The sequence below is a fragment of the Delftia sp. Lp-1 genome, from assembly GCF_020523835.1.
Taxonomy (GTDB): domain Bacteria; phylum Pseudomonadota; class Gammaproteobacteria; order Burkholderiales; family Burkholderiaceae_C; genus Comamonas; species Comamonas acidovorans.
The window spans coordinates 56850-114520 of record NZ_JAJALJ010000001.1 but is presented as its reverse complement, the minus strand read 5'-3'; the positions used below and the strand labels follow the sequence as shown (position 1 = coordinate 114520).

Sequence of the window (57671 nt, the reverse complement as noted above, 5' to 3'; positions counted from 1 at the left end):
TGAATACCGCAGAAAAGCAGCGCCAGCAAAAAGGCCCGCGCAAGGCATGGCTGCCAGGCGCGGGCCCCCCACCAAAAACAGTGCGCTACGTCAGCCGCCGATATAGACGAACTTGAAGAGGAAGACGCCGCCGATCAGCCACACCATCCAGTGCACTTCCTTGGCGCGGCCCGTGAACAGCTTGAGCACGGCATAGGTGATGAAGCCGAAGGCCAGGCCATTGGCCACCGAGTAGGTGAAGGGCATGAGCAGGGCCGTGACGGCAGCGGGGATGGCCTCGGTGGTCTCGCCCCATTCGATCTCGGTCAGCTCCTTGAGCATCAGGCAGGCCACGAAGAACAGCGCGGGCGCCGTGGCGTAGCCAGGCACCACGCCGGCCAGCGGCGACAGGAACAGGCAGCACAGGAAGAGCACGGCCACGGTCAGCGCCGTCAGGCCCGTGCGGCCGCCCGCTTGCACGCCGGCCGCGCTTTCCACATAGGCCGTGGTGCTGGAGGTGCCCAGCAGCGAGCCCGCGAAGATGGCGCCGCTGTCGGCCAGCAGCGAGCGGTTGAAGCGGCCCATGCGGCTGGGCACCAGCAGGCCCGCGCGCTTGGCCACGCCCATCAGCGTGCCCGTGGCATCGAACAGCTCGACCAGAAAGAACACCAGCACCACGTTGAGGATGCCGCCCGTCAACGCGGACTTGATGTCCAGCTGCAGGAAGGTGGGCGCAATGGAGGGCGGGGCCGAGAACACGCCGTGGAACTCGTTGCCTGCGAAGAAGAACGAGGCCACGGTGACCGCGACGATGCCGATCAGGATGGCGCCCGGTACCTTCAGGCGGTCCAGCACCACGATGATCAGAAAGCCCAGCGAGGCCAGGATGACTTCGGGCTTGTGCAGGTCGCCCAGGGTCACGAAGGTGGCCGGCGATGCGGCGACGATGCCCGCGCTCTTGAGCGCGATCAGCGCCAGGAACAGGCCGATGCCCACGGTGATCGCTATGCGTATGGACTGCGGTATGCCCTTGATGATCAGCTCCCGCAGGCCGAACAGCGTCACCAGCAGGAACAGGCAGCCCGAGACGAAGACCGCGCCCAGCGCGGCCTGCCAGGTGAAGCCCATGTGCAGCACCACCACGTAGGCGAAATAGGCGTTCAGGCCCATGCCCGGCGCCAGCGCGATGGGATAGTTGGCGTACAGCGCCATGATGGTCGTGCCCAGCGCCGCGATCAGGCAGGTGGCCACGAAGACGGCCCCCTTGGGCATCCCCGCATCCCCCAGGATCGAGGGATTGACGAAGATGATGTAGGCCATCGTCAGAAAGGTCGTCAGGCCCGCGACCAGCTCGGTTCTTACATTGGTGCCGTGCTCACTGAGCTTGAACACCCGTTCCATCCAGTTCATCGCATTGTCTCCGTGTTGTTTTCGCATGCGGGGCGCAACGGTTGTGAAAGCGCCCAGGGTTGAGCACCGGCTGTCCAGGCCGGCACAAGGCATGGCACCCTGCCGGGCGGCCATGGACCTGGTGGCGCGCATCGCTGCGCGCGGATTCAAGGAATGAGGGGCGCGGCGCCGGTCCGCTCAGCTCCCGGCGGCCTGCACGGCCTCGATGGCGCGCAGGATGGATTCCGGCGTGGCCGGCGATTGCAGCGGCGGGTTGCTGCGGTGCCCGCCTGCGGCCGAGACGGCGTCGCGGATGGCGAAGAACACCGAGAACGGCAGCAGCAGCGGCGGCTCGCCCACGGCCTTGCTGCGGTGGATGGAGTCCTCGAAGTTGTCGCCCTCGAACAGCCGCACGTTGAACACGGGCGGGCAGTCGTTGGCCGTCGGGATCTTGTAGGTGCTGGGCGCGTGCGTGGTGAGCTTGCCGCTTTGCGGGTGCCAGACCAGCTCTTCCGTGGTCAGCCAGCCCATGCCCTGGATGAAGGCGCCCTCGACCTGGCCCACGTCCACGGCCGGGTTCAGCGAGCGGCCCACATCGTGCAGCACGTCGGCGCGCAGCAGCTTGAACTCGCCGGTCAGCGTGTCCACCACCACCTCGCTCACGGCGGCGCCATAGGCGTAGTAGAAGAAGGGCCGGCCCTGCATGGTGTCCTTGTTCCACGACAGGCCGGGCGTGGCATAGAAGCCGTCGGACCACAGCTGCACGCGCTCGATATAGGCCTCGCCCACCACGGCCTTGAAATCCAGCACCTTGCCGTTGACGTGGACCTGGTCGTTGGCAAAGCGCACGTCCTCCGCGCGGCCGCCATGGCGCTCTGCGGCGCAGGCGGCCAGGCGTTCGCGGATCTGGCGCGCCGCGTCCTGCGCGGCCTTGCCGTTGAGGTCGGCCCCCGTCGATGCCGCCGTGGCCGAGGTATTGGCCACCTTGGTGGTGTCGGTGGCCGTGACGCGCACGCGCCCGAAGCCCACGCCCAGCTCGTGCGCCACGACCTGGGCCACCTTGGTGTTCAGGCCCTGGCCCATCTCGGTGCCGCCGTGGTTCACGAGGATGGAGCCGTCGTTGTAGACATGGACCAGGGCGCCAGCCTGGTTGAAGTGCTTGACGTTGAAGGAGATGCCGAACTTGAGCGGCGTCAGCGACAGGCCGCGCTTGAGCACGGGGCTGGCCGCGTTGAACTCGGCGATGGCATCGCGGCGCGCGCGGTAGTCGCTGCAGGTCTCCAGCTCGGCCACCAGCTCGTGGATCACGTTGTCGGTCACGACCTGGCTATAGGGCGTGACATTGCGCTCGGTCTTGCCGTAGAAGTTGACGCGGCGCACATCGAGCGCGTCGCGCCCCAGCTCGCGCGCCACCGTCTCCATGATGTTCTCGATGGCGATCGCGCCCTGCGGGCCGCCGAAGCCGCGGAACGCCGTGTTGCTCTGCGTATTGGTCTTGCCGGAGTAGCCGTGCATGGACACATCGGGCAGCCAGTACGTGTTGTCGAAGTGGCACAGCGCGCGCGTCATCACGGGGCCGGACAGGTCGGCCGAGTGGCCGGCGCGCGAGACCATGGAGATCTCGGCGCCGAGGATGCGGCCCTCGTCGTCGTAGCCCACCTCGTACTCGTACCAGAAGCAGTGGCGGCGGCCCGTGATCATGAAGTCGTCATCGCGGTCCAGGCGCAGCTTGACGGGGCGGCGCAGCCGCGTCGCGGCCACCGAGGCCACGCAGGCGAACAGGGCCGACTGCGACTCCTTGCCGCCGAAGCCGCCGCCCATGCGGCGGCACTCCACATGCACGGCGTGCGAGGCCACGCCCAGCGCATGCGCCACCAGGTGCTGCATCTCGCTGGGGTGCTGGGTGGAGCAGTACAGGTGGACGGCGCCGTCCTCCTTGGGAATGGCGTAGCTGATCTGGCCTTCCAGGTAGAACTGCTCCTGGCCGCCCACGTAGAACGATGACTTCAGGCGGTGCGGCGCCTCGTCCATGGCGCGGCGCGCGCCGCCTTCATTCGTGCTGCGCGCCAGGTGCATGGGCGGCAGCACGTACTGGCCCAGCTCATGCGCCTGCTGGGGCGTGAGCACGGGCGGCTCGGCCGTGATGTCGGCCGCCGCCTTGGCCTGGGCCGCAGCCAGGCGCGCAGCCTCGCGGCTTTCGGCGATCACGGCGAACAGCGGCTGGCCCAGGTAGCGGATCTCGCCGCTGCACAGGATGGGGTCGTCGTGGATGATGGAGCCGCAGTCGTTGACGCCGGGAATGTCCTCGCCCGTGAGCACGGCCACCACGCCGGGCATGGCGCGGATGGCATCCAGCCTGAGCGCATTGAGCCGGCCATTGGCCACGGGCGACAGGCCCAGCGCACAGTGCAGCGTGCCGTCCAGCTCGGGCAGGTCGTCGATGTAGGCGGCCTCGCCGGCCACATGCAGATGGGCCGATTCATGCGGGCGGCTGATGCCAACGCGCTGGCCCTGGGTGTGGGCACCGGCCTCGGCGCGCTCGTCCACGCGGAAGGCGGTGTTCTTCAGGTAATGCGCAAAGGCCTCGGACGAGTGCAGCAGGGAGGGATCGATGGGGCGGTTCATTTCAGGCTCCTTGGTGCACTGCATGGGGCATCACGCTCCAGACGCTGGTGGCCTGCAGCGGCAGCGGCTGCTGCGGACGTGTCTCCAGCCACAGGCGCTGCAGCAGGTTCTGCGCCACCTTGAGCCGGTAGTCGGCACTGGCGCGCATGTCGGACATGGGCTTGAAGTCCTGGGCCAGCGCGGCCTGGGCGGCCTTCACTGCGGCCTGGTCCCAGGGCTGGCCCACGATGGCCGCCTCCGCCAGGGCCGCACGCTTGACCACGGCGGCCATGCCGCCAAAGGCCAGGCGGGCGGACTTCACCACGTCGCCATCGAGCTCGATGGCCAGCCCCGCGCACAGCGCCGAGATGTCGCAGTCAAAGCGCTTGCTGATCTTGTAGGCACGGGTCTGGCGCCGTGCAGCGTCCAGCGGCACGGCCAGTGCCTGCACGAACTCGCCCGGTTCCAGCTGGTTCTTCATGTAGTCCAGATAGAAGTCATGCAGCGGCATGCGGCGCACGCGCGCGCCCTTGCGCAGCTCGATCTGCGCATCCAGCGCCATCAGCACGGGAGGGGAGTCGCCAATGGGCGAGCCATTGGCCACGTTGCCGCCCATGGTGCCTGCATGGCGGATGGGCACGGAGGCAAAGCGCAGCCACACGTCGGTCAGCCCTTCGAAGCGCTGCGACAGCGCCGACCAGGCCGATTCCAGCGAGGCACCGGCGCTTATGTACAGCTCGCCGCCGTCCAGGCTGCCCGCGCCGCGGCGCTCCTCGACGCGCTTCATCTCGGCCACGTCGCCCACATAGACGATGTCGCCCAGGTCGCGGAACTGCTTGGTCACCCACAGCCCCACATCGGTGGAGCCTGCCAGCAGCCGCGCGCGGGGCTTGGCCTCGCACACGGCGGCCAGCTCGTCCAGCGTGCGCGGAGCATGGAAGCTGTCCACACGGCCGCCCTGGGCGGCGTTGGGCGCGGCGTAGTCCAAGCCGGCATCCTGCGCACGCAGGCCCTGCAGTGCCTGCACCACGGGGTCGGTGGCCATGCGCGTGGCGGGCAGGTCGAACATGCGCTGGCCTGCGTCCAGGATGGGACGGTAGCCCGTGCAGCGGCACAGATTGCCCGACAGCTCGTCGGCCAGTTGCTGGCGCGAGGGGCGCGTGCCGGCCTGCTGGTGGTGCTCGTAGGCCGACCACAGCGACATCACGAAGCCCGGCGTGCAAAAGCCGCATTGGGAGCCGTGACAGTCCACCAGCGCCTGCTGCACGGGGTGCAGCTCGGCACCGCCTGCGGGCTTGCCCGTGGCACAGCCCTGCTTGCCGGCGCACTGGCCCTTGACGTCCTCCACCGTGAACAGCGCCTTACCGTGCAGCGTGGGCAGGAACTGGATGCAGGCATTGACCGTCTGCAGCTGCAGGCCGCCCACGGCGTCGGGCGCACCGTCTTCGGCCAGCTCGGCGATGACCACGGTGCAGGCGCCGCAGTCACCTTCGTTGCAGCCCTCCTTGGTGCCGGTGCAGCGCGCGTCGCCGCGCAGCCAGTCGAGCACCGAGCGCGTGGGATGCGGCCCCTGTACCTCGACGATCTGGCCGCGGTGATAGAAGCGGATGGGTTGGGAACTGGGGCTCTGGCTCATGCTCGTGGGGGCAACTGCTGGTGCGTGGACTGTTCGGATCACGACTTACGCAAATTCCGAGGAAGAAAGCCGCTGGCCCTGTGGCGATGGCGTGTTTGCGTTCTTGCTTGCGTAAGTCCTGCGGATGTACCCGAGATTAAGTCCAGCCCCGCCCAAACGCATAAGACGGCCTCGATATTTCCTATGCGGGCTGCCATATATCCTTGTCAAAAACAAGGGTAAACCCGCAACAAAAGTGTGGATTGCAGCGGTTCAGGGTTCAAAAGGTATGCACAGCCCTCACTCGTGCTCGGCCGGCTCCAGAGGCTTGGGCCGCACATCCTCATCGTCACCGAGCTGCGAGAAGATCATGGTCGAGGCCAGCGTCACCGCGCCCATGCAGACGAAGGTGGCGCGGAAGGCATTGAGGGTGTGCTGCGGCGTGTCGCCGCCGAACCATTCGCTGAAACCGGCCAGCACGGCGCCTGCGGCGGCCACGCCCATGCCCATGGCCAGCATCTGCACCATGGACAGCAGGCTGTTGCCGCTGCTGGCGTTGCCGGCATCGAGGTCCTTGAGCGTGACGGTGTTCATGGCCGTGAACTGCATGGAGTTGGTGGCGCCGAAGATCAGCAGCTGGACGATGACCACCCACAGCGGCAGCGCCGTGGAGACCGTGCCGAAGCTGGCGATCATCAGCGACAGCACCAGGGTGTTGCCCATGAGCACGCGGCGGTAGCCGATGCGCTGGATGAGGGTGGTGGTCTGGCGCTTCATGGCCATGCTGGCCAGCACCGTGGGCAGCATCATCATGCCGGCCTGCAGCGGAGAAAAGCCCAGGCAGACCTGCAGCACCAGCGGGATCAGGAAGGGCATGCAGGAGCTGCCCAGGCGCGAGAACAGATTGCCCAGCAGGCCCACGCGCAGGCTGCGCACGGCAAACAGCTCGGGGGCGAACAGCGGGTCGGGCCGACGCAGCGCGTGCAGCCAGTAGGCGGCCAGGCTGGCCAGGCCGAAGATCAGCAGCACGAAGACCATGGCGCCGTGGATGCCCTTGCCCGACATGCTGTCCAGCGCCAGCGACACGGCCACCATGCCGAAGGCCAGCAGTGCATAGCCCACGCCGTCGAAGCGCTTGACGGCAAAGCGGTCGCCCACCGGCATGAAGCGCAGCGTGGCGGCCAGGCCGATCAGGCCCACGGGCACGTTGACCAGGAAGATCCAGTGCCAGCTCACGTACTCCACCATCCAGCCGCCCAGCGTGGGGCCGATCAGCGGCCCGACCAGGCCGGGGATGGCCACGAAGCTCATGGCCTTGAGGAACTGCTCGCGCGGAAAGGCGCGCAGCACGGCCAGCCGCCCCACCGGCATGAGCAGCGCCCCGCCCATGCCCTGCAGCACGCGCGCAGCCACCATCAGCTGCAGGTTGGGCGCAATCGCGCACATCACCGAGCCCAGCACGAACAGCGCAATCGCCCACAGGTAGACACGCCGCGTGCCGAAACGGTCGGCCATCCAGCCCGAGGCCGGGATCAGCATGGCCATGGTCAGCGAGTAGGCGACGATGACCGACTGCATGCGCAGCGGGCTTTCGCCCAGGGCCTCGGCCATGGTGGGCAGCGCGGTGTTGACGATGGTGCCGTCCAGCGTCTGCATGAAAAAGCCGATGGCCACAAGCCATAGCAGCACCGAACGCGAGGAGGATGTGGTGGAGGCGGAAGCGCTTTTGTCTTCAGGAATCATGGCAAGGCAGGAAGGGCACAGGCGTTAAAAAACCGCCTGCGCATTGCTGCGCGGCGGTTGGTGGCGTGTTGTGCGGCGGGCTGCTGTGGGCTTCACTGCAGCGCGGCCAACAAGGCTTATACCGAGAAGCTCGATCCGCAGCCGCAGGTGGTGGAGGCGTTGGGGTTCTTGATCACGAACTGCGCGCCCTGCAGGTCTTCCTTGTAGTCGATCTCGGCACCCACCAGGTACTGGTAGCTCATGGCGTCGATCAGCAGCGACACGCCATTCTTGGTCATGGTCGTGTCGTCGTCGTTGGTGATCTCGTCGAAGGTGAAGCCGTACTGGAAGCCCGAGCAGCCGCCACCTTGCACGAACACGCGCAGCTTCAGGTCAGGGTTGCCTTCCTCGGCGATCAGATCGGCCACCTTGGCAGCTGCGCTGTCGGTGAAGACGATCGGGGTGGGCATTTCGGCGGTGGTGGTTTCGGTGATTTCTGCGACGGCGCTCATGGGGATACTCCGAAGTTCTCAATTGGCCCGAATGGTACAGCAAAGGGCTCGGGAATTCCCGGGGCCGCCGGCTTGACGACAGTGCAAGTGGGGGCATTGGCCTCCGACGGCGAAGGTGAATGCGAAGGGTTTGCATCGCCCAGAAAAAAACCGCCGGCAAAGGCGGTTTTTTTCTGGGGAAAGCCCCGGGGGACTTTCCTGCAGTGCCAGCGGATTAACGCTTGGAGAACTGCTTGGCGCGGCGTGCGGAGCGCAGGCCGACCTTCTTACGTTCGACTTCACGAGCGTCACGCGTCACGAAGCCGGCTTGGCTCAGGACGGGCTTGAGCGCTGCGTCATAGTCGATCAGGGCGCGGGTGATGCCGTGGCGGGTAGCGCCGGCCTGGCCGGATTCACCACCACCGTGGACGTTCACTTGAATGTCGAAAGCTTCCAGGTTGCTCGTCAGAGCCAGGGGCTGCTTTGCGATCATGATCGAGGTTTCGCGGCCGAAGTACTCCTGAATGTCCTTGCCATTCACGGTAATCTTGCCGGAGCCCTTCTTCAGGAACACGCGTGCGACGCTGGATTTGCGACGGCCGGTGCCATTGTTCCAATCACCAATCATCTAGGTCTCCTTAGATTTCCAGAGCCTTGGGCTGCTGGGCGGTGTGGGGATGCTCAGCACCGCCGTACACCTTGAGCTTCTTGATCATTGCGTAGCCCAGGGGACCCTTGGGCAGCATGCCCTTGACGGCCTTTTCCAGAGCACGGCCGGGGAACTTGGCCTGCATGTCGCGGAAGTTGGTGGCAGTGATGCCGCCGGGGAAACCAGAGTGGCGGTAGTACACCTTGTCCAGGTTCTTGGTGCCGGTGACCTTGAGCTTGGAGGCGTTGATGATGACGATGAAGTCGCCGGTGTCAACGTGAGGTGTGTAAATGGCTTTGTGCTTGCCGCGCAGACGGAGTGCCACTTCGCTGGCGACACGTCCGAGCACCTTATCGGTGGCGTCAATCACAAACCACTCGTGTTGCACCTCAGCGGGCTTTGCGCTGAATGTAGACATGAGTTTTCTCTTTCAAGAAAGGTTTGGCGGGTCCTTTTCCGCGGTCGGCGCTTCTTCAAAAAGGAAGCCTCTTAGGCGGGGATGTAAACTTCGCCGCGGGACCCTAAAATCGCTGCGAAGCCCTCCATTATACAAAAACGGCAGGTCTTCGCCATCCCCCCTTGCGCCGCCCTGGCTTCAGCGCCGGCCCCCATCCTTCAGCCGCCACGGACAACCACCCGGCAGCGCGGCTGGTTACCATACGCCTATGTTCAGTTACCGCCACGCCTTCCATGCAGGCAACCATGCCGATGTGCTCAAGCACACCGTGCTGATCGCCACCCTGCAATACCTCCTCCAGAAGGATGCCGCCCTCACGGTGCTGGACACGCACGCCGGCGCCGGCCTGTACCGACTGGACGGCGACTACGCCAACAAGAGCGGCGAGTCCGCCGACGGCATCATGCGCCTGGCCCAGGCCAAGGAGGCCGAGCTGGCCCCGGTGCTGCAGGCCTACCTGGCCACGGTGCGCTCCTTCAACCAGGGCGCGCAGTTGCGCAACTACCCGGGCTCGCCCTTCATCATCCAGTCCCTGCTGCGCGTGCAGGAGCGCGACAAGCTCAAGGTCTTCGAGCTGCATCCCACCGACATGCGCTCGCTGGTGGGCAACATTGCCCAGCTCGAAGCGGGCCGCCAGGTAGCCGTGCTGCACGAGGACGGCTTCGAGGGCATCAAGAAATTCCTGCCGCCACCGTCGCGCCGCGCCCTGGTGCTGTGCGACCCCAGCTACGAGCTCAAGAGCGACTACGCCAAGGTGCTGGACATGGCGGCCGACAGCCTCAAGCGCTTTGCCACAGGCACCTATGCGGTCTGGTATCCGATCATCCCGCGCCCTGAAGCGCACGATCTGCCGCGCCGCCTGAAGACCATGACAACCAAGGCCGGCAAGAGCTGGTTGCATGTGGAGCTCACGGTCAAGAGCAACAAGACGTCGGAGCGCGGCGGCCTGCCGGCCAGCGGCATGTTCCTGATCAATCCGCCGTTCAATCTCAAGGAACAGCTCAAGCCGGCCATGCCGCAGCTGGTCAAGCTGCTCGGTCAGGACGAGAACGCGGCCTTCACGCTCGAATCCGGCGGCTGAACACGGTTCAGCGCGAGCTCGACGCCGCAGACGCCACTGCCGTGGCCGAGGCTGCGGCGGGCGCCGCGGCCTTCGCCACCGGCCTGGCGGCAGGGGCGGCACGGCTGGCCACGGCCGTGCGTGCATTGGGCCTGGGTGCGGGCGCCTTGGCCTGCACACGCGGCCGGACCGGGGCCTTTGCCTGAACCCGGGTCCGCGCCTGCGTTTGTGTCTGTGCCTTGGCCTGCTGAGTCTTCTTGAGGGACTCTGCCTTCCTGGCGGTGACCAGGGTTTCGGGGCATTCTTCCTCGCCTTCGTCGAGCTGCCACAGCTCCACGGGCTTGATTCCCAGGCCGACCATGCCCAGCTCCTGCGCAGCGGCCTGGCTCAGGTCGATCACGCGGCCGGGCGCAAACGGCCCCCGGTCATTGATGCGCACCACCACCGTCCTGCCTGTCGCGGCGCTGCGCACGCAGACACGGCTGCCGAAGGCGAAGCTGCGGTGCGCAGCCGTCAACTCTTCCTTGTCGAAACGTTCGCCGCTGGCCGTCAGCCGGCCATGCAGGCCCGGGCCATACCAGGAAGCCAGGCCTTGCTGGTCGCTGTCGCGCGAGGGAACGAGGGCGAAATCGGGATTGGAGGGAGTGTCGGCACGCTCTTCGGGCGAAGCCGGTTCGGAGGGCCTGGCATCCGCGGATCTGCTGGCAGGCGGCGTGGCCCGCGAGGCGCGGCTGCTGCGCTTGCCTGCGGAGGGAACGGCCGCAGGCGTCTGGCCTTCAGCCATGGCCTCGGCACCTGCCGAACCTGCAGAACCGGCCATCAGGGCGCCGGACTCGGCATCGGTTTCGGCCACGGGAGCCGGTGCGCAGCCAGCCAGGGTGGCGGTGATGGCACACATGGCCAGCCAGCGCCAGTGCAGGCGTCGAAAACTACGATCCATGGGCAAAAACCTCCAGGGAACGCCTGACCGTTCCCAAGTTCAGAGGGCCGCCCGGGGCCGGCGCAGTGGCTGCGCGCTCAAAGGCCCAATCGATCGCAGATTTCCAGCGTGGCGACGCTCTGGTTCATCGTATAGAAGTGCAGCCCGGGAGCGCCCTGGCTGCGCAACTGCTCGCATAGACGGGACACGACATCGAGGCCGAAGGCGCGAATGGACGCCGTGTCATCTCCGTAAGCCTGCAGACGCAGGCGGATCCAGCGCGGGATCTCGGCGCCGCAGGCGTCCGAGAAGCGCATCAGCTGCGTAGAGCTGGTGATGGGCATGATGCCGGGAACAACCGGTGCATCAAGCCCCATGCCGCGCGCCGCATCAACGAAACGGCAGTAGGCGTCGGCATTGTAGAAATATTGGGTGATCGCGGAATCCGCGCCAGCGCGCACTTTAGCCGCAAACGCTTCCAGATCGGAATGTGGGGATTTCGCCTGCGGGTGGACCTCGGGATAGGCTGCCACCTCGATGTGGAACCAGTCGCCGAACTCGCGGCGAATGAATTCCACGAGGTCGCTGGCGTACTGGAATTCCCCTCCCAGGCCATAGCCGCTGGGCAGGTCGCCGCGCAGCGCGACGATGCGGCGCACGCCCATGGCCTTGAGCTCCTGCAGCTCGGCACGCACCTTGTCGTGCGTGGCGCCCACGCAGGAGAAATGCGATGCCGCGCTGACACCTTCGCTCTGGATGTCACGCACCATGTTGAAGGTGCCGGCCTGCGTGGAGCCGCCCGCACCATAGGTGACGGAGCAGAACTGGGGCTTGCGCGCATAGAGGTTCTTGCGCACCTGCACATGCTTGGCCGCGCCTTCGGGCGTCTTGGTCGGGAAGAATTCGAAGCTGATCGGAAAGCTCATGTAAGACTCACTGCTCAGTGTTTCATTCGTTGCGTTTGCGCAGCTTGGCGCGCCCCGGTCCGGGCACGCCGAACTCGGTGCTGGTGTCGATCACACGCTCGTTGCGCTGCTCGCGCAGCACGGTGCGGGACACGCGCTTAGGCGCGGCTTTCACGGCCGAACGGGGCTCGTCGCCGTCCTGCGTTTCAGGCTGTGCAGGCTCCTTCACCACGGCCGCCTGCTGGGCATGCACGAAGAATTCGCGGTTGCCGTCACCGCCTTCGATGGCCGACTCCATCCAGCCCTTGACCTCCAGGCCCAGCTCGCCCAGGCAGGTGCGGATGCGCTGCTCCACCTCGGTGAACAAGGCTGCATCGCGCACGATGCCGCCCTTGCCGACCTGGCCCGGCTGCAGTTCGAACTGCGGCTTGACCAGCATCAGCAGCTGGCCATGCGGCTTGAGCAGGCGCGTGACGGCCGGCAGCACCAGGGTCAGAGAGATGAAGGACAGATCGCCCGTGACGAAGTCGAACTGCGGCGTGATGTCCACGTCGGCAAACTCGGCGCGGCGGCGGCGCTGCGTGGCCACCGTGCCTTCTTCCCGGGCCTTGCCCTTGGCCGCGCGCTCGGCCTTGAAGGCCTCGATCTCTTTTTCCTTGGCGTCGTCGCTATCGTCATAGTCTTCATCGACCAGACCGCCGTTGCGCATCCAGGCATAGGGCGCCACGGGCTGGGTGTCGTTGTCGTCGGGATCTTCTTCCCAGCGTTCGGACAGCACTTCCTCGCAGGACTCCTGCAGGCCCTCGGCCGTCACCGCGCGGGCGTTGACGCCCTCGACGCAGATCACACGCACATCCGAGCGCAGCCGGTCGTGCAACTGGCCATGGCCCACATCCACGCCGATGACCTGGGCGGCGCCCGCCTGCAGCAGGCAGTCGGTGAAACCGCCCGTGCTCTGGCCCACGTCCAGGCAGCGCAGGCCCTGCACCGACAGCTTGGTGGCCGCCAGCGCGCCTTCCAGCTTCAGCCCGCCGCGCGAGATGAACCGGGCCTCGGCCCCGTCCAGCAACTGCAGCTCGGCACCCGCAGGAATCTCGTCGCCGTTCTTGGCAACCTTCTTCCAAGGCGTCAGCGGCGTCATGCGCCATTGCACGCCACCCGCAATCAGCCGCTGCGCCTGCGAGCGCGTGGCCGCATGGCCGGCTTCCACCAAAAATACATCTGCGCGCATAGCGTCGTTCCCAGGAAATCTCTAAACCAATGACGCCAAGCGGCGCCGCACCCCACAACTGGCAGGGCCCAACTCAGGGACACCGAGCAAGGGCCGCCCCGCCGCGAGGGTGTCGTCCCCCTCCCTTGCGAAGCAAGTAGAGAGGGGGAAGCGGCGCAAGCCGCTCAGGGGGTGCTTAGTAGCGGTAGGTTTCGGGCTTGTAGGGACCCTGCTTGCTCACACCGATATAGGCAGCCTGGCCGTCCGTCAGCTCGGTCAGCATGGCGCCGACCTTCTTCAGGTGCAGGCGGGCAACCTTCTCGTCCAGGATCTTGGGCAGCACGTAGACCTTGCCGACCTCGTAGGCATCGGGCTTGGTGAACAGCTCGATCTGGGCGATGGTCTGGTTGGCGAACGAGGCGCTCATCACGAAGCTGGGGTGGCCGGTGGCGCAACCCAGGTTCACCAGGCGGCCCTTGGCCAGCAGGATGATCTTCTTGCCGTCAGGGAAGGTGATGTGGTCCACCTGGGGCTTGATTTCTTCCCACTGGTACTGCTCGATGGAGGCGACGTCGATCTCGTTGTCGAAGTGGCCGATGTTGCAGACGATGGCTTCGTTCTTCATGGCCACCATGTGCTCGTGGCGGATGATGTCGCGGTTGCCGGTGGTGGTCACGAAGATGTCGGCCTTGTCGGCTGCCCACTCCATGGTCACGACCTTATAGCCTTCCATGGCCGCCTGCAGGGCGTTGATGGGATCGATCTCGGTGACCCAGACCTGGGCCGACAGCGCGCGCAGCGCCTGGGCGCAGCCCTTGCCCACGTCGCCGTAGCCGGCCACCACGGCAACCTTGCCGGCGATCATCACGTCGGTGGCGCGCTTGATGCCGTCCACCAGCGATTCGCGGCAGCCGTAGAGGTTGTCGAACTTGCTCTTGGTGACGGAGTCGTTGACGTTGATGGCACGGAACTTCAGCGTGCCCTTGGCAGACATCTCGTTGAGGCGGTGCACGCCGGTCGTGGTCTCTTCGGTCACGCCGATGATGTGGGCGCTCTTGCGCGTGTACCAGGTGGGGTCCTGGGCCAGCTTGGCGCGGATGGCGGCGAAGGCGATCTTCTCTTCCTCGGAGGCGGGGTTGTCCAGCACGGACAGGTCCTTTTCGGCGCGCATGCCCAGGTGCAGCAGCATGGTGGCGTCGCCGCCGTCGTCCAGGATCATGTTGGGGCCTTCGCCTTCGGTGCCGGCGGCGCCGAATTCAAAGATGCGGTGGGTGTAGTCCCAGTAGTCGGCCAGCGATTCGCCCTTGATGGCGAACACGGGCGTGCCGGTTTCCGCGATGGCGGCGGCAGCGTGGTCCTGCGTCGAGAAGATGTTGCACGACGCCCAGCGCACTTCGGCGCCTAGGGCCTTGAGCGTCTCGATCAGCACGGCCGTCTGGATGGTCATGTGCAGCGAGCCGGTGATGCGCGCGCCCTTGAGGGGCTGGGCAGCGGCGAATTCCTCGCGCGTGGCCATCAGGCCGGGCATTTCGGTTTCGGCGATCAGGATTTCCTTGCGGCCCCAGGCAGCGAGGGAAATGTCAGCGATGGCCGTGTCGGCGGAAACGGGACGAACAGCAGCGTTCATGGTTTTCTCCAAAAGATGAATGAAAAACCACGTTCTGCGGGAGACGAAAAAAAGCTCACCGCACAGAAAGCGTGGGCGAGCGTCGTTGCAGGTATGACTCCGAGCCTCGCGACCACGCCTGATGTGTGGGGGCCGCTGCAACGCTCCTCGGAGAGGCGCTGATTATACCGATCCCGGGGATGCCTCACCGCCCAGCCCCACAAGCCGGTAGCCCACCTGCAGCTCGGTCACCAGGTGGCGCGGCTGGGCCGGCTCGTCCTCGATCTTCTGGCGCAGATTGGCCATGTGCACGCGCAGGTAGTGGGCGCGGCTCAGGTACTCGGGGCCCCAGACCTGCAGCAGCAGCTGGCGGTGGGTCATCACACGGCCCTGGGCGGCGATCAGGGCCGCCAGCAGGCGGAATTCGATGGGCGTGAGGTGCACCGGCTGCCCCGCGCGCCGCACCTCATGCGTGGCCAGGTCCACCTGCACCGGGCCGAAGTGCACCTTGCTGGACGCGGCCGTACCGCCCGCCCCACCGGCGGCGCCCAGCTGCTGGCGGCGGCGCAGCATCACGCGCAGCCGGGCCAGCAGCTCGGGCACGCCGAAGGGCTTGACCAGGTAGTCGTCGGCGCCGGCATCCAATGCGGCCACCTTCTCGTCCTCACGCTCGCGCGCGGAGAGCACGAGCACGGGCACGGAGGACCACCCGCGCAGCTCGGTCAGGACCTGCTTGCCATCCGCGTCTGGCAGGCCCAGGTCGAGGATGACCAGATCGGGCTGGCGGCTGGCGGCCTCGATCAGGCCGCGGCGCGCGCTGTCGGCCTCGAAGACCTGCCAGCCTTCGTCTTCCAGCACCAGGCGCACGAAGCGGCGGATGCCGGGGTCGTCCTCGATCATCAGGATGCGGTTGGCGGGCGTGCTCATGGGGGGCTTTCGTGCATGGCGGGACTCTAATCCAGCGCAGGCTGCTCGGGCACGGGAAAGCGCAGCGTGAAGATGGTGCCAGGGCCGGGCCGCGCGGCGGCAGCCTCGATGCGCCCGCCATGCGCCTCGACGATGCTGCGCACCAGCGCCAGGCCCAGGCCGATGCCCGAGACGGTGGACTCGGCCGTGCCGCGCGTGAAGGGTTCGAACAGCGTCTCCACCGGCAGATGGGATGGCAGGCCCGGCCCGCCATCGCGCACGGACAGCAGCAGTTCGCCGTCCTGCACACGCGCACTGATGGCCAGCGGCGTGCCGGCCGGCGTGTACTTGGCGGCGTTGTCCAGCAGATTGACCAGCACGCGCTCCATGAGCAGGGCATCGAGCTGCAGCAGCGGCAGGCTGGCGGGCACGTCGGTGCTCACGGGATGCTGGCCCAGGCGCGCGCGCATCTGGCGCAGCGCGCTGCCCACCACTTCGTCCAGCGGAAGCCATTCGCGCTGCAGGTGCACGCCGCCTTGCTGCAGGCGCGCCATGTCCAGCAGGTTCTCCACCAGGCGCTGCATGGCCTGGGCCTGGATGCGGACCTGCTCCAGCATGTCGGCTGCGCCGCCCGGCGGCACATGGCGCTGCGCGGCCTCGGCCGCGCCCAGGATGGTGGTCAGCGGGGTGCGCAGGTCGTGCGAGACGGCCGACAGCAGGGTGTTGCGCATGCGCTCGCCCTCCATGGCGATCTGGGTCTGCTGGGCCACGGCCACGAAGTGCTGGCGCTCCAGCGCCAGCGCCACCTGGCTGGCACAGGCCTCCAGCAGGCGCTGCTCCTCGGGCACCTCCAGGCGCTGCGGCGCACGCAGTTGCAGCACCAGCACGCCGCGCATGCGCACGGGTGCGGCCAGCGGCACATAGCGGGCCGGTGCGGCCGGCAGCGTGTCCGTGCCCTGGCCGGCCTGCTGGCCATGGTCCATGGCCCAGCGCGCAATGCTGTCGTCCATGGGGCAGGAGCCGCCGCCGGCGGGGCGCAGGCGCTCGTCCGCATCGGGCAGCAGCAGCCCGGCCTGGGCGTCGAACACGCCCGAGACCGTGCTCAGCGCAATCTCCACCACCTGCTCCTGCGTGAGCGCGCCCGAAAGGTCGCGCGCCAGCCGCGCCAGGGCGCCCGCGCGCCGCTCGCGCTCGGCCGCCACGCGCGCCTCGTGGCGCAGCCGCGCCATGAGCTGGCCGCAGACCAGGGCCACGCCCAGCATCAGCACGAAGGTGAACAGGTACTGCGTGTCGTTGACATGGAAGGATCCGCGCGGGGGCACGAAGAAAAAGTCGAAGCACAGTACCGACAGCAGCGCCGCCCAGGCGCCCGGGCCACGCCCCCAGCGCAACGAAGACAGCACGACGATGAGCAGGAACAGCATCACCACGTTGGCCGGGTCGAAGATGCGCAGCAGCTGCTCGGCCAGCACCGTGGCGGTCAAGCAGGCCAGGGTCACGCCGGCATAGCCCTTCCAGGGCAGCGGCCTGCGCCGCAGCGGTGCGGCAGGCGCGGCCTCGGTCCGGGCCGCGCTGGACCCCCCGGAGAGCACCAGCACGTCGATGTCGGGATGCAGCTGGACGATGCGGTCGGGCAGGCTGCGGCCCCACCAGCGCCAGGGCGACCATGCCGGGCGCGGCGGCTGGGCCAGCACCAGGCGGCTGGCGTTGCGCTCGCGCGCGAAGGCAACCAGGGCCTCGGCCACATCGGCGCCCGGCAGCGTGGCCGTCTCGGCCCCCAGGCGCGCGGCCAGGGCCAGGGTCTTGAGCACGGCGGCCTGCACGCTGCGTGGGCGGTGCTGGCGCTGGGGCGCGTCCACGTAGACCACCATCCAGTCCGCATCGAGCCGGCGCGCCATGCGCGCGACCTGGCGCACCAGGGCGTCGTCGCCCGCGTGTCCTGCCACGGCCACCAGCAGGCGCTCGCGCGCAGGCCAGACCGTGCCTATGGAGCGCTCGCGCCGGTAGTCGCGCATGTCCTCGTCCACGCGGTCGGCCGTGCGGCGCAGCGCCAGCTCGCGCAGCGCCAGCAGGTTGCCGCGCCTGAAGAAGTTGCGTGAGGCCCGCTCGGCCTGCTCCAGCATGTAGACCTTGCCGTCCTTCAACCGGCGCAGCAGTTCGTCGGGCGAGATGTCGACGACGATGACCTCGTCGGCATCGTCGAAGATCTGGTCGGGCACGGTCTCGCGCACCGTGATGCCGACGATGCCGCCCACCACGTCGTTCAGGCTTTCCAGGTGCTGCACGTTGATCGTGGTCCAGACATCGATGCCTGCGTCCAGCAACTCCTGCACGTCCTGCCAGCGCTTGGGATGGCGCGAACCCGGCGCATTGCTGTGCGCCAGTTCATCGAGCAGCAGCACGCGCGGCCGCCGCGCGAGCGCCGCATCCAGGTCGAACTCGCGCAGCGTCCGCCCCTGATGCGGTAGCTCGCGCAGCGGCAGCTGCTCCAGGCCATGCAGTTGCTGCGCCGTTTCCTTGCGGCCATGGGTTTCCACGAGTCCCACCAGAACCTCGCGGCCCCCCTGGCGTTCGCGCTGGGCGGCGGCCAGCATGGCGTAGGTCTTGCCCACGCCTGCATTCGATCCGAAGTAGATGCGCAGCTTGCCCCGTCCCTCCTGCGCCCGCTCATGGCGCAGGCGCGCGACCAGGGCGTCAGGATCGGGGCGCGGCAGACCGGGCGGCGCCGGCTCGGCAGAGGACGAAATGGGCATGGTTCTCAGCCTAGCACCAGAGCGTGCTCCCACACTAGAACGCCGCCGACAGCGACAGCACCCAGCCGCTGCGGCCCAGGCTTTGCATCTGGCCCGCCGCGTTGGCCGCGCGGTAGTAGCGCGTGTCGGCCGAGGTGCCGGCCCAGGCCAGCGTGGCCGTCCACGGTCCCCAGCTGCGGGCCAGCGAGACGCGCCAGTCGGCATACGACAGTTCGCTGTAGTTGCGCACCTGCGTGTGGCCGGCATGCAGGCCCAGCACGGCCCAGTCGCCCAACGGGTGCTGGTAGTTCAGGTCCAGATAGCTGCTGCCGCGTGAGCTACCGCTGCCGGGAAGTGCCTCGGCAAAGGCCGTGGCCGCCGTGCTGTCGCGCAGCCCGAAGTAAGGCGTGAGCGCCAGCGACCATTTGGCGCTGAAGCCGCCGTTGGTGACGCCCAGATAGGCCTCGGTGGTGTCGTAGCGCACGCCGCCGCTGCCATCCCCGCGGGGCACGCGCGCGCCGGGGTAGTTGTAGTGCAGCAGGCCGATGTCGCCCGTCCAGCCCGGCAGCAGCTCGGTACGCCAGCCGCCGTACAGGTCCAGCTCCAGCGCGCGGCCATCCAGATAGCTGTGGCGCGACACGCTGGAGCCGGACACGCCCAGGTAGGCGCCCCGCGGCAGCGACAGCTCCAGCCCGCCCTGCAGCGCCGGCCCCATCCAGCTTTGCGAGATGCCCCGGAAACGGTAGTCGCTGAGCAGCGTCACGCTGCCGGTGAGGGCGTAGGCGGGTGCGGGCGATTCCTGGGCAGCGGCGCTGGCAGCGCTGACGGGGGAGGTCTCTGCCTGCGCATGGCAGGATGCGGCCGCCAGCGACAGCAGTGCGGCCAGGGAAAAACGGGGGACGGCACAAGCGGCCGTCATGGAAGAAACGGATTTCATCTTGGTTTTCTTGAAGAGAAGAGCAAAGCGGGGCCTGCCCGGCCGGGCAGGCGGGCCGCACAGGGTCACGCCAGGTTCAGAGCCACCAGCAGCATGTCGATCAGCTTGATGCCGATGAAGGGAACGACCAGGCCACCCAGGCCGTAGACCAGCAGGTTGCGCCGCAGCAGGGCCGAGGCGCCGATGGCACGGTAGGGCACGCCACGCAAGGCCAGCGGTATCAGGACGATGATGATCAGCGCGTTGAAGATCACGGCACTCAGGATGGCCGAGCCCGGGCTGGCCAGCCCCATGACGTTGAGCGCCGACAGCTGCGGATAGGTGCCCACGAAGGCGGCCGGGATGATGGCGAAGTACTTGGCCACGTCGTTGGCGACGCTGAAGGTGGTCAGCGCGCCGCGTGTCATCAGCATCTGCTTGCCGGTTTCCACGACCTCGATGAGCTTGGTCGGGTTGCTATCCAGGTCCACCATGTTGCCGGCCTCCTTGGCCGCCTGGGTGCCGCTGTTCATGGCCACGGCCACGTCGGCCTGGGCCAGGGCAGGTGCGTCGTTGGTGCCGTCGCCGGTCATGGCCACAAGCCGGCCGGCGGCCTGGTGTTCGCGGATCAGGCGCAGCTTGTCCTCGGGCGTGGCTTCGGCCAGGTAGTCGTCCACGCCGGCCTCGGCCGCAATGGCTGCCGCCGTGAGCGGGTTGTCGCCCGTGATCATCACGGTCTTGATGCCCATGCGGCGCAGCTCGGCAAAGCGTTCGCGTATGCCGTGCTTGACCACGTCCTTGAGCTCGATCACGCCCAGCACGCGGGCACCGTCGGCCACGACCAGCGGCGTGCTGCCGCGCCGTGACACATCCTCCACCACCTTGAGCATGGCGGGCGGGAACTGGCCGCCCAGGGATTCAACGTGGCGGCGCACGGCGTCGGCCGCGCCCTTGCGCAGGCTGCGCGTGGCGCCGTCCGGCTGGGGCATGTCCACGCCGCTCATGCGCGTCTGGGCCGTGAAGGGCACGAAGACCGCATGCAGCGTGGCCAGGTCGCGCTCGCGCAGGCCATGCATCTCCTTGGCCAGCACGACCACGCTGCGGCCTTCAGGCGTCTCGTCGGCCAGCGAGGCCAGCTGCGCCGCATCCACCAGCTGCGCGGCCGTCACGCCGGGCGCGGGCAGGAACTCGCTGGCCTGGCGGTTGCCCAGCGTGATGGTGCCGGTCTTGTCTAGCAGCAGCACGTCCACGTCGCCGGCCGCCTCCACGGCGCGGCCCGAGGTGGCGATCACGTTGGCCTGCATCATGCGACTCATGCCCGCCACGCCAATGGCCGACAGCAGGCCCCCGATGGTGGTCGGGATCAGGCACACCAGCAGCGCCACCAGCACCGTCAGTCCCACGACCTGGCCGCTGCCCGTCAGCTCCACCGCAAAGGACGAATAGGGCCGCAGCGTGACGATGACCAGCAGGAACAGCAGCGTCAGCCCGACCAGCAAAATGGTCAGCGCCAGCTCGTTGGGCGTCTTGTGGCGGCGGGCCGACTCCACCATGGAGATCATGCGGTCCAGGAAGGACTCACCGGGATTGACGGTGATCTGCACCACCAGCCAATCCGACAGCACGCGCGTGCCGCCCGTGACCGAAGAGAAGTCACCACCGGCCTCGCGGATCACGGGGGCCGATTCGCCGGTGATGGCGCTCTCGTCCACCGAGGCCACGCCCTCGATCACGGTGCCATCCAGCGGCACTGTGTCGCCGGCCTCCACCAGCACCCACATGCCCGAACGCAGTTCTTCGGCACCCACGGGATGCCAGCGGCTCTGGTAGTTGGCCTGCTCCAGCTTCTTGGCGACGGTGCTGCGCTTCATGCTGCGCAGGCTGGCGGCCTGGGCGCGGCTGCGCCCCTCGGCCAGCGCCTCCGCAAAGTTGGCGAACAGCACGGTGAACCACAGCCACAGCGCAATCGCCAGGATGAAGCCCGCAGGCGCTTCGCCTTCGCCCGCCAGGGCCTGGGCCCAGAGCAGGCTGGTGAAAATGGCGCCCAGGTAGACCACGAACATCACCGGGTTGCGCCATTGCGCGCTGGGAGCGAGCTTGCGGATGGAGTCACCCAGCGCCTGGCGCACCAGCGAAGGATCGAACAGGGACAAAGCAGTTTTGCGCGACATGGCTTACTCCTTGGCGGCATGGACTGCCGCAGGCTGCAGCGTCGCGGCCGAAAGATCGTCCAGCGCCAGATTCAGCTGCAGCACGTTCACGCGCGGCTCGCCCAGCAGGCCCAGCACGCGCGGCTCCACCTGCTGGCGCAGCAGTTCCTGGACCTTGGCCACGGGCAGTTGGCGCTCGCGGGCCACGCGCGGCAGTTGCAGTTCGGCATTGGCCACCGAGATGTGCGGATCCAGGCCGGAGGCCGAGGCCGTCACGGCATCCACAGGCACCGCAGCATCTGCAGCCAGGCCATTGAGTTCGCGGTAGGCCGCCACGCGCGCCGCCACGGACTCCTTGAGCGCCGCATGGGTCGGACCCTGGTTGGTGGCAGCCGACAGCGCAGCGTTGTAGGGCGCGGCCACCGTGGCATCGGCCTTGTCGGGATCAGGCGCCGAGGTGGCGCTGGGCCGGCCCTGGAAATAGCGCGGCGAGGCGAACTCCTGCCCGATCAGGGCCGAGCCCACGACCGAGCCCTGGCGCATGACCAGGCTGCCATTGGCGGTCTTGGGAAACGCAGCCTGGGCCACGAGCGTGGTGACCAGCGGATAGGCCAGGCCCGTGACCACGGCGACGAACAGCGCCGACCGCAGGCTGGGGCCGAACAGCGAGCGCAGCCCGCCTGGAATGGCCTGCGTTTGTGCCTGCGCATCAGCGCGCAGCACCGGCAAGGAGCCGGAAGTATGTGTTTGAACTTGCATCTCGAAACCTCCGCCGCACGGCCCTGCCAAGGCAGAACCGGCGGCCAAGAAAAAAACGGGCTCAGGTGGCTCAGGGATTCAGGGGTAGACCTGTCCTGACAGCATCTGCAGCTGCTCGACCACGGGCCCCAGGGCCAGCGAAGGCAGGAAGGTCAGCCCGCCGACCACGACCACCGCGAAGACCAGCAGCCCCATGAACAGCGGCGTGGCCGTCGGGAAGGTGCCCGGCCCCGCAGGCACGGTGGGCTTGGCCGCCAGGCTGCCGGCCAGGGCCAGCATGGGCAGCAGCGTCAGATAGCGGCCCGCCAGCATGGCCAGGCCGATGGTGGTGTTGAAGAACGGCGTGTTCGCATTCAGGCCCGCAAAGGCCGAGCCGTTGTTGGCCGTGCCCGAGGCATAGGCATAGAGCACTTCCGAGAAGCCATGCGGCCCCCGGTTGGCCAGGCTGGCCAGCGTGTCGGGCCAGACCGCCGCCAGCGCCGTGAAGCCCAGGACGGAGATGGGGTGCGCCATCACGGCCAGCATCACCAGCTTGATCTCGCGCGCCTCGATCTTCTTGCCCAGGAACTCGGGCGTGCGGCCAATCATCATGCCGGCCAGGAAGACCGTGAGGATGGCGTACTGCAGCAGGTTGATCAGGCCCACGCCATCACCGCCGAACACGCAGTTGAGCATCATCTGCGCCAGCGGCACCAGCCCGCCCAGCGGCGTCAGCGAGTCATGCATGGCATTGACCGATCCCGTGGTCGCGGCCGTGGTTGTGGCCACGAACAACGCCGTATCGGCGATGCCGAAGCGCAGCTCCTTGCCCTCCATGTTGCCGCCCGGCTGGGTGGCACTGATCTGCTGGTCGGCACCTGCGGCCGTGAGCAGCGGATTGCCTGCCTGCTCGGCCGTGAACACCAGCGCCAGAAAGCCCACGAACATCACCAGGCAGGCGCCGAACAGCACCCAGCCCTGGCGGCGGCGCAGCAGCATGGAGCCGAAGGCATAGGTCATGGCCGAGGGAATCAGCAGCATGCCCAGGATGTGGATGGCATTGGTCAGCGGCGTGGGGTTCTCGAACGGATGGGCCGCATTCATGCCGAAGAAGCCGCCGCCGTTCGTGCCGATGTGCTTGATGCTCTCCAGGCTGGCCACGGGGCCCAGCAGAATCTGCTGGCGCGCGCCCTCCAGCGTCGTCGCCCAGACCTGGCCATCCAGCGCCTGCGGCACGCCCTGCCACACATAGACCAGGGCCACCACAAAACTCAGCGGCAGCATCACGCGCCACAGCACGCGCACATAGTCCACCCAGTAGTTGCCCAGGTCCGATGCGCTGGAGCGCGCCAGGCCGCGAATGAAGCCCGCAGCCGCGACCACACCCGTGATAGCACCCGCAAACATCATGAAGGTAATGGCCACCATCTGCGTGGCGTTGGACAGGCTGCTCTCGCCCGAATACGCCTGCCAGTTGGTATTGGTCACAAAGGACGCGGCCGTGTTGAAGGCCAGATCCGGCGTCTGCGCCGCATTGCCCAGCGCATTCAGCGGCATCCAGCCCTGCAGGCGCAGCAGCGCATAGCCCAGCAGCAGCATGGCGCCGTTGGACAGCAGCAGCGCCAGCCCGTAGCGCTGCCAGCCCATGCGCTCGGCCGGGTTCACGCCCAGGGCGCGAAAGCTCAGCCGCTCGATCCAGGCATGGTGCTCACTCGTGAAGCAGCGTGCCAGCCACTGCCCCATGGGCACGGCCAGCGCCGTCATCACCAGCAGCACCAGTGCATATTCCATCCAGGTCAACCACATGGCGGTCTCCTTTCAGGCAGTCAAATCCGGCCCAGCGCCGCCACGAAGGCCAGCAGGCCCCCGAAGCAGCCCAGGCTCAGGGCGATAAAGATCAGGTCTTGCATCTGCGCCACCTCAGAACTGCTCGGGCCGCAGCAAGGCGTATCCCAGGTAGACAAACAGAGCCAGAGCGCCCAAGGCGCCCAGCCATCCGGTGATTTCGGTCAGGGTCATAGGAATTTCTCCCGCATCGGCACCGCTTGGCGGCACCTGTTGTTGCGATGGGGAAAACTCTAGGGCCGGGGCTGTCAAAAGCGGATTGAGATTGCGGCATGCCGTATCAAGACGGCGTCAAGATGTCCACCGATGCCTCTTATCGAATGGTTCAGAACCCCGCCCTTCACGCTCTGCCATCCCACCCTTATGACCCCTGCACTCCCAGTGAAAAACACTTCCAAGACAGGCCAAGCAACCGATGGCAGGACTTTCCTTCGTTTCTGGGGTTTGCTCAGCCTCCTGTACCTGGGATGGCTGCTGATCTTCTGGCCCGGCGTGCTGGGCGAGGACAGTGCGGCCGTCCTCATGGAAGTGGACAACCCGGACAAATTCCGCTCCGGCAAGGGGGTGCTGTGGTACTACTTCATCCGTCTCACCTACGGCGCCACCCACTTGGTGGAAGTACCCATCATCGCGTTGATATTGCTGTGCGCCATGTTCTTCGCCCGCATGCTGGCCTGGTACTGGACCTCGCGGCACCGCGCGCTGTGCGTCTTTCTGTTGCTCTTCATCTGCGCGGCGCCGCACATGTTCTATTTCACAGGCACGCTGTACCCGGACGCCATCTTCGCCGTGGCTTCTTGCGCGCTGCTGTTCGAGCTCTGGCTGCTGTGCAGCCAGCGCCAGCACAGTCGGGCATCCCTGGCCGTGATTGCCCTTGCCTTGCCCTTCGCCGTGTTCGTGCGCGCCAACGGGATTGTTTTCCTGGCACCTGCCATGCTGTCCCTGTTTCTCGCCGACCGCCGCAGCCGCTGGTATCTCGGGACCATCATCGCGTTCTGGTGCGCCACGGTCTATGCAGGAACCCAATTGCACAAATCGACCGCGCAAAGCGCCACGGATTCATTGGTCCTCTTCGAGACCGTCAAGCTGCTCCAGCCCAGGGCCATGAACGATCTATGGCAAAAGCAGCCCCTCATGAACGACCCTTGGGTACTGCAGGAGCCCAAGCTTTCCGCGCGCACCCTGGAAATCCTCGACAGCTACCGCCCCCGGGAGCTGATGCTCGCCTACTCGGACCCAGCCTACTGGGACATGCTGGTGTTCCATCCGTCAGGCCCCCAGCTCTTCGGGCTGCCCGAGGATCAGCGCAAGGAACTGGTGCAGGAATTCTTCCGCTACAACCTGTGGCACAACCTGCCGGACGTGGTGGCCAGTCGTGTGAACGTTTTTTTGGCTGCGGCGCTTGCGCAGGGTGGATTTCCTGCGCTCGACTATGCGCAATACGTCCTGAAGCGCACCCAGGCACAGTCACAGATGCGCCGGTTCGGGCTGGACCAGGCAGAACAGGCACTGCGCGCCGTGCACAGATATAGCTACGCGTGGCGGTGGCTGCTGTGGACACCTTGGCTGGGCATGGGCCTGCTGGCCTTGCTGCTGTGGCGCAGTTGCCGCTGCAAGGACCTGCCAGCCCTGCTTGTGACAATTCCCCTGGCGTTGCAACTGGCAGGTATCGCTGCATTCGCTTCGGCAGGCGAATATCGTTACTTACTGCTTTTCTTCACCATGCCGCTAGTACTCATTCCCATAATGATTTCGTCAGCGCACGAAAACAGGTCTTAACAGCCCCCAGGCGGCAGGTCAATGCATGGGCCAATCAGGGACACCGTGTAAAAGCAATCTTTTGCCCACGCTCTGTAAAATGCGCCGATTCGCCACGGGCGTCAGACACCCGTGCGCTCTCGACAGCCCATCTCCTGGATTCCCCCTTGACTTACGCCCTGGAAACCCGGCGCCGCCGGACTTTTGCCATCATTTCCCACCCCGACGCGGGCAAGACCACGCTGACCGAAAAGCTGCTGCTGTTCTCGGGCGCGATCCAGATCGCGGGCGCCGTCAAGGGCCGCAAGGCCAGCCGCCATGCCACCTCCGACTGGATGGAAATCGAAAAGCAGCGCGGCATCTCGGTGGCCAGCTCGGTCATGCAGATGAGCTACCGCGACCACGTGGTCAATCTGCTCGACACCCCTGGACACAAGGACTTCTCGGAAGACACCTACCGCGTGCTCACGGCCGTGGACTCGGCGCTGATGGTCATCGACGCCGCCAACGGCGTGGAGTCGCAGACCCGCCGCCTGATCGAGGTCTGCCGCCAGCGCGACACGCCCATCATCACCTTCGTCAACAAGATGGACCGCGAAGTGCGCGATCCGCTGGACATCCTCGACGAAGTCGAGCGCGAGCTGGGCATGCCCTGCTGCCCCGTCACCTGGCCCGTGGGCCAGGGCCGGCAGTTCGGCGGCATCATCAACCTGCTCACCCAGACCATGACGGTGTTCCAGCCCGGCAGCGAACGCCGCCCGCAGGATTTCGAGGCCATCCCCCTGGCCGAGGCCGACAAGCTGCGCGCACGCTTCGGCCAGTCCTTCGACGATGCGCTGGAAAGCATGGAACTGGCCCAGGGCGCCTCGGCCCCCTGGGACCACGAGGCCTTCCTGGCAGGCAAGCTCACGCCGGTCTTCTTCGGCTCCGGCGTGAACAACTTCGGTGTCATGGAAGTGCTGGATGCCGTGGTCGACATGTCGCCCCCGCCCGGCCCCCGCAAAAGCTCGCTGCTGGTCAACAAGCAGCCTGTGGAAAAGATCATCCACCCCGAGGACGAAGGCTTCTCCGGCGTGGTCTTCAAGGTCCAGGCCAACATGGATGCCAACCATCGCGACCGCATCGCCTTCGTGCGCGTGGCCTCGGGCAAGTACACACCCGGCATGAAGATGAAGGTCCAGCGCACGGCCAAGGAACTGCGCCCCACCTCCGTCGTGACCTTCATGAGCCAGCGCCGCGAAGCCGTGGAAGAAGCCTATGCGGGCGACATCATCGGCTTCACCACGCACGGCGGCGTCCAGTTGGGCGACACCATCACCGACGGTACCAACCTGCAATTCACGGGCCTGCCCTTCTTCGCCCCTGAAATGTTCATGACCGTGGTGCTCAAGAACCCGCTGCGCACCAAGCAGCTGCAGCAGGGCCTGATGCAGCTGGGCGAGGAAGGCGCCATCCAGGTCTTCAAGCCCGAGGCCGGCGGCAACATGCTGCTGGGCGCCGTGGGCCAGCTGCAATTCGAAGTCGTCCAGCACCGCCTGAACGCCGAATACGACTGCGACATCCGCCTGGAAGGCTGCCAGTACACCGGCGCACGCTGGATCACGGCCGACACCCCGGCCGAGCTGCGCGAATTCGAGAACGCCTACCCGCTGCGCATGGCGCGCGATGCGGCCGATACGCTGGCCTATCTGTGCACGTCACCCTATGACGTGCGCCTGGCCCAGGAGCGGTTCCCGAAAATCCATTTCCACCCGCTGCGCGAGCATGCAGGACTGGCGTTGCAATCCGGAAACTGAGCACAGGCAAGCCAGACGACAGGCATGACATCAAGCACTCCCGACCTCCTGCGGCCCGTTTCCCATACCAACAACTTCGATGCCATCCGAATCGTGGCGGCCCTGGCGGTTCTCGTCAGCCACCACCACGCCCTCATCGGGCAATTCGAGCCATTGGTCCTGGGCATACATTCGCTGGGAGGCTTCGCGGTGCTGGTTTTCTTCGTGGTCAGCGGCTACCTCGTCGCGTCCAGCTGGAACAACGACCCGCACCTCATACGCTTTGCCCTGAGGCGCGCCCTGCGCATCTGGCCTGCACTGACCGTTGTCGTCGTCGTGACGGCCTATGGCCTGGGCGTATGGCTTACCAGCCTGCCGACAAGGGACTATCTGCAAGACAGCGCGACCTCCGGGTATCTGTCCAACATTTGGCTGCATGGAAAGGCCGGACTTCCAGGCCTTTTCGAGAACAACCCTCTGAAGGGTGCGGCCAATGGGTCCATATGGACGATTCCCTACGAGGTGCAGTGCTATGTCATCCTGGCCTGCGCGGGGTTGCTGGGTGCGCTGCGTATTCGCACGGTCTGGGTTCTGGCCGTCCTGGTCACCACCATCTGGTACCAGGTTAAATATGGACCCGATTTTCACGCCGACTGGAAGCTGAAGCGTGAAATGATGGTGTATTTCATCCAGGGTTCTGCCATTGCCGTGCTTCAACCCTACTGGAGCAAAAAGCCGCTGCTGTGGATGATGGTGTTGACGAGTACCGGTATCTGCACCTGGTTTGCAGGATTCCGCTATCTCGCCTTGATGATAGCCCTGCCCTATCTGCTGATTTATCTCGGAACGCAGTCAACCCCCATTCTGCGCAAGTTCGGTCGATGGGGAGACCCTTCCTACGGGCTTTATCTGATTGCCTTCCCTGTACAGCAAACCGTGGTTCATTTTTTCTGGCCCTCCATCGGCTCGACGGCTGTTCTGGCACTCTCCATCGCCATCACCACGGCTCTGGCCTATGCCTCGTGGCATGGCATAGAAAAAAGAGCACTGAAAATCAAGCCCCGCAAACCGTAGCCTGCACCATGCTCAGAAGCCCGCAACGAAGATTCCTCCTGTTACTGACTTTCCTGGGTATTGCCTACGCGCTCTGGCTGCTGGCTTTCTGGCCCGGTGTTCTGGGGCAGGACAGCCTGGCGATCATGCTGGAGGTGGAAACCGACAGAGTGGCCCAGGCGGGCAAGCCTGCATTCTGGTATCTCTACAACCTCTGGCTCTACGGGCCATGGCGGCTCGTGGAAGCCCCCATCATCGTGCAGATGTGCGTCAGCACCATCGTGAGCGCGCGCATCCTGAGCTGGATGCTGGGCCAGCGCCTGTACAAAAGCTTCTGGTACTGCCTTTTCTTTGTCACGCTCGCCCCGAGCGTGCTCTATTACTCCATAGCACTGTATTCCGATGGAATCTATGCCATGGCCATGATGGGCATGCTTTTCGAAATATGGCTTTGCTACCGTGCGCGGCGCATTGATGCAGTGGCGTGCGGCATGCTGGCCCTGACAATTCCCTTTGCATTGTTCGCCCGCCCCAATGGGTTCATCAATACCATCGCCTTGGTCGCACTGTTCTTTGTCCTGCCACGCCTTCATCGATGGAAGCTGCTGGCCGTGACACTGCCATGGTGCGCCATCGCATTGTTCGCCAACACCCAATACAAATACCACACACCCATTGGCAGCGTCTTCCCGCTTGCACTGTATGAAACCGTCGGTTTCATGGAGCACAGACCCATGGGCTTGTGGGAGTACGACAAGCCCCGCATATCCGGTAAATCGGTGGAAGCGCTGACTTCCACGGGAAAATCCCTGGCCCACATACTGAAGTTCCACGACCACTACTATTGGGACCCGCTCATCTTCAGCGACGAGGGCCCCGCGCTTTTGCACCTTCCCAAGCAGGCAAAGAAGACAATTGTCAAAGAATTCTTCAAATACAATCTTTGGCATAACTTCCCCGCCTTCATAGCAAGCAGGGTCAATATATTCACATACGCCGCCCTCGCCAATGGCGGACTTCCGCCTCCCGAAGCCGCGCAATATATTCTTTCGCAAACAAAATCGGAATCATCCGTTCTATTCCGGGAGCTGCTGCCGCACCAGATTTTGATACCATGGTACAACTTCGCGCTGGAATATCGCGCAATATTCTGGGCGCCTTGGCTGGGACTTTTCCTCATCCTGGCCACCACCGCGAAGGCATGGCGCCTGCGGGATCGAAGCGGTCTCGTCGTGTGCAGTGTCTTCGTTCTGCAGCTGACTGCCGTCTTCTTCTTCTCTATTGCCGGAGAATATCGATACCTTCTTTCCTTCTTCACGGCGCCGCTCGTGCTGCTTCCGGTATTTACGAGCCTGTCGTCAAGTCCATCCAGCACGGCAGCCACCCCGTCCGGAAATGTAAAAAAAATTTCGGACAAATTACCACAAAGCGTTGCTTCCGGCCCATCGATTAGAATCAAGAATTCTCTTTTCCACAGACTGATTCGTTCCAACGAAAAAGCGCAGCTCTGGCCTAGAATATTGGCCTCAAATTTCATGCGGCGCAAATTAGGATTCTATTTTTCAGTGCTATGGCTGGCTTTCGTGCTGATTGCGGCGACCAAGCGCCTGATCCGGTTCTTCCCCCCGCCAGATGCCGAAATCAACGGTGATGCGTACTGGACCTACCTGCCCAATGCCCGCAAGCTGCTGGACCAGCCCTGGACTTTTCTGACCACGGATCCCTCCAGCTACCACGTCGCTCCTCTGGGCTACATGTGGGCCGCCCTGTGGGATGTGGACCCGGCACGCATTCAGCTGGCCAACTGCGTGCTGTTCCTTGTATGCATCCTGCTGATGTGGCGTTGCGCCACCCTGCTGGGAGGCCTGTGGGCCGGTGTTGTGGCAACCGCTCTGCTGGTCTTCTTCCCGGTGCTGGCATCTTTCGTCCCTCAGGTGCTGACGGAATCGCCGTATCTGTTCGGTCTGATGCTGTGCACCACGGCCGCCACCGAGTACGCGCTGGGCAACCGCCGCCCCCGCATGATGCTGGGCCTCTTCGCCGCCGGGCTGACGATCACCCTGCTGTCGCGGCCCGTGCTGCAGCTTTTTGCACTGGGTGGCCTGATCGCCGCGCTGGCGTTCACCATACTCTGCGCGCGCCGCGCCCATCCAACAGGGGGCGTCGTGGCACGGCTGGCGAAGTGCATCAATCATCGGCTGTGCGTGGCCTTGCTGGCCGCCCTGCTGCTGCCTGCCGCCGTGGTCGTGAAGAACGGCCTGTGCTTTGGGGTCTGGGGCCTTGGCACCGGCGCCGGATCCGGGCTTTACTACGGTCTCAGTCCGTTCAAGATGGGATTGGAGCCTGTGTACTCCGGCTTCAAATACGACGCAGGCATCACGCCTCTCACCGCCGCCCCCCACACCCGGGGCAATCCGCTGCACAGCGACGCCGACCGCGTCAATGCACGGGTGGCGATGGACATCGCAAAAAACACCTCGCTGCAGGATAACGCGTCGTTCTTTGCGGGAAAGCTCAAGGCATGGCTGTTCTACAGCACGCCCGAACTGCGCATAGCATCCAAGCTGCGCAGCCTCAGAACCTTCGAATGGTTGGCCATCGTCCTCGCAGCCCTGGCCCTGGCCCTGCGAACCCTGGGAGCCAGACGCGCGCCCGCGCAAGCCCGACAGCCACTGCCCGGACCCCAGGGGACGGACGGTGAAAAGCTGGTGGTGCTATCGCTGCTGCTGCTGCTGGTCCTGGGCATGGCCCTGCAACTGACCCCCGTGCTCTACAACACCCGCTATAACCTCTTTTTCCTGGAGCCCTGGCTGATGCTGCTGTGCGGTGTCAGCATCGCCGTTCTGCTGCAATGGCCCGCTGGCCCGATGCGCGGCGGGACGGCAGGTGCCCGCACGTGGTGGCTGAAATGGCTGCCTGGGAAGATCCTCGTCGCCGTGCTCCTGGCAGCACTGCCTCCGGCACTGACCCGCCATGCGGTTCGCCACGAAACCTGGAACATGAACCCCTACCGTCCCGGCCCCGTGCAGACCGTGCTGGACCGGGATGCCATGGGTCCCGTGCGCGCCGTCAATGCCACGGCATTGCAGGACGGCCAATGGCGCCTGGAGGCCAGCCCGGCCACCTTGCTCATCCCGCTGCGCGTGATGGACGCCGCCGCCCTGGCGCCCCACAGCATCCTGGATGCCATATGGCGACTGCGGTTCGCAGTCTCCGCACCGGAAGCGCCGCGCGCATGCCGCAAAGCGGCATTGCAGCTGTCCAACGGGCACCAGCCCCAGGGCTGGTACACGCCGGAAGCCGCACTGCCCCTTCAATTGGACGGGGAGCCCCACACCTATGCATTCCATGGCAATGACAATCTGCGTCCGGCAGGCGACGGCGATCTGCTGGTGAGCTTCAACTGCCCGCCAGGCACCGTCGTGACCTGGCATGGCGCGGAACTGCTAAGGTCCACGCTTCCCGAGGCGGCACGGGCCCTGGTGCAGCACGGCGTGCCCATCGACCCCTATTACCGCAACGAACCTCGCTGACGCCCTCTTCGAATCCACGATATGACTCCGTTTCTCACCAGCATCACCATCCTGTGCGTCCTGGGCATCTCGCTCGGACAGATGCTTTTCAAGAAAGCCGCGCTGTCCATGCCCGAGGCTGCCACCTGGCAGCACTGGGTCTTCAACGGCTGGCTCATTACCGCTCTGGCCCTCTACGGCATTACCACCCTGGTATGGATCTGGGTGCTGCGGCACGCGCCGCTGCATCTGGCCTACCCCTTCATGGGACTGGCCTTCGTGATCGTTCCCTGCCTGGGGTGGCTGTTCCTGAACGAACCCATCCGCATTCCCACGCTGGTGGGCGGCGCCCTCATCCTTGCCGGAATCACCATTACCGCCCACGCATCCTGAGACCCATGTCCACTCCCATGCGCATCGCCGTCGCCATCCCCTGCTACAAGGTCACCCAGCATGTGCTCGGTGTCATCAACGCCATCGGCCCCGAAGTCGAGGCCATCTATGCCGTGGACGATGCCTGCCCTGCCGGCAGCGGACGCTTCATCGAGGAGAACAACACGGACCCACGCGTGCGCGTGCTCTACAACCCCGAGAACCGGGGCGTGGGCGGCGCCATCGTCACGGCCTACAAGGCGGCGATTGCCGACGGCATGGACATCGTGGTGAAGATCGACGGCGATGGCCAGATGGATCCCTCGCTACTGCCGCTGTTCGTGCGTCCCCTGCTGCGCCACCAGGCCGACTACACCAAGGGCAACCGCTTCTACCGGCCTGAGTCGGTACAGGACATGCCGCCGGTACGCCTGTTCGGCAATGCCGTGCTGTCCTTCATGACCAAGCTCAGCTGTGGCTACTGGAACGTGATGGACCCGACCAATGGCTATACGGCCGTACGCACCTGCGTGCTGGCCGAACTCCCGCTGGACAAGCTGGAAAATCGCTACTTCTTCGAGACCGACATGCTGTTCCGCCTGAACACCGTGCGCGCCGTCGTCAAGGACGTGCCCATGGATTCGGTCTATGCCGATGAGGAGTCCAACCTCAAGATCGGCAAGGTGCTGCCCGAATTCCTGCGCAAGCATGCCTCGCGCCTGTGGCGGCGCTATGTCTACAACTACCTGGTGCGCGACTTCAACGTGGGCACGCTTTACAGCCTGAGCGGTGTCATGCTTGTGCTGCTGGGCACCTTCTTCGGCCTCTGGCGCTGGATCGTCAGCAACAGCACCAGCCATCCCGCCACCAGCGGAACCGTCATGCTGGCGGCGCTGCCCATCATCATCGGCATCCAGTGCCTGATCGCCTTTCTGCACTACGACGTGAGCAGCGTGCCCACCGAGCCGGTCAGCCTGTCCCTCGAAGACGAAGCCGTCGCCTGACCGCGCCGTCTTCGCGGCCTGCCACATCCAGTCCTGTCCACCAGCCCATCCATGCCCCACCTGCCTCGCACCTTCCACCTTCCATACGCATCCACGCTGATCGCCGCAGGCCTTGCCCTGGCATCCATGGCAGCCCATGCACAGACAGGTTCTGGTGCCACGCGCGGCCAGCCCCTGGTCATCGCGCCCACGGTGGAAGGCATGCTCCTGTGCGATGAAGCCGTTGCAGACACCGGGATCAAGTCCATGGACGAGGCCTATGCCTTCTGCCAGCAGCGCAAGCTGGACGGCTCCGCTGCCGTCAACCGCCTGCTGGACACGCTGGAGCCAGGCGGCCCCAAGGGCAACGTGCAGATCGGCTACACCGCCACGCTGCAATTGCTGGGGCTGTACCAGCGCACGGCCAAGGGCTGGGAAATCGACGAAGCCAAGGTGGACAGCTTCCTGAACGTTATCCGCAAGGTGCAGCGTCCGGTCGTGCTGTATTTCTCGGCAGACCATTTCGACTCGGTCGGCCCGATTGCCGCCGAGCTGGCCAAGGACCCCGTCAATCTGATGCAGCTGAAAGACGGCAAGCCCCTGGAACTGGGCTATTTCGGCTACCGCATCCTGCCCTACACGCTCTCGACGGATGCCTCGGTTCCCGTCAACCACTACCGCTTCAAGGCCCTTGAATACATGGCCAGGAAGATCCGGGAGCTGCCCCAGCCCGTACAGGACCGCATCATTGCCTACACCCTGCCCGGTGAACTGCACCACATGTTCCCGGACTTCGAGAACGGCATGGGCGCCTACAAGGACATCCGCGTCACCGACTACAGCCCAGGCTCGGTGGCAGGCTTTCGCCAATGGCTGCATAGCAAATACAAAGGCATCGCGCAGTTCAAGGCGCAGACCGGGCTGGACTACGCGTCGTTCGACGTCATTCCTGCCCCATCCAAGGACATACGCAAGGAAAAGCTCAACGGCTTCGGTGAACACTACGACGCATTCGCCGACGGCACACTGCCCGTGGGCGGCTGGCTGTGGGACCCAAAGCAGGCAATCGAGCGCCTGGATCTTTATCTGGACGGCAAGCTGGTGGGGCCCATGGCCCGCGGCCTCAACCGGCTGGACGTCTACCGCGCCGTGGACAACATCACCAGTCCCAACACCGGGTTCCGCTACAACCTCGACTTCAGCAACCTGACCGCCGGACAGCACATCGTGCAGGTCGTGGCCGAGTCCAAGGGACGCAAATACCAGTTGGCCAATGCCAACTTCGTTGTCGTTCCACGCAATCAGGGCAAGATGGTCAATCTGTACCCCAGACGGCTCGGGTGGATGCCCCCCACGTCCATGCTGGAGAAGCAGGGCGTACGCTTCTGGCTAGACATGCCTGCCCAGTTGCAGGACGTCTACTACAACCCCCTGGCAAAGGATTGGAACCAGTACCGCGAATCCCAGGTGTATGCGCAGCTTGCGGTATTCCATGAACGTGCCATTGCAGCCGGCCTGCCCGCCGCCAAGCTCTTTTCCCACCAGATCATTCCCGATGTGAACCCCTCCTGGAATCCACAGCTGTTCGCCTCGACCCAGACGCTCGACGGCAAGGCACCCTGGCGGCAGGGCCTGAACATGTATGGCGGAGCCACCGACAGCGACTGGCTGCGCTGCTTCATGAAGCAGCACCAGATCGGCAGCGGCTATGGCGCACCTGAATTCAATCCCCAGCAATGGAAGCTGGAAGGAACGCATCTGGCCGCGCTGAAGGCCCACTATGACGCAGGCGCCACCTTCATCAGCCCCTACTACTTCTCGGTGATCAACCAGCGCTTCAAGGGCGCGGCCGAACACGGCGTCAACCGCATGGAACTGTCCCCCGACAACCCCAAGGACGGCTCCGACAAGTTCTACAAGGCCATCGTCGAATTCGCCAGGCAGTAGGATGGAGCCCTTGCGCGCACGGTCCGTGCGCGCAAACGCTGCCCTTTTACAAGCCGCCCCGGGCGGCTTTTTGCATTTTGACGACCGTGCCTACAACTCTCCAGCCGCTGTCCCTCTGGACACCTCCCGCATCGCCGCTCGGCATCCTCACCGACATCGACGACACCCTGACCACCGAGGGCGTGGTGCCGGACCATGTCGTCGATGCCATCGCCCGGCTCAAGCAGTCCGGCCTGCGCGTGGTGCCGATCACGGGCAGGCCCGTGGGCTGGAGCGAGCCGTTTGCCCAGGCCTGGCCCGTGGATGCCATCGTGGCCGAGAACGGCGCCGTGGCCCTGCGGCGCAACGCGCAAGGCGGGCTGGACAAGCTCTACCAGCAGGACGAGGCCACGCGCACCGCCAACTACGCGCGCATGCAGCAGGTGCTGGCCGAGATCGAGGCCACCGTGCCCGGGGCGCTGCGCGCCACCGACTCGGCGGGCCGCGAATGCGACATTGCCGTGGACCACAGCGAATTCACCCAGATGCCCCAGCAGGATATCGACCGCTGCGTGGCCATCATGAAGGCGGCGGGCATGAACGCCACCGTCAGCTCCATCCACATCAACGGCTGGTTTGGCGCGCACAACAAGCTCGAAGGCGCGCGCTGGATCCTGCGCACCCTGTTCGACATCGACCTCGACGCCACGCTGGACCGCTGGATCTACATCGGCGACTCCACCAACGACCAGCTCATGTTCGAGCACATGCCCCACAGCCTGGGCGTGGCCAACATCGCGCGCTTCGTGCCCCAACTCAAGCACCTGCCTCGCCATGTCACCCAGGCCGAGCGTGGAGACGGCTTTGCCGAAATGGCGCAGTACCTGCTGACGCAGCGCCCCTGATCCACAGGGCTGAGGGCAGGTGCAGCCCTTGCAGGCCTTCGCCCTCGACCACCCCCATCGGCCCCTCCTGATCTGCGGGACCCGCGCTCCCCCCGCAGACACCATCACCCTCAGCACAGCCAACCGCCCGGCGCAGGCGGGCTGCGCACCCTCTTTCCCGCATTCGACAGAGCAAATCTAGGACTATTCCTAGATCAAGCATCAATTATCAGAATGCGCCCTATTTCATATAGCGGCGGTGCACACCTAGAATCCACCACATACCCAAAGAACAGGTTTTTGTTTCGCCTTTTTCTTTGACAGATTCTCTCCTGCACCCCATCCGCGCCATTGGGCACTGGTGTATTTGAACAATTCAACTTCAAACATGCCAGAGAAACAAACCTCGCCCATCCCTCGCCAACGCTCCCTCATCCGAACAATTTCTCCATGTCAGCGCCACCACCTATTCCAGCATGATCGCACCCCCTGCAAATCCTTGACCATGCTGACAGTTACCAACCATTGGATTGATGAGGTGAACATGGAACACTGATGATTTATTAACCACTCAACCATTCACACACTCTCTTATTCCATCAGCGCATTCATCGCTGCTGGAATTTTATTTATCTCTTCAACTCGAGGGAATACCCATGAAAAAGATCGCATTGCTGACATCGGTTGCCGGCCTGGTCATGATGGCCATGAACACCGCTCAAGCAGCAGACGGCACCATCAACTTCACGGGCGAGGTGGTCACCACCACCTGCAAGGTGGACACCACGGTCGCCGGCGCCGCCAAGGACGGCGTGAAGCTGCCCAACGTGGCGAACAACCAGCTGGCCACCGTGGGTGCCACGGTCGGCCGCCAGGCGTTCTCGCTGGAACTCAGCGGCTGTGAGCTGGCCACCGCCACCTCCACAGCGCCCGTCTCCAAGGTCGCCGTGTTCTTCGAAGCCGGCCCCAACGTGGACCTGGTCACCGGCATGCTCAAGCCCGCAGCGGCCAGCGGTACTGGTGCGCCCACCGTGGCCTCCGGTGTCCAGATCGCCATCGTGGATCCCAGCAACAACGAGCGCCTGAAGATCGGTTCCGCCCAATCGCGCTTTGTGGACATCGACAACAAGGTCGGTGGCAATGGCCGGGCCATCATGCGTTTCGCCTCCGAATACGTGGCCACCGGCCCCGTGACGGCCGGCCGTACCGACACCTCGGTGACCTACTCGCTGGTCTATCAGTAATCACTGACTTTCAGGCATATCGGCCGCCTTGCGGTGGTCGATATGCCGTGTCTTCTGCTTTCCTGACATGGGCCCGGCCCCATTCTTTCGCTCAAAACCCAGAGAGTTCTCCGATGCTGACGATCAAACGTTCATATGGGCTTGCTGCCATCCTGTTGTCCCTTCTTCTTGGAACGGCGGCACAGGCCAGCGTGACATTGACGGGCACGCGCATCATCTTCCCCAGTGGCGAGAAGGAAGCCACCATCCAGCTCACCAACGAAGGTAGCAAACCTGCCCTGGTGCAGGCCTGGCTGGACAAGGGCAACAACCAGGAATCGCCTGAGAACATCGACGTTCCCTTCGTCATCACGCCCACCATCATGCGCATCGAGGCGGGCAAGACCCAGACGTTGCGCATCATCTATTCGGGCGAAGCACTGCCTGCTGACAAGGAATCCCTGTTCTGGCTCAACGTGCTGGACGTCCCGCCCAAGGCGAAAATGGAAGGCGACTCCAACAATCTCCAGTTCGCCTTTCGCACTCGCGTCAAGCTCATGTACCGGCCCGGCAATCTGCCCGGCAATGCCCAGGAGGCTCCTGCCCTGCTTCAATGGTCGGCAGGCGTTGACGCCAAAAACCAGCCTGTGTTGAACGCACGCAATCCCAGCGCCTTTGTGGTCAATGTGGCTGGCGTTGAAGTGCAGCTCAACGGTAAATCCTTCGAGGCAGGTGTCGGGCCCGTTCTTCCCGGCCAGGTGGCCACCTTCCCAATCAAGGAACCTGCGGGTGCCAATATGGCTGGTGCGACCGGTGCCACGGTGATGTTCAGCAGCATCAATGATTGGGGCGCCAGTCTCAACCACGAAGCCATAATTGGCAATTCCGCCCAATAAACAGGGCAATGCGAGCAAAGCCACGCGAATCCCCCGTCCTCTCCGGTCTGATTATCTAACGCCACTGCATTTTCAGCCCGGCCAGCACACCGATACACAGCGTTAATACCCAGCAAAACTGCATCGGTCTCTTTACCGGGACTGGCACATCGGCCTTGGCCGTTCGCTTTGCATCGGGCGCACAGCATTAGGAGATAAGCAAATGATCAGGCCAGTCTTTCCAGATTCAGAAAAGGGAATCAAAAGCCGGCATACAAGGCAAAGACAAGGAATAATGCCGGGGCCAGGCCAAGGCCCTGCCGGATATTTCCAACTGAAGCCCGGCCATGCGCTGCTGCTCTCCGTGCTGGTCTGCTGGCAGTCCGAGGCCCAGCAGGGCCAGCAGGTCAAGGAAGTCACGACCTCCACGTCCACCGGCCAGTGGCAGCCCACGCCGGCTGCCGTCGACTTCGACCCCAGCTTTCTGAACACCGGCAGGCAGACCATTGACGTCTCGCGCTACTCGCGCGCCAACGTGGTCACGGCAGGCAGCTACAACCCAGACATCTACATCAACGGCAACTGGGTTGGCCGCAGCGAAGTGCAGTTCAAGGCACTGGCCGGTTCGCAGGACGCGCTGCCCTGCCTGGATAAAGCACTGCTGGAGAAGGTGGGCATCGACCTTTCGCGCCTGCCGCCCGAGGCCGCCTTGAAGCTGGTGGCCGACGGTGGCTGCAACCGTCTGGACCAGATCATCGCGGGCGCCTTCACCAGTTTCGACTTCGGCAAGCAGCGACTGGACCTGAGCGTGCCCCAGGCCTCGCTGCGCCGCTCGGTGCGTGGCTATGTCAGCCCTGACCAATGGAGCGCTGGCGTGCCTGTCGGCCTGCTCGGCTACCAGTTCAACACCTACCACGGGCGCTCCAGCAACGCAGAAAACACCACGCAGAGCTACCTGGGCCTGAACGGCGGCGTCAACATCGACCGCTGGCATTTCCGGCACAACGGCTCCTTCAGCTGGGCGGACACTGGACGGGGCAACTACCAGAACATCTCCACCTACGCACAGCGCGACATTGCCGACTGGTCTTCCCAGCTCATACTGGGCGACACCTACACGGGTGGCGACCTGATGGACTCCACCTCGTTTCGCGGCATACGCTTGAACAGTGATGACCGCATGCTGCCCGACTCCCAGCGCGGCTACGCGCCCGTGGTGCGCGGCGTGGCCAACACCAATGCCCGAGTCACCATCACGCAGAACGGCATCAAGCTCTACGAAACCACGGTGGCGCCCGGCGCCTTCGTCATCAACGACCTCTATCCCACGGGCTACGGTGGCGACCTGCAAGTCAGCATCACCGAGGCCAATGGTGCCGTGCGCAGCTTTGCCGTGCCCTACGCAGCCGTGCCGCTGTCGCTGCGCGAGGGGCAGGACCGCTACAGCCTCACGGCGGGCGTGGTGCGCCACCTGCCCAATACCTCGCCGCTGTTCTCGCAGGCGACCTGGCAGCACGGCTTCACCAACATGCTGACCGGCTACGGCGGCGTGTCCGTGGCCAAGGGCCATATCTCGCCCATGATTGGCGCGGCGCTCACCACGCCCTGGGGTGCCTTTGGTGCAGATATCACGCACGCCTCCACCAGCATTCCCAATGACGGCTCCTTTTCCGGACAGAGCTTGCGTGCCAGCTACGCCAAGTCCTTTGCGCAGACCGGCACCCACGTGGCCATTGCCGCCTATCGCTACTCCACCAACGGATTCTTCGGCCTCAACGACGCCATGCGCGCACGGGATCAGGCCAATCTGCTACGGCCCTCCACGGACCTGTACCGGCCTCGCAACCGCGCCTCTCTGGTCATGGGCCAGCAGTTTGGCCCCGGGGGAGGCAGTCTCAGCCTCACGGCGTCCACTGCCAAGTACTGGAACCGCCAGGGCTCCAACGTCGACTACGCCATTGGCTACAGCAACTCGTTCCGCAACATCTCCTACAACCTCTCCGCGGCGCGCCAGCGCGATGCCTGGGGACAGTCCAACACGTTCCTGCACGTGGGCCTGTCGATTCCGCTGAGCATGGAGCGCGGCATGATGCTCTCCACCAATACCAACCGCGACTCGCGCGGCCGCGTGCAGGCCCAGGCCAACCTGTCCGGGCTGCTGGGCGACGACAACGCCATCTCCTACGGCCTCAGCGCCAACCACAACACCGGTGGCATGAATGGCAGCAGCACCAGTGCCAGCGCCAACGCCACCTACCGCGCATCGCAGACCGAACTCAGCGGCAGCGTCAGCGCCAGCAGCGGCTACCAGCAGTTCTCGGTAGGCGCGCGTGGCGCCATCGTGGCCCACCCGGGCGGCGTGACGCTGTCGCAATCGGTGTCTGACACCTTTGCCATCGTGGAGGCCAAGAACGCGGAAGGCGCGCGCATCAACAACGCGCCCGGCGTGAAGGTGGACAGCCGGGGCTATGCCGTCGTGCCCTACCTCACACCGTTCTCGATGAACGAGGTCTCCATCGATCCCAAGGGCCTGTCGACGGACGTGGAACTCAAGGAAACCAGCCAGCACGTCGCGCCGCTGGCCGGCGCCGTGCCGCTGCTGGTGTTCAAGACCGCCTATGGCCGCTCGGCCGTGATCCGCGCGCGGCAGGCCGGCAACATGCCTGTGCCCTTTGGCGCCAGCGTGCTGGACATGGACGGCAAGGAACTGGGCGTGATCGGCCAGGCCGGCAAGCTGCTGGCGCGCGGGCTGTCTGACCAGGGCGAGCTGCAGGTGCAGTGGAAGACCGACACCGGCATGGTGGGCTGCAACCTATCCTATACCCTGCCTGAAAGAAAGCGCAGCACCACCTACCAGCCGCCGCAAAGCCTGGAACTGCCCTGCGTGGCCAGCAACAAGCTGCTGCCTGCGGCCACCGACGTGGCATCGGCCAAGCCGGGCAAGACCGCGACAACCTCAACCGCAACCACCAATGCCAAGACAGCCGTGGCCGGCGCCCCGGCCTCCAACGCGGCGTCGGCCGTGGCTCTGGCCGGCATGACCCAGGAACGCACGGCAGCAACGGCACCGGCCACGGTAGTCGCCAGCGCGCCGGCAGTCACTGCGGCTGCAGTGCTGCCCGCTCGTGCCACACAGCCGAGCGACAGCCAGCAGGCACTGAAGCTGGAGCGCAACCTGGACGGCCTGCGCATGAGCGTCAAGATCAGCGCCTTGCCCACCACGGTGCCAGTCACCAGCAACGCGGGCAGAACTCCCGTGGCGGCAGGGCACGACGCAGGCACCGGCAAGCACAAGCCGCCGCAGCAAACCCTGCGGGCTGACCGTCCGCTGGCCATCCTGCAGCCCAGCTTGAAGATCAGGGTCCTGGCATCGGCCGATCAGACATAAGCACCGGAAAAGCAGCCCAAATGGGCCGCTGCCAATGCAGGGCCACGTTGATTGCCTGCACCAGCAGGCTTCCATTTCCGACTCCCGCGCCGACTGCAGATACGTTGGTACGGGTAGCCATCGGCATGCAGCTATTTGCCGCCACTGCCCAAACGCTGTTCATCAAGGCCCGCAAGATTGACTGCGGGCCTTGTGCCGCAGGGCGGCACAGCCGAGACCTTGCTCTTCTCGCAAAGACCATCGTCCGCTTGTCTGCCGGCATCAGCTGCATCGCAGATCCCCCCAACCCATAGGCGACAGCCTTCCCACAAGGCTTTGCCCCGCCATTTCTGGACCCGCGCACGCACAGTTCGGATCACCAATTCGCAAGCAATTGAAGACAAGATAGGACTATTCCTAGGGAATCCCGAAAAATCCGCTCAAAAGATCAGGGAATTCCTAGAGAGAAAATCGCGAAATTCAGAATTATCCAATTTCATTTCAGCGAGCATGTGTTGACAATAGGCCGATCAGACAAATTGCCAAAAATCAGAATCTGATTCTTCGAAATTTTGTCATCAACGAGAACAATCCACCGTCAATTCATATTCCCAAAAAGCCTCTTCAGCCACACCCAATTGACGCATAAAAAAATATATTACCTGCAGCTTTCAGCAGCAGCAACTCTATAGCCATCGATATCTGGAATCATTCAAAAATATCCAATATCAAATCAAAAATGGAGGTGCGTCAAAGAAAAAGTTTCAAACAAGATCATTACTTCAATCCACCATATTCATCAAACTCAATTTCATCAGGCATAAATATGAAATTTTCTGCATTGAAATTTTCGGTTGCGGGCTTGTCCTTGCTTGCACTGAGTTCTGTCCATGCGCAATCCACTCAGAGTGGAATCGTCAGATTCACAGGAAATATTTCTCCTGTCACTTGCATCGTCAATCTGGGAAGTCGAGACCAGAAGATCGATTTCGGTATCGTACCTCCCAATGAACGCGGCTTCACGTCTGGCGGTGGCGCCGTCGGCAACGTTGCTCTTCCCGCCCATCATAGAACGATCACCATCAGGCTGGATGGCTGCTCAACCCCAGGAGCGAACAGTCAGCCCACCACTGCCACGGTCCGTTTTGATGGCCCCATCAGGAACGGCCGCATCAATACGAGCAATGCCACGGCCGACATCCAGTTACTGGAGAACAACTCGACAACGGCCATCTGGGATCTGAGCGGCCCGTCCGCGCCTGTCAACCTGCAATCAGGAACCAATACGCTCAACTACATCGCCAGGTACTACGTGGCTGCCGTGCCCCTTGCCTCAGGAGAGGCGAATGCTGAAGCGACTTTCACCATGAACTATCAATAGGCAGTCCACCGCCTCAGAGAAGCGCCGGCCACCTTCTGGTGGCTGGCGCATTCACCCCCAATGCCTGTGGCATTTCTCTCATATACAGAAATTCAGGATCTCCTATGCCGGTGAAAAATCGCCGATCCAGTCTGCTGTCACATTGTTTCGCCATGGCCGCATTGCTTATTTGCGTCCTCCCGGCCAATGCCAGCATAGTCCTCTATGGAACACGGGTCATATTTTCAGGCGACGAGACGGAAGCCACCCTCAAGATTTCCAATGAAGGAAAGTTGCCATCGCTGGTGCAGTCATGGCTGGACACGGGCGATGGAGATATGGCGCCCGAGGGCATAGATGTGCCCTTTGTGATCGCGCCGTCGCTCACCCGCCTGGAAGCCTCGGACCAGCAGATGCTGCGCATCATCTATTCCGGCCAGCCCCTACTCCAGGACAGAGAGTCATTGTTCTGGATCAACGTGCTGGACGTGCCGCCCAAGACCGAGAACGCGAAAGGCTCCCAGGGCAGCCTCGCACTGGCCTTTCGCACGCGCATCAAGCTGATATATCGCCCCAAGGGCCTTCCGGGCGAACCGAAGGATGCGCCTGAGCAGTTGCAGTGGTCCGCGAGCACGACCCGAGACGGGCAAGCCGTACTTCAGGCCCGTAATCCGACCGCATATGTCGCCAATCTGGGCCATATCGCCGTAGAGGCAGCTGGCCAGAGTTTCAAGATGAATGTAGGACATGTGCTGCCAGGAGAAACGGCAAAGTTTGCATTCCAGAAGCCCGCCGAAAACGAACAACTACCCAAGGAGCTTCCTGCGGACGCAGTCGTGGTCTACACCAGCCTCAACGACTGGGGTGGTGCCGAGGGCCACAGGGTCGAACTTGGGCGCTGACGGTAGCCGAAGCCCTAACGCAGCACCGAAAGCCTCCATGCCGGTCACGCGTGACTGGCCGAGGTAGGCAGCACGGCGCAGCAGGTGCAAAAAAAGGCATGTCCATCGAGAGGGATTGCTATGAAGAAAAAAGCCGACAGGGTACGGAAGCCAGGCTGTTTCCCGTTCAAGGCCAAACCACTACATGCCTTGCTGCTGGCAGTACTGGCCTGTTGGCAAATGGATATGCGCGCCTCGCAAACAGAGCACACCGCCGGCAGGATGCCGCCCGCACGCGCACAGCACATCGAATTCAACAGCAGCTTTCTGCGAGGAGGCGACGGGATCGATGTCTTGCGTTTTGCAGAGGGTAATTCTGTGGAACCGGGTCTCTACAACCCGGACCTTCTGGTCAACGGCAACTGGATGGCCCGCACCGAGGTGCGGTTCACTCAACGCAGTCGGGGTGCCAGTGCCCAGCCCTGCTTCAACATGTCCCTGCTGGAGCAAATGGACATTGACATGGCGAGCCTGCCGGCGAACGAGGATGTTGTGGATGGAGACCCAGCGTGCCTGCGCATTGAAAAGGTCGTCCCCGGCGCTTCCGCAAGCTTCAACGTAGGTTTGCAACGACTGGATGTGAGCATTCCCCAGATCCTGATGCGGCGCGTGGCAAGCGGCTACGTGAGTCCGGAGCAGTGGAACGCGGGCGTGACGACCGGCACGCTCGGCTATGACTTCAACACCTACCATGCGCGCGGCGGGCCAGCGGGCAGCAGCACCCAGGGCTACCTGGGCCTGAACAGCGGCTTCAACTATGCGCGCTGGCATTTCCGGCACAGTGGCTCGTTCAGTTGGAGCGATCAGGGACCGAGCCGTTATCAGAGCATCTCGGCCTATGCGCAGCGCGACATCGCCGACTGGTCATCGCAACTGATCCTGGGCGACACCTACACCGACGGGGAGATCATGGACTCGGTCTCCTTCCGCGGCCTGCGGCTGCGTACGGACGACCGCATGCTGCCCGAGTCGCAGCGCGGCTTCGCGCCCGTGGTGCGCGGCGTGGCCAATTCCAACGCCCGGGTGGTCATCCGCCAGAACGGCATCAAGCTGCAAGAGACCACGGTGGCACCGGGCGCCTTCGTGATCAATGACCTGTACCCCACCGGCTATGGCGGCGACCTGCAGGTGGACATCGAGGAGGCCGACGGCTCCGTGCGTTCCTTCTCGGTGCCCTATGCGGCCGTTCCTCGTTCGCTGCGCGAGGGCCAGCACCGCTACAGCCTCACAGCAGGCGCGGTGCGCGGCCTGCGTGAGAGCGCTCCGTTCTTCTCGCAGGCAGGCTGGCAGTACGGCTTCTCGAACATGCTCACGGCCTATGGCGGCGCCACGGTCGCCAGGGGCTATTTCTCGCCCACGGTGGGCGCCGTGTTCAATACACCATGGGGTGCCTTTGGCCTGGACCTCACACACGCCAACACCCGCATCCCCCATGACCGCAGCTACTCAGGACAAAGCCTGAGAGTCACCTACGCCAAGACCTTCCCGGAGTCCGGCACGGGCATCACCCTGGCTGCCTACCGCTATTCCACCAACGGGTTCTTCGGCATTAACGAGGCCATGCGGGCGCGCGACCTGACCCGGCCCGCTGCCAGCGGCGCACCGCCCCTGCTGTCGCGCCCGCGCACGCGCGCCGCAATGACACTGAGCCAGCGCCTGGGCGAGCAAGGCGGCAACCTGAGCATTTCCGCCTCCATGGACAACTACTGGAACCGCGCGGGCCGCCGCGTGGACTACACGCTCAACTACAGCAGCTCGTGGCTGGGCGTTCCCTACAACCTGTCGGCCTCGCGCCAGCGCGATGCCTGGGGCCGCCCCAGCACGCAGCTGTACGCAGGGGTGACAATTCCGCTGGGGGCGGGAAAGCCCAGAGTCATGAGCCGTTTCACACATGACTCGAGCGGCGGCAACCAGTTGCAGGCCAGCACCTACGGGCAGGTCGGCAGCGATCTCTCTTATGGCCTGAATGCCGAATACGGCAGCAGCGGCAACCAGGGATCGCGCCTCAATGCAGGCGCCAATGCACTCTACCGCCGCCCGTACACGCTGTTCAGCGGCAGCGTGAGCGCGGGCCGGGCCGGCCAGCAACTGTCGCTGGGCGCGCGCGGCGCATTGGTCGCCCACCCCGGAGGGGTCACGCTGTCGCAGCCCCTGGGCGAGACCTTCGCCATCGTGCAGGCCCCGCATGCCGAGGGCGCGCGCCTCACCAATGCGCCCGGTGTACGCATCGATGCACGGGGCTATGCCGTGGTGCCCTACATGACACCCTATGCCATGAACGAGGTGTCGCTGGACCCCAAGGGCATGTCCATGGATGTGGAACTGCAGGAAACCAACCGGCGCGTCGCACCGGTGGCCGGTGCCGCCGCCATGGTGGTGTTCAAGACGAGCTACAGCCGCTCGGCCGTGCTGCGCCTGACGCAGGCGGACACGTCGCCCGTGCCTTTCGGTGCCGTCGTGTCGGATGAGAGCGGCAAGGACCTGGGCATGGTCGGCCAGGCCGGCAAGCTCATGCTGCGCGGCCTGTCGGACCAGGGGCAGTTGCACGCCCAGTGGAAGGCCGGCGATGGCACGGCCCATTGCAGCATGGCCTATTCGCTGCCGGCGCGGGAGCGCTCCACCGGCTCCCGTGTGCCAGCCAGCATGGACCTGCACTGCGTGCCGTCACATCTTGCCGCAGCGCCGTCCCATCAAGCCGCGCTGACACACAGAGCCGAGACCTCGCGCCCCATCGCCATCCGCCAGTCCAGCCTGCCCTTCCAGGCCGAGAAGCATCTTGGCGATTTGCGGCTGAGCCTGCGCATCAGTGTCTTGCGCACCACGGCCGATGCGAAGCAGTACACGGGCCAGGCGCAGCCGCCCTTGGCGCCGGACGGCCAGGCAGACAACAGCCCTGGCCTGCGGATCGATCGCAGCCTGATGGGTGAATTGCGGGACTCGCCGACGCAAGCCCAGGCCTCGGTCGGCGTCTGAACCGACGCGGTACATGGCTGTGCCCACCCCCTTTCCGGCACGCGGTCCGCCGGTCACCTGCCCTGCGATATTGAAATCCAAGAACCGCCTTTTCATTCAGCAACGGAGCATTTTCATGACCATTACCCGTGCCATTGCATTGTCCTCAGTACTCTTCATTTTTTCCATAGGTCAGGCACACGCGCAAGCTTTTTGCTCTAACGATGGAGTCGGCAATTCCATCAACGATGGCAAAAATCACTATGTCCACCTGCCCAGTAGAACGCTGGAGGTCCCACTGCCGTTTGATATTGAATCTCGTGCAATCGGCAGTGTAGTGGGCCGCGTCGCCTTTCTCCCTTATATCATCAACAAGAAATATACTGAAATGAAAGGGGGTGCAATGTTCTGTGCAAAATACCAAAACTCTGGCTGGTATGGCGTGGGCACCTTTCACCAGATACACCGGGCTTATGAGAGCTCCATTCCCGGCATAGGACTGCGCATAGACTTCAGAAAAATGCCTGTTCCGACCAACCCAGACAATACAAAACGGCGTTACTTCCCCATCCAGGAACTGTCCGATGCTCCCATCTATATCGATCTGGTGAAGATTGGCCCGATCAAACAGGCAGGGCCCCTCAAAGGGGTTTTCCTTCAATACAAGGTCGACGACGTGGTCATCGCCCAATACCAGTTTGACCGTGAGGCCGCCGCTCCGACCGGTCCGTTCTGCACCGCGAGCCTCAGCGCAGAGAACCCGGCCACGGCCGCCGTCGCCCATTCTTCCGGTCGCCCCGCTGCTGAGGGCAGGCTGCCGAAAATGATCGCCAAAGCTCCATCCTGCCTTGCTGATGAACTGCCAGGCATCAAGCCGGTCATGGGAAGTTCCAGTGTCGCCCAGCTTTCGCTCAACCGCCACTGATCCCAAGCCTGACTTTGCGAGGGCCTTAGAGCAGGCGCTGCACTCCTCAGAGATGCCATGCGCCTGCACATGCCAGGGCTAACGGCACACGGCACAAGACGCCACGTTGTTCTTTCGAAGTGCCGCCTTGATTCCAGATGGAGAACCAGAATGAATATGTACAAGCTTTTCACATTTTCCATGGGAATCATTTTTTCCACCATTTCCGCATCCCATGCAGCAATCTGCATGCCGGCTGACTCCAACCCGACCACTGATGGAAAGAACCATTACATTGCATCTTACCCCGTGAATCAGGTCCTGAATTTGCCCATCAACATAAACTCCAAACCAAACGGTACAGTGTTTGCAACAATTCCGATTAAACCAGTAGTCGACAACAAGGCTCATTCATCAATAATTGCGCAAGTGGTTTGCTCCGGCGCCAGCAGACCTTCATTTTCAGGAATCGGAGCACCTGATGTCAGAATCTACCCCAGCAACGTCTCCGGAATAGGATTGCGCATATCGATGAAGGGGATTGGAACAATTCCCAACGAACTGCCCATACTAACAAATTCTTATCCCATTCCCGAGGGAGAAAATTTCATCATTACAATAGAATTCATAAAAACAGGACCCATCAGTACTATTTTTGGAGATATCCAACTGGCAGGACCATACATGGAAATGAAAATTGCCGGAGCACTCGCCGCGCAATACGTTTTCTCCGGTGTCACCCTGGTCCCCATCAATCCCACCTGCACGCTGGTGTCGGACAGCATCAGCGTACCGCTGGGCACGCATCCCGACACACGCTTCACGGGTTTGGGTGCGACCACGGACAAGGTGCCCTTCTCCATCCAGCTGAGCTGCTCCGGCGGCGACCCGAACACCCAGATCAAGCCTTTCGTGACGCTGTCGGGCACGACGGACACGCAAGTCCCCTCGGTGCTGGCGCTGACCGGCTCGCAGGTCAGCGGCGTTGGCGTGGAGGTGCTGAGAAATGGCGCGATCCAGGGCTTTGGCGCAGCCAACGGCTGGCAGGCGGGCACGATTTCGCAGGGCACGGCAAATTTCCAGATCGACCTGGAGGCGCGCTACCGGCAGATCAGGAATACCGTGAGCGGCGGTGGCAGTGCCAATGCCTTGGCGACCTTCACCATCGACTACCAGTAGGCCGGTCGCAGCACGGCCGCAACACGGCGGTATCGGCTTGGGCCACGAGACAAAAGGGTTAACCCCAGTCCAAAAACGTCGCAACCTCTGCGACATTTCAACCAAGCAAGGTTGCACCATGTCTTCTTCATGGTGCATCTCCATTCGCATTTCCCACCTCTTCCATTCCTCACTGGCACACCATGTCCACCACCGTAGGCATCAAGGTTGATGACGCTCTGCGCGAGCGCATCCGCATCGCCGCCCAGCAGATAGGGCGCACACCGCACTGGCTGATCAAACAGGCGGTTGTCCAGTACGTCGATGCCCTGGAGCGCGGCGCGACCACCATCCGGCTGTCCGGCGCGGGCGACAGCCAGGGCGATGTGGCGCTGGAAGAAGGGCAACCCAGCAGCCCGCAAGAGGTGCAACCTTTTCTGGAATTCGCCCAATCCATCCTGCCGCAGACGCCGTTGCGCGCTGCCATCACGGCCGCCTGGCACCGGCCCGAGCCCGAGTGCCTGCCGGTGCTGCTGCCGCTGGCACGCGCCCAGGATGCCCAGCAGGCCGACAAGGTGCGCGAGCTGGCAACCCGGCTGGTGCAGGGCCTGCGCGATGCGCCGGCCGGCAGCGGCGTGGCGGCGCTGGTGCAGGAGTTCTCGCTGTCCAGCCAGGAAGGCGTGGCGCTGATGTGCCTGGCCGAGGCGCTGCTGCGCATTCCCGACCGTGCCACGCGCGATGCGCTGATCCGCGACAAGATCAGCAAGGGCGACTGGCGCGCCCATGTGGGCCGCTCGCCCTCGCTGTTCGTGAACGCGGCGGCCTGGGGCCTGGTGCTGACGGGCAAGCTCACGTCCACCAGCAGCGAGAAGAACCTGTCTTCGGCGCTGACGCGCGTGATCGGCAAGGGCGGCGAGCCGCTGATCCGCCAGGGCGTGCACCGCGCCATGAAGCTGATGGGCGAGCAGTTCGTGACGGGCCAGGACATTGCCGAGGCGCTGGCCAACAGCCGCGCCTATGAAAAACAGGGCTTTCGCTACAGCTACGACATGCTGGGCGAGGCGGCCGCCACCGATTCCGACGCACAGCGCTACCTGCAGGCCTACGAGCAGGCCATCCACGCGATTGGCGCGGCCTCCAACGGACGCGGCATCTTCGAGGGGCCGGGCATCTCCATCAAGCTGTCGGCCCTGCACCCGCGCTACAGCCGCGCGCAGTACGAGCGCGTGATGGCCGAGCTGCTGCCGCGCGTGCTGCAGCTGGCCGAGCTGGCCAAGCAGTACGACATCGGCATGAACATCGATGCCGAAGAGGCCGACCGGCTGGAGCTGTCGCTGGACCTGCTGGAGGCCTTGTGTGCCGCGCCCTCGCTCAAGGGCTGGAACGGCATAGGCTTTGTGGTCCAGGCCTACCAGAAGCGCTGCCCGCAGGTGCTGGACTACCTGGTGGACCTCGCCCGCCGCAGCCGCCGCCGCCTGATGGTGCGCCTGGTCAAGGGCGCCTACTGGGACAGCGAGATCAAGCGCGCCCAGGAAGGCGGCCAGGCCGGCTACCCCGTCTATACGCGCAAGGTCTATACCGATGTGAGCTACCTGGCCTGCGCGCGCAAGCTGCTGGATGCGCCCGATGCCATCTACCCCCAGTTCGCCACGCACAACGCGCAGACCCTGGCCAGCATCTACCACCTGGCCCAGGCCGTGGGCGGCAGCTACTACAGCGGCCAGTACGAGTTCCAGTGCCTGCACGGCATGGGCGAGCCGCTGTACGCACAGGTGACGGGCCCGGCCTCCGAAGGCAAGCTGGCCCGCCCCTGCCGCATCTATGCGCCCGTGGGCAGCCATGAGACGCTGCTGGCCTATCTGGTGCGCCGCCTGCTGGAGAACGGTGCCAATACCTCGTTCGTGAACCGCATCGGCGATGCCTCCGTGCCGGTCTCCGACCTGGTGGCCGACCCGGTGGACGAGGTGATGAAGATCGCGCGCAACGAAGGCCGGCTGGGCGCCCCCCACCCGCGCATTGCGCTGCCGGCCGATCTGTTCGCGCAGCAGGGAGACAAGCCAGGGCAGGCCCGCGCCAATTCCCAGGGCCTGAACCTGGCGCACGAGCAGCAACTGGCCTCGCTGGCCGCCGCGCTGCTGCACAGCACGCGCCAGACCTATCTGGCCGCGCCCGCGGATGCCGACCTGCCGGCCGACCCGGCGCGTACCGAAGGCTGGCAGCCTATGCGCAACCCGGCCGAGCTGTCCGACATCGTGGGCTGGGTGCGCGAGGCCACGGCGGCCGAGGCCGAAGCCGCCGCCGCGCGCGCCGCACAGGCCGCGCCCATTTGGGCCGGCACACCGCCCGCCGCCCGTGCCGACGCGCTGGCCCGCGCCGCCGACCTGCTGGAGCAGCGCAGCCAGCCGCTGATGGGCCTGATCATGCGGGAGGCAGGCAAGACCCTTTCCAACGCCGTGGCCGAGGTCCGCGAGGCCGTGGACTTCCTGCGTTACTACGGCGCCCAGGCGGCCGCGCATTTCGACAACGCCGCGCAGCGCCCTCTGGGCGTGGTGCTGGCCATCAGTCCCTGGAATTTCCCCCTGGCCATCTTCTGCGGACAGGTGGCTGCGGCCCTGGCCGCCGGCAACACGGTGCTGGCCAAGCCTGCCGAGCAGACACCGCTGACGGCCGCCGCCATGGTGGCCCTGCTGCACGAGGCTGGCGTGCCGCGCGACGCGCTGCAGCTGGTGCCGGGCACGGGCGAGACCGTGGGCGCGGCCCTGGTGGCCCATGCCCAGGTGGCGGGCGTGATGTTCACGGGTTCCACCGAGGTGGCGCGCCTGATTGCACGCCAGCTGTCCCGCCGCCTGTCGCCTGCGGGCCGCACCATTCCGCTGATTGCCGAGACCGGCGGCCAGAACGCCATGGTGGTGGACTCCTCGGCCCTGGCCGAGCAGGTGGTGGCCGATGTGCTGGCCTCGGCTTTCGATTCGGCCGGCCAGCGCTGCTCTGCCCTGCGCCTGCTGTGCCTGCAGGACGAGGTGGCCGACCGCACGCTGACCATGCTGCGCGATGCGCTGCAGGAGTGGACCCTGGGCAACCCCGACCGCCTGAACACCGATGTGGGCCCCGTGATCGACGATGCGGCGCGCCGCCAGATCGAGCAGCACATAGAGCAGATGGCCGCAGCGGGCCAGAAGGTCACCCGCGTGGAACGCAAGGACGGCGTGCTCAATGGCCACTACGTGGCCCCGGCCCTCATCGAGATCGACAGCACCACGCGCCTGCAGCGCGAGGTCTTCGGCCCCGTGCTGCACGTGATCCGCTTCAAGCGCGAGCAGCTGGACGCACTGGTCGATGGCATCAACGCCACCGGCTACGGCCTGACCTTCGGCGTGCACAGCCGCATCGACGAGACCATTGCCCACCTCACCCAGCGCGTGCATGCGGGCAACATCTATGTGAACCGCAATGTGATCGGCGCCATGGTGGGCGTGCAGCCCTTTGGCGGCATGGGCCTGTCCGGCACCGGCCCCAAGGCCGGCGGCCCGCTGTACCTGCACCGACTGGCGCAGGGGCCAGCCAGCGCGGCGCTGTCCGTCTTTGCGCGGGCCGAGTCGTCCGCCCAGGCACCGCTGCAATTGCTGGGCCTGCTGCGCGAGACGCTGTCCAAGGCACCGCCCCAGGACATGTCCGCCGATGAGCAGGTGCAGGCCCTGGCCGCCTGCGACGAGGCCCTGGCCGCCTCGCGCCTGGACGCCGCCATGCTGCTGCCCGGCCCCACGGGCGAATCCAACCGCTACCGCCTGCTGCCGCGCGGCCCCGTCTGGGCACTGCCGCGCACGCCGCTGGGCCTGGTGGCCCAGGTGGCAGCAGCCCTGGCCAGCGGCAACGCCTGCCATGCGGTGCTGCCCGACAACGGAACAGGCGCCGACAGCGGCTGCGCCGCCACCTGGCAGGCGCTGCGCGCCGCTGCGGGCGATGCCGGTGTGCCATGGCTGCACAGCGCCAGCGCCGAATCGCTGGCTGATGCACAAGCGCCCATGGCGGCCTTGCTGTTCGAGGGCGATGGCGACGCCCTGCTGCAGGTCTGCGCCCAGGTCGCCGCGCGCGACGGTGCCCTGGTGCGCGTGGAAAGCCGCAACAGCGACGAGCTGCATGCGGGCCGCGGCTATGACCTGGCCGCGCTGTTCCACGAGCAATCCATCAGCACCAATACCGCCGCCGCAGGCGGAAACGCCCAACTCATGACCATGGCTTGAACCGCCGGGGCCGGCACAACCGGCCCCTGGCAAGCGCCCCGCACAACCCGAAAAACACGACCAACGCAGGACACTTCAATGCAATTCAACTGGAACGACCCGACGGCGATCATGTTCGCCATCTACCTGGTCGCCATGCTCGGCATCGGCGCCATCGGCTACTTCAGCACCAAGAATCTTTCCGACTACATCCTGGGCGGCCGCAGCCTGGGCAGCTTCGTGACGGCGCTGTCGGCCGGCGCCTCGGACATGAGCGGCTGGCTGCTGATGGGCCTGCCCGGCGCCATCTACCTGTCCGGCCTGTCGGAAGCCTGGATCGCCATCGGCCTGATCCTGGGCGCCTACCTGAACTGGCGCCTGGTGGCGGCGCGGCTGCGCCTGTACACCGAGCGCGCCGGCAATGCGCTGACGCTGCCCGACTACCTGACCAACCGCTTCGAGGACCACTCCAACGTTCTGCGCATCGTGACGGCCGTGGTGATCCTGGTGTTCTTCACGCTGTACTGCGCCTCGGGCGTGGTGGCGGGCGCGCGCCTGTTCGAGAACATGTTCGGCATGCCCTACAGCACGGCCCTGTGGGTGGGCGCGCTGTGCACCATCGCCTATGTGTTCATCGGCGGCTTCCTGGCCGTGAGCTGGACGGACACCATCCAGGCCTCGATGATGATCACGGCGCTGATCCTGGCGCCCGTGATCGCCTGGCTGGCCGTGCAGGGCCATCTGCAGCCGGGCCAGGACCTGCACGCCATCGTGGCGGCAGAGAAGTTCGACCTGTTCCGTGGCGCCAGCTTCGTGGGCGTGGTCTCGCTGCTGGCCTGGGGCCTGGGCTACTTCGGCCAGCCGCACATCCTGGTGCGCTTCATGGCGGCCTCGTCGGTGCAGACCATTCCCTCGGCCCGCCGCATCAGCATGACCTGGATGATCCTGTGCCTGGCCGGCGCCGTGGCCGTGGGCTTCATCGGCATCCCCTACTTCGCGGCCAACCCCGGTGGCGCCGCCGCCGTGAACGCCAATGCCGAGACGGTGTTCATGGAGATCACCAAGCAGCTGTTCAACCCCTGGATCTCGGGCGCGCTGCTGGCGGCCATCCTGGCGGCCGTGATGAGCACGCTGTCGTGCCAGCTGCTGGTGTGCTCCAGCGCGCTGACCGAGGACATCTACCGCACCTTCCTGCGCAAGAACGCCAGCCAGATCGAACTGGTCTGGATAGGCCGCGCCATGGTGCTGCTGGTGGCCTTGATCGCCATCGCCATCGCCAGCAACCCCGACTCCAAGGTGCTGGGCATGGTCAGCTACGCCTGGGCCGGCTTCGGCGCCGCCTTCGGCCCGGTGATCATCCTGTCGCTGTTCTGGAGCCGCATGACGCGCGGCGGCGCGCTGGCCGGCATCATCACCGGCGCCGTGACGGTGCTGGTGTGGAAGCAGTTCGGCTGGCTGGGCCTGTACGAGATCATCCCCGGCTTCATCCTGGCCTGGCTGGCCACGGTGGTCGTCAGCCGCATGAGCCCTGCGCCTTCGCAAAGCATCCTGAAGGCGCATGCGGCGGTGGAGAGCGAGTTCGAGCGGATCGGGGCACGCTGAGTGGTAATGAGCTGACCCGCTCCATCTGAACCCGACGCCCGATGACGCTTGCGCGCATCGGGCGTTTGTCATTTCAGCACCTATGGCATCGCCAAATCAGATGCACCTCAACGCACATGACGAGCGCTTTGTACGTGGTCGCCACAAGGGGAGTGGTCACTACAATCCATGGGCTCTTTTTTTCATCGCCGGGCCGCCCCAGGATGAAAAGCGGCCCCCTGCGGGGGACCGCGGACCTTGCCCTGCAAGGGGAGCGTGGGGGCCATTTTTCAACACACAACAAGTGAGACTGCCGCTATGCAAATGATCCGCCGCACCCTTCTTTCGACCTGCGTGGCCGCCATGGCGGCTGCTTCGGCTGGCGCCGTACTGGCCCAGACCAAAGAGGTCAAGGTGGGCTACGCCCTGGCCGTGAATTCGCACTACGGCGCGGCCGCCCAGGCCTGGGCCGATGCGGTGGAAAAGGGCACGAACGGCGCCTACAAGTTCAAGCAGTTCCCCGCGTCCGCCCTGGGCGGCGAGCGCGAGCTGATCGAGGGCCTGCAGCTGGGCACGGTGGAGGCGGCCATCGTCTCGACGGGCGCCATCAGCAACTTCGTGCCCGATGTGGGCGTGGTGGACATTCCCTTCCTGTTCCGCGACACGCAGCATGCACGCGCCGTGCTGGACGGCGCCTTCGGCCAGGAGCTGCTGGCCAAGTTCAGCAAGCGCGGCCTGGTCGCGCTGGCCTGGGGCGAGCAGGGCTTTCGCCACCTGTCCAACAACAAGCACGCCGTCAACGGCGTGGCCGATCTCAAGGGCCTGAAGATCCGTGTGACTGAGAACCCCGTGCACATCACGGCCTTCCGTACGCTGGGCGCATCGCCCACGCCCATGTCCTGGCCCGAGGTGATCGGTGCGCTGCAGCAGGGCACGATCGACGGCCAGGAGAACCCGATCTCGGTGCTGGCCTCGGCCAAGCTGTGGCAGGTGCAAAAGCACCTGACGCTGACGGCCCATGTGTACGCGCCCATGGCCCTGCTGGTGTCGCCCTCGTTCTGGGGCAGCTTGAACGACAGCCAGAAGGCGGCCTTCACGCAGGGCGCCAAGTCGGGCGCCATCGCTTCGCGCGTGTTCGTGGACACGGTGGAGAAGAAGGGCGTGGAAGAGGCCAAGAGCCATGGCATGCAGGTGGTGGAGAAGGTGGACCAGGCTGCCTTCCGCACGGCTCTGGAGCCCGCCTACAAGGAATACGCGAAGAAGTTCGGCCAGAAGACACTGGACACCATCGCCAACGCCAAGTAATCCCCTGACGCATTGCGGGCTGCGGCCCGCAATGCAGGGCGCCCCGCTGCGGGCAACACCTGTGGCCCCGCACGGCGCCCGCGCCGATGATCTGACCTTTCGGCGGCAGCCCGGCCCTTGCGCCACTCCCCTCCTGCCCTCGCCCACTCCTATGCTCAACCGAATCGAACGCGCCCTTGTGGCCTGCAACCGCTGGCTGCTGATCGTGCTGCTGCTGGCCATGGCCTGCATCGTGTTTGCCAATGTGGTGCTGCGCTACACCACGGGCGACTCCATTGTCTGGGCCGAGGAAGTGGCCCGGCACATGATGATCTGGGTCACCTTCCTGGGCGCGGGCCTGGTGCTGCGCTTCGGCGGCCATGTGGCCATCGACAACCTGCACCGCTCGGTGGGCACGCGCAAGGCGCAATGGCTGCGCCGCCTCGTGGTGCTGGGCGTGGGCCTGTTCTGCGCGGTGATGGCGGTGGCCTCGTCGCAGTACGTCTGGGCCACGCGCTTCCAGACCACGGCGGCCACGGACATTCCGATCTCCTTCGTCTACGCGGCCATGCCCGTGGGCTTCGTGCTGATGCTGGTGCATCTGCTGTTCATTGCGCGCGGGTATATCGCAGACGGCTCGTTCGCGGAGTCGGATGAGATGGATGCCGACGCAGCCGCGTCGATCTGATCCACCAGGCAGACACATCATGGGTATCACGCTTTTCATCGCCATCATCGTCCTGCTCACGCTGGGCTTTCCGGTGGCCTTCGCGCTGGCGATCTCCGCTGCGCTGGCCGTCTTCGTGGGCGGCCGCTATCCGCAGCTCATCGTGTTCAAGGAGATGTTCACGGGCATAGACAGCTTTCCGCTGATGGCCGTGCCTTTCTTCATCCTGGCGGCCGAGCTGATGTCGGGCGGCGCGCTCACGCATGTGCTGCTGCGCTTTGCAGCGCAGTTCGTGGGCCATCTGCGCGGCGGCCTGGGCTATGCCAATGTGCTGTCGCTGACGCTGTTCTCGGGCATTTCGGGCTCGGCCCTGGCCGATGCGGCCGGCCCCGGCTCGATGATGGTCAAGATGATGGACAAGGCCGGCTATGCACGCTCCTACGCGGCGGCGCTGACGGCCAGCACGGCCATCGTGGGGCCCATCATTCCGCCGTCGGTGAGCATGATCATCTACGCGCTGCAGGATGAGAACGTGTCGGTGGGCGGGCTGTTCATGGCCGGCTTCATCCCCGGCATCCTGATCGCGCTGGCCATGGCCGCCGTGAACTGGTGGGTGTGCAGGAAGCGCGACTACCGCTCCACCGAGCCGCGCCCTGACGGCCGCACGATGTGGATCAACAGCTTCAAGGCGATTCCCGCGCTGATGCTGATCGTGCTCATCGTGGTGGGCATCCGCTTCGGCATCTTCACGCCCACCGAGGCTTCGGTGGTGGCCGTGTTCTACGCCCTGGTATGCGGCAAGTGGGTTTACCGCACGCTGCAGTGGTCGGCGCTGCCGGGCATTGCGGCGCGCTCGGCCATGCTGACGGCCTCGGTGCTGCTGGTGATGGCGACTTCGGCCGCCTTCGCCTGGGTGCTGACGGTGGAGGGCATTCCGCAGTACCTGTCCGAGCTGATCGTGAGCTGGGAGCTGTCGCCCACCC

41 protein-coding genes and 1 riboswitch (2 of these 42 cut by a window edge) are annotated in these 57671 nt (G+C 64.9%); of the genes, 23 read left to right on the top strand and 18 right to left on the bottom strand.

Annotated features, from left to right (window positions below; all coding sequences use genetic code 11):
- On the top strand, nt 1-3 hold the end of the coding sequence (locus tag LGR64_RS00440) for an anhydro-N-acetylmuramic acid kinase (protein ID WP_141835754.1). The gene continues 1146 nt to the left of window position 1, outside the view; only the last 3 of its 1149 coding nucleotides appear in the window; the start codon falls outside the window, past its left edge; the stop codon is at nt 1-3.
- Nucleotides 4-90: 87 nt separating this feature from the next.
- On the opposite strand, the gene LGR64_RS00435 is transcribed toward LGR64_RS00440, so the two are convergent.
- From LGR64_RS00435 to rplM, 7 genes are all read right to left on the bottom strand, one after another.
- Nucleotides 91-1389 carry an NCS2 family permease gene (locus LGR64_RS00435; protein WP_012207705.1) on the bottom strand — a complete coding sequence of 433 codons (1299 nt, stop codon included), beginning with the start codon at nt 1387-1389 and terminating at the stop codon, nt 91-93.
- A 177-nt stretch (nt 1390-1566) separates the two neighbouring features.
- Entirely contained in the window at nt 1567-3993 is a 2427-nt protein-coding gene (gene xdhB / locus LGR64_RS00430; protein WP_016448453.1) for a xanthine dehydrogenase molybdopterin binding subunit, read from the bottom strand.
- 1 nt (nt 3994) lies between these two features.
- On the bottom strand, nt 3995-5608 hold the full coding sequence (xdhA, locus tag LGR64_RS00425; protein ID WP_141835757.1) for a xanthine dehydrogenase small subunit: 1614 nt from the start codon (nt 5606-5608) through the stop codon (nt 3995-3997).
- A gap of 279 nt (nt 5609-5887) precedes the next feature.
- Nucleotides 5888-7330, bottom strand: coding sequence for a multidrug transporter subunit MdtD (gene mdtD / locus LGR64_RS00420; RefSeq protein WP_013800450.1), 1443 nt, complete (start codon nt 7328-7330; stop codon nt 5888-5890).
- Nucleotides 7331-7446: 116 nt separating this feature from the next.
- A complete protein-coding gene (erpA, locus tag LGR64_RS00415; RefSeq protein WP_013800449.1) occupies nt 7447-7821 on the bottom strand; it encodes an iron-sulfur cluster insertion protein ErpA in 375 nt (124 codons plus the stop codon).
- 214 nt (nt 7822-8035) lie between these two features.
- Complete coding sequence (gene rpsI / locus LGR64_RS00410) at nt 8036-8428, bottom strand: 30S ribosomal protein S9 (RefSeq protein ID WP_012207710.1); 393 nt, start codon at nt 8426-8428, stop codon at nt 8036-8038.
- 10 nt (nt 8429-8438) lie between these two features.
- A complete protein-coding gene (gene rplM, locus LGR64_RS00405) occupies nt 8439-8867 on the bottom strand; it encodes a 50S ribosomal protein L13 (RefSeq protein ID WP_012207711.1) in 429 nt (142 codons plus the stop codon).
- A gap of 247 nt (nt 8868-9114) precedes the next feature.
- Here rplM and LGR64_RS00400 point away from each other — a divergent pair, with 247 nt between their 5' ends.
- On the top strand, nt 9115-9987 hold the full coding sequence (locus tag LGR64_RS00400; protein ID WP_012207712.1) for a 23S rRNA (adenine(2030)-N(6))-methyltransferase RlmJ: 873 nt from the start codon (nt 9115-9117) through the stop codon (nt 9985-9987).
- A 7-nt stretch (nt 9988-9994) separates the two neighbouring features.
- On the opposite strand, the gene LGR64_RS00395 is transcribed toward LGR64_RS00400, so the two are convergent.
- The 11 genes from LGR64_RS00395 to kdpF all read right to left on the bottom strand — a co-directional run bounded on the left by LGR64_RS00395 (nt 9995) and on the right by kdpF (nt 24067).
- Nucleotides 9995-10906, bottom strand: a complete 912-nt coding sequence (locus tag LGR64_RS00395; RefSeq protein ID WP_141835760.1) for a septal ring lytic transglycosylase RlpA family protein — start codon at nt 10904-10906, stop codon at nt 9995-9997.
- 77 nt (nt 10907-10983) lie between these two features.
- Nucleotides 10984-11811 (bottom strand): methylenetetrahydrofolate reductase [NAD(P)H], encoded by an 828-nt coding sequence (gene metF, locus LGR64_RS00390; RefSeq protein WP_034397320.1) that lies wholly within the window; start codon nt 11809-11811, stop codon nt 10984-10986.
- A 22-nt stretch (nt 11812-11833) separates the two neighbouring features.
- The gene (locus LGR64_RS00385) at nt 11834-13021 is read right to left on the bottom strand and encodes a TlyA family RNA methyltransferase (RefSeq protein WP_141835763.1); all 1188 of its coding nucleotides are present in this window, start codon (nt 13019-13021) and stop codon (nt 11834-11836) included.
- 175 nt (nt 13022-13196) lie between these two features.
- On the bottom strand, nt 13197-14627 hold the full coding sequence (ahcY, locus tag LGR64_RS00380; protein WP_013800445.1) for an adenosylhomocysteinase: 1431 nt from the start codon (nt 14625-14627) through the stop codon (nt 13197-13199).
- A 70-nt stretch (nt 14628-14697) separates the two neighbouring features.
- Nucleotides 14698-14782: riboswitch (S-adenosyl-L-homocysteine riboswitch) on the bottom strand.
- Nucleotides 14783-14789: 7 nt separating this feature from the next.
- Complete coding sequence (locus LGR64_RS00375) at nt 14790-15533, bottom strand: response regulator (protein ID WP_034397322.1); 744 nt, start codon at nt 15531-15533, stop codon at nt 14790-14792.
- Between the two features lie 26 nt (nt 15534-15559).
- Complete coding sequence (locus tag LGR64_RS00370; protein WP_034397323.1) at nt 15560-18265, bottom strand: sensor histidine kinase; 2706 nt, start codon at nt 18263-18265, stop codon at nt 15560-15562.
- Between the two features lie 34 nt (nt 18266-18299).
- Nucleotides 18300-19163 carry a TorF family putative porin gene (locus tag LGR64_RS00365; protein ID WP_065347429.1) on the bottom strand — a complete coding sequence of 288 codons (864 nt, stop codon included), beginning with the start codon at nt 19161-19163 and terminating at the stop codon, nt 18300-18302.
- A gap of 83 nt (nt 19164-19246) precedes the next feature.
- Entirely contained in the window at nt 19247-21331 is a 2085-nt protein-coding gene (gene kdpB / locus LGR64_RS00360; protein ID WP_141835769.1) for a potassium-transporting ATPase subunit KdpB, read from the bottom strand.
- Between the two features lie 3 nt (nt 21332-21334).
- Complete coding sequence (kdpC, locus tag LGR64_RS00355) at nt 21335-22069, bottom strand: K(+)-transporting ATPase subunit C (protein ID WP_141835772.1); 735 nt, start codon at nt 22067-22069, stop codon at nt 21335-21337.
- Nucleotides 22070-22147: 78 nt separating this feature from the next.
- The gene (gene kdpA / locus LGR64_RS00350; RefSeq protein ID WP_230354802.1) at nt 22148-23854 is read right to left on the bottom strand and encodes a potassium-transporting ATPase subunit KdpA; all 1707 of its coding nucleotides are present in this window, start codon (nt 23852-23854) and stop codon (nt 22148-22150) included.
- 114 nt (nt 23855-23968) lie between these two features.
- Entirely contained in the window at nt 23969-24067 is a 99-nt protein-coding gene (gene kdpF / locus LGR64_RS00345) for a K(+)-transporting ATPase subunit F (RefSeq protein WP_034397326.1), read from the bottom strand.
- Between the two features lie 207 nt (nt 24068-24274).
- Here kdpF and LGR64_RS00340 point away from each other — a divergent pair, with 207 nt between their 5' ends.
- From LGR64_RS00340 to LGR64_RS00240, 21 genes are all read left to right on the top strand, one after another.
- On the top strand, nt 24275-25672 hold the full coding sequence (locus LGR64_RS00340) for a hypothetical protein (protein WP_230354801.1): 1398 nt from the start codon (nt 24275-24277) through the stop codon (nt 25670-25672).
- Between the two features lie 146 nt (nt 25673-25818).
- Nucleotides 25819-27447 carry a peptide chain release factor 3 gene (locus LGR64_RS00335; RefSeq protein ID WP_141835782.1) on the top strand — a complete coding sequence of 543 codons (1629 nt, stop codon included), beginning with the start codon at nt 25819-25821 and terminating at the stop codon, nt 27445-27447.
- Between the two features lie 24 nt (nt 27448-27471).
- Nucleotides 27472-28500, top strand: coding sequence for an acyltransferase family protein (locus LGR64_RS00330; protein WP_230354800.1), 1029 nt, complete (start codon nt 27472-27474; stop codon nt 28498-28500).
- An 8-nt stretch (nt 28501-28508) separates the two neighbouring features.
- A complete protein-coding gene (locus tag LGR64_RS00325) occupies nt 28509-32012 on the top strand; it encodes a hypothetical protein (protein WP_230354799.1) in 3504 nt (1167 codons plus the stop codon).
- Nucleotides 32013-32033: 21 nt separating this feature from the next.
- Entirely contained in the window at nt 32034-32384 is a 351-nt protein-coding gene (locus LGR64_RS00320) for an EamA family transporter (RefSeq protein ID WP_141835791.1), read from the top strand.
- Between the two features lie 5 nt (nt 32385-32389).
- Complete coding sequence (locus LGR64_RS00315) at nt 32390-33367, top strand: glycosyltransferase (protein ID WP_225614248.1); 978 nt, start codon at nt 32390-32392, stop codon at nt 33365-33367.
- 51 nt (nt 33368-33418) lie between these two features.
- The gene (locus LGR64_RS00310; RefSeq protein WP_141828984.1) at nt 33419-35293 is read left to right on the top strand and encodes a hypothetical protein; all 1875 of its coding nucleotides are present in this window, start codon (nt 33419-33421) and stop codon (nt 35291-35293) included.
- An 86-nt stretch (nt 35294-35379) separates the two neighbouring features.
- Nucleotides 35380-36177, top strand: coding sequence for an HAD-IIB family hydrolase (locus tag LGR64_RS00305; RefSeq protein ID WP_043820300.1), 798 nt, complete (start codon nt 35380-35382; stop codon nt 36175-36177).
- 635 nt (nt 36178-36812) lie between these two features.
- Nucleotides 36813-37400 carry a fimbrial protein gene (locus LGR64_RS00300; RefSeq protein WP_013800427.1) on the top strand — a complete coding sequence of 196 codons (588 nt, stop codon included), beginning with the start codon at nt 36813-36815 and terminating at the stop codon, nt 37398-37400.
- Between the two features lie 113 nt (nt 37401-37513).
- The gene (locus LGR64_RS00295) at nt 37514-38275 is read left to right on the top strand and encodes a fimbrial biogenesis chaperone (protein WP_034397339.1); all 762 of its coding nucleotides are present in this window, start codon (nt 37514-37516) and stop codon (nt 38273-38275) included.
- A gap of 274 nt (nt 38276-38549) precedes the next feature.
- The gene (locus LGR64_RS00290) at nt 38550-41642 is read left to right on the top strand and encodes a fimbria/pilus outer membrane usher protein (protein WP_141828986.1); all 3093 of its coding nucleotides are present in this window, start codon (nt 38550-38552) and stop codon (nt 41640-41642) included.
- 718 nt (nt 41643-42360) lie between these two features.
- Nucleotides 42361-43002: a fimbrial protein gene (locus LGR64_RS00285; RefSeq protein WP_141828988.1), complete on the top strand. Its 642-nt coding sequence runs from the start codon at nt 42361-42363 to the stop codon at nt 43000-43002.
- Nucleotides 43003-43154: 152 nt separating this feature from the next.
- Nucleotides 43155-43883, top strand: coding sequence for a fimbrial biogenesis chaperone (locus LGR64_RS00280; RefSeq protein WP_230354798.1), 729 nt, complete (start codon nt 43155-43157; stop codon nt 43881-43883).
- Nucleotides 43884-44003: 120 nt separating this feature from the next.
- The gene (locus LGR64_RS00275; protein WP_141828991.1) at nt 44004-46895 is read left to right on the top strand and encodes a fimbria/pilus outer membrane usher protein; all 2892 of its coding nucleotides are present in this window, start codon (nt 44004-44006) and stop codon (nt 46893-46895) included.
- A gap of 115 nt (nt 46896-47010) precedes the next feature.
- Complete coding sequence (locus tag LGR64_RS00270; protein WP_141828993.1) at nt 47011-47799, top strand: hypothetical protein; 789 nt, start codon at nt 47011-47013, stop codon at nt 47797-47799.
- 150 nt (nt 47800-47949) lie between these two features.
- Nucleotides 47950-48957 carry a fimbrial protein gene (locus LGR64_RS00265; RefSeq protein WP_185750859.1) on the top strand — a complete coding sequence of 336 codons (1008 nt, stop codon included), beginning with the start codon at nt 47950-47952 and terminating at the stop codon, nt 48955-48957.
- 182 nt (nt 48958-49139) lie between these two features.
- Nucleotides 49140-53177, top strand: coding sequence for a trifunctional transcriptional regulator/proline dehydrogenase/L-glutamate gamma-semialdehyde dehydrogenase (putA, locus tag LGR64_RS00260; protein ID WP_230354797.1), 4038 nt, complete (start codon nt 49140-49142; stop codon nt 53175-53177).
- Between the two features lie 78 nt (nt 53178-53255).
- The gene (gene putP / locus LGR64_RS00255) at nt 53256-54758 is read left to right on the top strand and encodes a sodium/proline symporter PutP (RefSeq protein WP_230354796.1); all 1503 of its coding nucleotides are present in this window, start codon (nt 53256-53258) and stop codon (nt 54756-54758) included.
- A 297-nt stretch (nt 54759-55055) separates the two neighbouring features.
- Nucleotides 55056-56042, top strand: a complete 987-nt coding sequence (locus LGR64_RS00250) for a TRAP transporter substrate-binding protein (RefSeq protein WP_013800420.1) — start codon at nt 55056-55058, stop codon at nt 56040-56042.
- Between the two features lie 151 nt (nt 56043-56193).
- A complete protein-coding gene (locus tag LGR64_RS00245) occupies nt 56194-56709 on the top strand; it encodes a TRAP transporter small permease (protein ID WP_013800419.1) in 516 nt (171 codons plus the stop codon).
- A 19-nt stretch (nt 56710-56728) separates the two neighbouring features.
- Nucleotides 56729-57671 carry the 5' portion of a TRAP transporter large permease gene (locus tag LGR64_RS00240; protein WP_013800418.1) on the top strand. Its footprint extends 344 nt past the window's final position, so the window shows 943 of its 1287 coding nt (coding positions 1-943); its start codon is at nt 56729-56731; the stop codon falls past the right edge of the window.

What these genes read in the sequence shown, in the direction of transcription:
- LGR64_RS00365 (WP_065347429.1), bottom strand. Translation starts at nt 19,163, where the DNA reads ATGACGGCCGCTTGTGCCGTCCCCCGTTTTTCCCTGGCCGCACTGCTG.
- putP (WP_230354796.1), top strand. Translation starts at nt 53,256, where the DNA reads ATGCAATTCAACTGGAACGACCCGACGGCGATCATGTTCGCCATCTAC.
- LGR64_RS00370 (WP_034397323.1), bottom strand. Translation starts at nt 18,265, where the DNA reads ATGCCCATTTCGTCCTCTGCCGAGCCGGCGCCGCCCGGTCTGCCGCGC.
- LGR64_RS00270 (WP_141828993.1), top strand. Translation starts at nt 47,011, where the DNA reads ATGACCATTACCCGTGCCATTGCATTGTCCTCAGTACTCTTCATTTTT.
- LGR64_RS00330 (WP_230354800.1), top strand. Translation starts at nt 27,472, where the DNA reads ATGACATCAAGCACTCCCGACCTCCTGCGGCCCGTTTCCCATACCAAC.
- kdpA (WP_230354802.1), bottom strand. Translation starts at nt 23,854, where the DNA reads ATGTGGTTGACCTGGATGGAATATGCACTGGTGCTGCTGGTGATGACG.
- LGR64_RS00310 (WP_141828984.1), top strand. Translation starts at nt 33,419, where the DNA reads ATGCCCCACCTGCCTCGCACCTTCCACCTTCCATACGCATCCACGCTG.
- rpsI (WP_012207710.1), bottom strand. Translation starts at nt 8,428, where the DNA reads ATGATTGGTGATTGGAACAATGGCACCGGCCGTCGCAAATCCAGCGTC.
- LGR64_RS00325 (WP_230354799.1), top strand. Translation starts at nt 28,509, where the DNA reads ATGCTCAGAAGCCCGCAACGAAGATTCCTCCTGTTACTGACTTTCCTG.
- LGR64_RS00280 (WP_230354798.1), top strand. Translation starts at nt 43,155, where the DNA reads ATGGCCGCATTGCTTATTTGCGTCCTCCCGGCCAATGCCAGCATAGTC.
- metF (WP_034397320.1), bottom strand. Translation starts at nt 11,811, where the DNA reads ATGAGCTTTCCGATCAGCTTCGAATTCTTCCCGACCAAGACGCCCGAA.
- LGR64_RS00245 (WP_013800419.1), top strand. Translation starts at nt 56,194, where the DNA reads ATGCTCAACCGAATCGAACGCGCCCTTGTGGCCTGCAACCGCTGGCTG.
- LGR64_RS00375 (WP_034397322.1), bottom strand. Translation starts at nt 15,533, where the DNA reads ATGAGCACGCCCGCCAACCGCATCCTGATGATCGAGGACGACCCCGGC.
- LGR64_RS00320 (WP_141835791.1), top strand. Translation starts at nt 32,034, where the DNA reads ATGACTCCGTTTCTCACCAGCATCACCATCCTGTGCGTCCTGGGCATC.
- kdpF (WP_034397326.1), bottom strand. Translation starts at nt 24,067, where the DNA reads ATGACCCTGACCGAAATCACCGGATGGCTGGGCGCCTTGGGCGCTCTG.
- LGR64_RS00400 (WP_012207712.1), top strand. Translation starts at nt 9,115, where the DNA reads ATGTTCAGTTACCGCCACGCCTTCCATGCAGGCAACCATGCCGATGTG.
- kdpC (WP_141835772.1), bottom strand. Translation starts at nt 22,069, where the DNA reads ATGCAAGTTCAAACACATACTTCCGGCTCCTTGCCGGTGCTGCGCGCT.
- xdhB (WP_016448453.1), bottom strand. Translation starts at nt 3,993, where the DNA reads ATGAACCGCCCCATCGATCCCTCCCTGCTGCACTCGTCCGAGGCCTTT.
- LGR64_RS00435 (WP_012207705.1), bottom strand. Translation starts at nt 1,389, where the DNA reads ATGAACTGGATGGAACGGGTGTTCAAGCTCAGTGAGCACGGCACCAAT.
- LGR64_RS00250 (WP_013800420.1), top strand. Translation starts at nt 55,056, where the DNA reads ATGCAAATGATCCGCCGCACCCTTCTTTCGACCTGCGTGGCCGCCATG.
- mdtD (WP_013800450.1), bottom strand. Translation starts at nt 7,330, where the DNA reads ATGATTCCTGAAGACAAAAGCGCTTCCGCCTCCACCACATCCTCCTCG.
- xdhA (WP_141835757.1), bottom strand. Translation starts at nt 5,608, where the DNA reads ATGAGCCAGAGCCCCAGTTCCCAACCCATCCGCTTCTATCACCGCGGC.
- LGR64_RS00265 (WP_185750859.1), top strand. Translation starts at nt 47,950, where the DNA reads ATGAATATGTACAAGCTTTTCACATTTTCCATGGGAATCATTTTTTCC.
- LGR64_RS00315 (WP_225614248.1), top strand. Translation starts at nt 32,390, where the DNA reads ATGTCCACTCCCATGCGCATCGCCGTCGCCATCCCCTGCTACAAGGTC.
- LGR64_RS00300 (WP_013800427.1), top strand. Translation starts at nt 36,813, where the DNA reads ATGAAAAAGATCGCATTGCTGACATCGGTTGCCGGCCTGGTCATGATG.
- putA (WP_230354797.1), top strand. Translation starts at nt 49,140, where the DNA reads ATGTCCACCACCGTAGGCATCAAGGTTGATGACGCTCTGCGCGAGCGC.
- LGR64_RS00275 (WP_141828991.1), top strand. Translation starts at nt 44,004, where the DNA reads ATGAAGAAAAAAGCCGACAGGGTACGGAAGCCAGGCTGTTTCCCGTTC.
- ahcY (WP_013800445.1), bottom strand. Translation starts at nt 14,627, where the DNA reads ATGAACGCTGCTGTTCGTCCCGTTTCCGCCGACACGGCCATCGCTGAC.
- LGR64_RS00295 (WP_034397339.1), top strand. Translation starts at nt 37,514, where the DNA reads ATGCTGACGATCAAACGTTCATATGGGCTTGCTGCCATCCTGTTGTCC.
- kdpB (WP_141835769.1), bottom strand. Translation starts at nt 21,331, where the DNA reads ATGTCGCGCAAAACTGCTTTGTCCCTGTTCGATCCTTCGCTGGTGCGC.
- LGR64_RS00285 (WP_141828988.1), top strand. Translation starts at nt 42,361, where the DNA reads ATGGAGGTGCGTCAAAGAAAAAGTTTCAAACAAGATCATTACTTCAAT.
- LGR64_RS00395 (WP_141835760.1), bottom strand. Translation starts at nt 10,906, where the DNA reads ATGGATCGTAGTTTTCGACGCCTGCACTGGCGCTGGCTGGCCATGTGT.
- LGR64_RS00385 (WP_141835763.1), bottom strand. Translation starts at nt 13,021, where the DNA reads ATGCGCGCAGATGTATTTTTGGTGGAAGCCGGCCATGCGGCCACGCGC.
- LGR64_RS00290 (WP_141828986.1), top strand. Translation starts at nt 38,550, where the DNA reads ATGCCGGGGCCAGGCCAAGGCCCTGCCGGATATTTCCAACTGAAGCCC.
- erpA (WP_013800449.1), bottom strand. Translation starts at nt 7,821, where the DNA reads ATGAGCGCCGTCGCAGAAATCACCGAAACCACCACCGCCGAAATGCCC.
- rplM (WP_012207711.1), bottom strand. Translation starts at nt 8,867, where the DNA reads ATGTCTACATTCAGCGCAAAGCCCGCTGAGGTGCAACACGAGTGGTTT.